We start from the raw sequence: 57,362 nt of genomic DNA, 5'->3' as shown, positions 1-57,362 counted from the left end.
ACGGCCGGGCACTGCGGTCCGGCCGGTTCCGTGTGGTTCTCCGACAACTCAGCGCGCCAACAGGTGGGTCGGACCGTCACGACGGCCTTTCCCGGCAGCGACTTCTCCCTCGTGCAGTACGACGCCGGGCAGGCGCCTGCCGCGGGGAGCAACATCGTCGCGATCGGCGGCGGCAACGGTGTACGGATCAACGGCGCCGCCGATCCGGCCGTCGGACAGCGGGTCTTCCGCAGTGGCAGCACCAGTGGTCTGCGCGACGGGAAGGTGACCGCGCTGGGTGCGACGGTCAACTACCCGGAGGGGACGGTGACCGGGCTGATCGAGACCACGGTGTGCGCCGAACCGGGCGACAGCGGAGGCCCGTTGTTCTCCGAGGGCATCGCGCTCGGGGTGACCTCGGGCGGCAACGGCGACTGCACGAGCGGCGGTACGACGTTCTTCCAGCCGGTGACGAAGGCCCTCACGGCGCTCGGAGTACAGCTCGCCGGTCAGGGGCAGGGCGCCGGCGGCGCGGCGGCGACCTCGTCGATCGCGCCCTCCGCGCAGGCTTCGGCGGCCTCGCGGGGCGCGGCCGCGGCACCGGGGTCGGTGGCACCCGGCGCGGTGGAGGCGGTGGGCGGTTCGGGGACGGCGCAGACGTTCGTGTCACGGATCACGGACCCGCGGAACGTCGGCCCGGGCCTGCTCGTCATCGCGGGAAGCATCATCGCGCTGGTGGCGACACGCTTCGTCCGCTCGGAGCAGGACCGCAAGGCCTATCGGAGGCAGTACTCCCAGAGTTGGGGGTGAGTCAGGCGGCCTGTGTGGCCGAGGGCGAGTCGGCTTGTGCCCACTCGAGCACAAGCCGCTGGTACTCCCGCCGCTCTTCCATGCTCAGCGTCCCGCCCGCCCGGAACCACAGGGCCCTAATCTCCTCGTTGACCTGGTCGGCAGAGCGCCTGGTCTCGGTGTCAGGAGTGGTGGACATGATGTGAAGCATACGGTCCTTGCCGTGAAGACGATGTGAGTAAAGGTACACCGGACGACATTACGGACCGTGAAGCTCATCACTCAGGTGCCGGGCTTGCGTCCATACACGTAGACGTCGTCGCCGTTCTTCAGCAGCGACCAGTACTTCTTGGCCGTGGTCGAGGTCATGTTGACGCAGCCGTGCGAGCCAGGCGGGTTCCACATGCTGACGCCCACCGAGTGGAAGGCCTGCCCGCCGTCGAAGAACTGGCTGTAGGGCATGGCCACGTGGTAGATGCTCGACACGTGGTCGATGTGCCGCCAGTAGATCTTCTTCAGGCCGGTGCGGGTCTCGTAGCCGTTGCGGCCGGTGCGGACCGGGACCGGACCGTAGACCAGGCGGCTGCCGTCCTGGATCCAGCTGATCTGCAGCGTGAGGTTGACGCAGGCGATCCGGCCCTTGTTCACCGGGCACTTGCCGTCCTTGTTGGGCTTGTTGCCCACGGCCTTCTGCTTGTTCATGAGATCCATCACGCCCCAGGTGACGGGTCCCGCGTAGCCGATGTTCGGGGTGATGCCGTGCTTGGTCTGGAAGGCCTTGATCGCCTTGCAGTCGGCGCTCGACTGCCGGCCGTCGACCGGACGCCCGAGGAACTTCTCCACCTGCTTCTGGTTCGGGCCGGTGGATGTGGTGCAGCTCGCCGCCTGCGCGGGCGCCGCGCCCAGGGCGAGGGTGAGCGGTGCGACCAGTCCGGTGATCCCGAGCGCGACGGCTCCTCGTCTGCGTATGTCCCCCATGGCGGGCCTTCCGTGTCGTGTCCATCGTGTTGTCTGCCTGCCTAGACCGCCCTTGAGCCCATTTCGTTGTGCGGCGGTTCGAGCTGGGACCGAACGGTGACATTCCTCGCCGATCGGCGTCGCTCGGCATCGGTCCAGTTCCTGCGGATTGGACCGGGGCACGGGCGGGGTGACGTGCCTAGGCTGCGCTCATGCATCCCGCTCTCGCCGAGGACCTCGCGCGTTTCCCCGAACTCCTCCAGGCCGCCCGTGATGTCGCCGCCCGGGAGCTGAGCGGTCTGGACGGCCGCCCGGTCGCCCATCCGGGCGGCGCGCCCGGCCCCGCGCCCCTGCCCGTCGAGGGTGAGGGCGCGACGGGTGCCCTCGCCCGGTTCGCGGGTCAGTGGGCACCGGGGTTCTCCGGCTCCGCCGGCCCGCGCTACCTCGGCTTCGTCACGGGAGGCGCGACACCCGCCTCCCTCACCGGGGACTGGCTGACCGGTGCCTTCGACCAGAACGTGTCCGGGAGTGCCGGTTCCTTCGCGAGCGCCCTGGAGCACGAGACGCTCGGGTGGCTGCGCGAGCTGTTCGGGCTGGGCGAGGAACACCGCGGGGCGTTCGTGAGCGGGGCGACGGTCTCCAACACGGTGGGACTGGCCGTCGCGCGGGAATGGCTCGGTGAACGCCGGGGGGTGTCGGTCGAGCGCGAGGGCGCCGCCGCGCTGGGCCCGGTGACCGTGCTGTCGGGCAGCCCGCACTCCAGCGTCGCCAAAGCGCTGTCCGTGCTCGGCCTCGGCCGGGACAGCCTGCGTCCGGTGCCGGTGCTGCCCGGCAACCGCGAGGCCGTGGACGTCGCGGCGCTGGACGCCGCGCTCGGCGCACTCGACGGCCCTGCCGTCGTCGTGGCGAACGCGGGGACGGTGAACACGGTCGACTTCGACGACCTGCGGGCGATCGCCGCGCTCCGGGAGCGTCACGACTTCTGGCTGCACGTCGACGCCGCGTTCGGCGGCTTCGCCGCCCTGTCCCCCGCGTACGCCCCACTGGTCGCGGGCCTGGACGCGGCCGACTCCGTCTGCGTCGACCTGCACAAGTGGCTGAACGTCCCCTATGACGCGGCCGTGCAGTTCACCCGCCGCCAGGATCTCCAGGTGCGGGTCTTCCACAACGCCTCGCCCTATCTGGGACTCCCCACCGGCGAACCGGACTTCCTGCACCTGACGCCGGAGAACTCCCGCCGGCTGCGGGCGCTCCCGGCCTGGTTCTCCCTGGCGGCGTACGGCCGGGCGGGACATCGCGAGATCGTCGAGCGGAACGTCGCGCTCGCCCGGCGTCTCGGCGAGCGGATCGCCGGCGTGCCGGGACTGCGCCTTCTCGCGCCGGTCCGGCTGAACGTCGTCTGCTTCACGCTCGCCGACGATCCGAGCGAGCGGCGGGTGCGCGAGCTGGCCGCCGCGATCGCCGACTCGGGCGAGGCGTTCGTGACCCCGACGTTCTACGCGGGGACGCACGGACTGCGGGCCGCGTTCAGCAACTGGCGCACGACGGAGGAGGACACGGACCGCGTGTTCGAGGCACTCGTGCGCTCCGGTGCGGACGCGCGCTCCTGAGGCCGTTCAGCCTTCCGCGTCGTCTTCGCCAGGGCGCCGGAGAACCTGCCGGAAGCCGGTGTTGACGGCCAGCACCCCGCCGTCGACGCGCAGGGTCGTGCCGGTGATCCAGGAGGCGTCGGCGGAGGCGAGGAAGGCGACGGCGGCGGCGATGTCTTCCGGTTCGCCGACCCTGCCGAGCGGATACAGCCCGGACGCGATGGCGAGATCGTCCTCGCGGCCCTCCCAGGCCGTCGTGCGGACGGTGCCCGGCGCCACCAGGTTGACGCGCACCCCACGTCGGCCCGCGTGCCCGGCCAGGGTGCGGGTGAGTGACATCAGCCCCGCCTTGGCCGCGCTGTAGGCGTGGTTGCCGAAGTCCTGGATGCCGTTGACGGAGCCGATGGTGACGATGGCGCCGCGGCCCGAGGCCACCAGGTGCGGGAGGGCCGCGCGCGAGCAGCGGTAGGCGCCGCTCAGCGTGATGTCCAGGTCCAGGGCCCAGTCCTCGTCCCCCTCGTCCTCGAAGAGCGGGGCGTCCGGGGTGCACCGGTAGGCGTTGTTGACCAGCACGTCGAGGGAGCCGAAGGTCTCCACCGCGTACGCCACCGCGGCCTCGACCTGGGTCCTGTCGCCCACGTCGCAGGTGAACGCCTCGGCGCGGCCGCCGAGTTCGCGCAGCGTGCCCGCGGCCTTCTCGGCCGCCGCCAGGTCCACGTCGGTGACGAGGACCTGGGCACCCTCCTCGACGAACCGGCGGGCGGTCGCCGCGCCGATGCCCCGGGCAGCGCCCGTGATCAGAACTCCGTGTCCCTCGAATCGCCTCATCGCAGTCATGGCAGGGAACGTACTGCCATGATCGCCGCCGCGACAGACGTCGTACGCCCGCGATCTCGTCCGGGCCGCGGACCTCCGGCTCCCTGATTGCGGCGCCGGCCGCCCTCGTGGGCGGTTCCCTCACCGGTAGCCGGTCACGTCCGCGGGCCTCCCCTTGTCCTGGACCTCGACCATGTAGCGCCAGGCGTCCGGGCGGCTGCCGTCCCGGTCGGTGAAGCCGTACTCCCGGGCGAGCCGACCGCCGGAGAGCGACTGCCCGTTCCAGCGGGCGACGTCCGGGTCAGCGGCCAGCGCGGCGACCGCGCGCCCCACGTAGAACGGCGTCTCGGAGATGGCGAAGTGCGGGACGCGTTCCTCGGCGTCGTGCCAGTTCTCCTCGGTCACGCCGAAGGCTTCGAGCATGATCTCCGAGCGCATCCAGCCGGGGGTGAGGGCGACGGCCGTGGCGCCGCGCGGGCCCAGTTCGTGTCCGAGGGCGAACGCCATGCGCAGGACGGCCGACTTGGCGATGTCGTAGAAGAAGGAGACCCGGTAGGTGTCGCGGTTGTACTCCGCCGTGCCGTCGGTCATCTCGACGACCAGGCCGCCGGACGTGCGCAGCAGCAGGGGCAGGGCGTGGTGGCTGGTGACGGCGTGCGTCTCGACGGCGAGCCGCAGGAGGCGCAGGCCGTTGTCGAGGTCGTGCTCCCAGACGGGGGTGTCCCACTCGAAGAGTTTCTCGGAGCCCCAGATGTCGTTCACCAGGACGTCCAGGCGCCCCTGTTCGTCCGCGATGCGGGCGACGAGGGCCTCGACCTCGGCCGGTACGAGGTGGTCCGTGGGGACGGCGATGCCCCGGCCGCCTGCAGCGGTGACCAGGTCGGCGGTGTCCTCGATGGTCTCCGGACGGTCGTACTCGGAGCGCCGGGCGCGGGTGCTCCGCCCGGTCACGTAGACGGTGGCGCCCGCCGCGCCCAGTTCCACCGCGATCCCACGGCCCGCTCCCCTGGTCCCGCCCGCGACCAGCGCGACCTTGTCCCGCAGCGTGCCTTCCGACGGCCCTGACATGTCCGACCTCCGTACCATGGCGCACCCGGGCTGTCCCCGCCCGTGTGTCGCTCCGAGCCTCTCCCGGAAGCCGGACATCTTGTGTCAGGTATTTCGGAGCGTTGCGGCTGTGTCGCGGCGTGCCTGCCCGGCGGGCCCAGGGAGGGCCGCCGGGTCCGGCTCGTGCGGGCGGCTCGTACGGGTGTCAGTGCCCGCGGGCGATCCACTCCTCCAGGTGGGGGGCCTCCGCGCCGATCGTGGTCGTGTCGCCGTGTCCCGTCCGCACGACCGTGTCGGCCGGCAGGGCGAGCAGCCGGTCACGGATCGAGTCGATGATCGTCGGGAAGTGGGAGTAGGACCGGCCGGTCGCGCCCGGCCCGCCCTGGAAGAGGGTGTCACCGGAGAACAGGGTGCCGAGGCCCGGGTCGTAGAGGCAGACCGCGCCCGGTGCGTGGCCCGGGGTGTGCAAGACGGTGAGGTCCGCGCCCGCCGCCGCGATGACCTGCCCGTCCTGGAGCCAGGCGTCGGGCAGCCGGTCCGGGTGCGTGACCTTCCACAGGGGGAGGTCGTCGGGGTGCAGCCAGATCGTGGCACCGGTGCGCTCGGCCAGCGCCGGGGCCGCGTCGATGTGGTCGTTGTGGGCGTGCGTGCACACGATCGCGGTCAGCCGGCGGTCGCCCACCGCCTCGACGATGGCGTCGGCGTCGTGCGCGGCGTCGATGACGATCGCCTCGTGGTCGTCGCCCACGATCCACACGTTGTTGTCGACGTCCCAGGTGCCGCCGTCGAGCGAGAACGTGCCCGAGGTGACGAGGAGTTCGATGCGGGCGGCCATCACAGCATCACCACCGAGCGCAGCACGTCGCCGTGGTGCATCCGCTCGAAGGCGGCCTCGATGTCGTCCAGCGCGATCGTCTCGCTGACGAACGCGCCGAGGTCCAGGCGGCCCTGGAGGTGCAGGTCGATCAGCATCGGGAAGTCGCGGGAGGGCAGACAGTCGCCGTACCAGGACGACTTGAGGGAGCCGCCGCGGCCGAAGACGTCGAGCAGCGGGAGTTCGAGCTTCATCTCCGGGGTGGGGACACCGACGAGGACGACCGTGCCGGCGAGGTCGCGGGCGTAGAAGGCCTGCTGGTACGTCTCCGGGCGGCCCACGGCGTCGATGACGACGTCGGCGCCGAAGCCGCCGGTCAGGCCGCGGATCGCCTCGACGGCGTCGTTCTCACGGGAGTTGACGGTGTGGGTCGCGCCGAGCTTCTCGGCGGTCGTCAGCTTGCGGTCGTCGATGTCCACGGCGATGATCTTCGCGGCGCCCGCGAGGCGGGCCCCCGCGATCGCCGCGTCGCCGACTCCGCCGCAGCCGATCACGGCGACCGTGTCGCCCCGGCCGACGTTGCCCGTGTTGATGGCAGCCCCGATGCCGGCCATCACCCCGCAGCCGAGGAGACCGGCCACCGCCGGGGAGACGGAGGGATCGACCTTGGTGCACTGGCCGGCGGCGACGAGCGTCTTCTCCGCGAAGGCGCCGATACCCAGCGCCGGGGACAGCTCGGTGCCGTCCGTCAGGGTCATCCTCTGCTTCGCGTTGTGGGTGTCGAAGCAGTACCAGGGCCGCCCGCGCAGACAGGCACGGCACTGCCCGCACACCGCGCGCCAGTTGAGGACGACGAAGTCGCCGGGTGCCACGTCCGTGACCCCGTCGCCGACCGACTCCACGATCCCGGCCGCCTCGTGACCGAGCAGGAACGGGAAGTCGTCGTTGATTCCGCCCTGCTTGTAGTGCAGGTCGGTGTGACAGACCCCGCAGGCCTGGATCTTCACCACGGCCTCGCCGGGTCCCGGATCCGGCACGACGATGGTCTCGACACGCACCGGCTCGTTCTTGCCCGGTGCGATCACGCCCCGTACTTCCTGCGCCATGTGACTGAACCCCTTTTCGTAGTCGACGTTCCGTCGAACGACCCTACGGTGTGACCGGCCGGTAGAAGGCCAGGTGGCCCCGGCGTCCGGGGTCCCGTCGCCGACGTAGCCTGAGTGTCCCGTCTCAACTCCCGCGAGGAGCGCCGTGAGCCTGACCGACACCGCGGGGCAGGTGCCCCCGTGGCGCCTGCTGCTCGGGTACGTACGACCGCACCGCTGGGCGCTGTTCGCGGGCGCGCTGCTCGCGCTCGCCACCGGGGCGACCGGCCTGGTGCTGCCGCTGGTGGCGCGCGGGCTGATCGACGACCTGTCGCACGACCGTGCGATCGGCCGCGCGCTGCTCGGGATGGCCGCGCTGGTGGTGACCAACACGGCGGTGGGGGCGCTGGGTTCGTTCGTGCTGCGGCGCACCGCCGAGTCGGTGGTGCTGGGCGCGCGGCGCGCCCTGTCGTCGTATCTGCTGCGGCTGCGGATACCCGCGGTGGACCGCAGTGAGCCCGGCGACCTGATGGCCCGCATCACCTCGGACACGACCCTGCTGCGCGAGGTCACCACCGATTCGCTGGTCGGCCTCGGCACGGGTGGTCTCACGCTGGTGGCGACGGTCGTGATGATGGGGCTGGTCGACGTGGTGCTCCTCGGCGTCACCGTGGGCGTGGTGCTGTGCGCGGGGACGGTGCTCGGCCTGATCGTGCCGCGCATCAACCGGGCCAGCAGGCGGGCGCAGGACGCGGTCGGGGCGATGGGGGCAGCGCTGGAGCGGACCCTCGGCGCCCTGCGCACGGTCAAGGCCTCCGGCGCGGAGCACCGCGAGGAGGCGACCGTCCACGCGGCGGCCGAGGAGTCCTGGCGGCAGAGCGTGCGGGCCGCCAAGTGGTCGGCGGCGGCGGGCAACACGGCCGGTCTGGCCATGCAGACCGCCTTCATCACGGTCCTCGCGGTGGGCGGCGCCCGCGTCGCGACGGGCGCCATCGACGTGGGCACCCTGGTCGCCTTCCTGCTCTACGTGTTCTATCTGATGTCGCCCATCCAGCAGGTGGTGGGAGCGGTCACGCAGTACCAGTCCGGCGCCGCCGCCCTCTCCCGGATCGAGGAGGCCCTGCGGCTGCCCGCCGAACCGGCCGCCCGGCCCGCGCCGCTGCCCACCCCGGGCGCCGAGCCCGCCGCGCTCGCCTTCGACGACGTCCGCTTCCGGTACGCGGACGATCTGCCGTACGTCCACCACGGGGTGACGTTCACCGTCCCGGCCCGTGGACTCACCGCGTTCGTCGGCCCGTCCGGCGCGGGCAAGACCACGGTGTTCTCGCTCATCGAGCGGTTCTACGACCCCGAGGCCGGCCGGATCACGGTGGACGGCCGGGCGCTGGAGGACTGGGACCTGCCGCTGCTCCGGTCCGCCATCGGATACGTGGAGCAGGACGCCCCGGTGCTGTCGGGTTCGCTGCGGGACAACCTCCTGATGGGCAATCCCGAGGCGGAGGAGGGCGAGCTGACCCGGGTGCTCAAGACGACCCGCCTGGACGGTCTGGTCTCCCGGCTGCCGCGCGGGCTCGAGACGCTCGTCGGCCATCGCGGCACGAAGCTGTCGGGCGGTGAGCGCCAGCGCGTCGCGATCGCCCGGGCCCTGCTGCGCCGTCCCCGGCTGCTGCTCCTCGACGAGGCCACCTCGCAGCTCGACGCCGTGAACGAGGCCGCGCTGCGGGACACGGTCGCCGACGTGGCGCGGACGACGACGGTGCTGGTGGTCGCGCACCGGCTGTCCACCGTGACGACGGCCGACCGCATCGTGGTCATGGACGCCGGCCGCGTCCGCGCCGTCGGCACGCACCGGGAGCTGGTGGCCGCCGACCCGCTCTACGCCGAACTGGCCACCACCCAGTTCCTCGCGACCGCCGGCTGAGCCGGGGAGGGCCCGACCGGTGCCGGGGAGCGCGGCAGAGGCCGGCGAAGGGACGGGCCGGGGCCGCCGTCGGCACCCGCCCAGGGTCCGGCACCGGCACCGGCACCGGCCGAAATGTGCCGTTGCCGCCCCTTCCGGCGAGGCCGCGGCGATCGCCTCGGGGGGGGTGCCGCGGTCATCGCCCAGAAGGGGTCGAGGTCATCGCGCCGGACCGCACCGGGGCCAGGAACAGGGGAACTGTCGTGCGGATCGGCGCGAAACAGCGGTGATCCACACGACCCCTCCCGAACCGCCACCGTTCGCTCACGGTGAGCGATGTCCTGGAATTCCTTGGCCGAGGACCGCCTCTCCTTTAAGGTGATGCCTCCTTCCGCCACTCGGGGCGCCGTCCGCTCGGCGTGCGCCCCTCACCAGGCGGCAGGGCACGTCCCACCCGGATACACAGGCGACTCATGACGGTCAACATCGGACACCCGGCCGGGCAGGCCATCCCCGAGGACACCTCCGCGGCCTCCGTCGGCACACCCGCCGGGCTGGAAGTGGTCCCGCTGGCCGCCCTGCGCGCGGCGTCCCACAGCCGTGGGAGCGGTGTCGACGTGCCGCAGCGCCCCACCTGTCACCACCTGCTGACGCTCTCCTCCGGCACCGCGCGGCCCGCCGTGGACTTCACCGCCTACGACGTCCGGCCGGAGACCTGGCTGTGGGCCCGCCCCGGGCAGGTCCTCCAGTGGGGAGACCTCACGCACGCCGAGGGAACGCTGATCGTCTTCGAGCGCGACGTCCCGGACCCGGCCACCGTGCGGGCGGCGGGGCTCGACGATCCGCACGCGCGGGTGCTGCGCATCCCGGAAGCCGAGGACGCCGTGTCCCTGCGGGTGGCGGCCGATCATCTGCGGCACGAGTTCCTGGGCCGCGGCGGACTCCCGGCCGACGCGCACACCGCCGTACTGCGTCGCCTGCTGGACGTGCTGATCCTGCGCGTGGCCCATCTCGGCACGCCGGGCGACCCGGGCCACGAACCAAGCGAAACCTTTCTGCGGTTCCGTGGCGCGGTCGAGCGGGACTTCGCGCGCACCCGCCGTGTCGACGACTACGCCGTCGCCCTCGGCTACTCGACGCGGACACTGTCCCGGGCGACCCTGGACGCGGCGGGGGTCGGCGCCAAGGAGTTCGTCGACCGCCGGGTCGTCCTGGAGGCGAAGCGGCTGCTCGCCCACACCGACCTGCCGGCCGCCCGGATCGCCGGCCGGCTGGGCTTCTCCAGCGCCACGAACTTCGCGAAGTACTTCCACCAGCGGGCCGGTCAGGCCCCGATCGCGTTCCGCACCACGGTCCGGGGGGAGAGCCCGGCCGGGGCCTGAGCCCCGGACTTGCCTCCCGCGCGTGGGCGCCCACCGGGTGAACACCGCCGGCGGCACACACGGAGGGCCTCCGCGGAACGTGATCGTTTCGCGGAGGCCCTCCGTCGCGGCGCCGGAACCGGCGGTCGCGCTGCTAGCTCTCGATGCCGCCGAGGAGCCCGGTGACGGGCGCGGCCAGGTCGGTGACCTGGTGGAGCTGGTTCAGGTCGTTCAGCCCGTTGAGGCCCTTGAGCTGCTCGGAGGGCCGCGGGAGCTGCGCCTGGTGCTCGGCCGGGATGTCGCTCAGGGCGAGCGAGTCGAGCGTCGCGATGGGGTTCAGCTTCCCGGCGTCGTGGGCCTCGGAGCCCGCCGCGGCCGCCATCGGCGCGGCGAGTCCCGTGACGCCGATGGCGAGACCAACGGCGGCGGCGATACGTCGTGTTGAGATCATGCTTTCAGCAACGGCCGCAGCCCCCGGCCGGACACGGGCCGCTCGCCGGGCTCACCCGAGAGGCTCATCCCGTGGGCCCGCGTTTGCCGTGCGCCCCGGGGCGGAGGAGTCTCGGTACAGAGGCCCTTCGCGGTCGGCTCCTGGCCGGTCGCGGACTTCCCGAGGAGGTCACCATGGGCACAGCGGCAGCCCCCGCCTTCGACACCGAAGCGCTGCGCCGGGGCATCGAAGGACACAGGGCGGCAGATCTGCTGTCGCTCTACGCCGACGACGCGGAACTGCGTGTCGTCGACCGGAACACCCAGCCCAGCCATCCGATGGTCAAACACGGTCGCGCCGAGATCGGCGACATGCTCGACGACGTGTACAGCCGGGACATGACGCACAGGATGGACCAGTGCGTCGTCCAGGGCGACCACGTCGCCTTCACCGAGTCCTGCGAGTACCCCGACGGGGTCCGGGTGATGAGCACGTCGATGATGTCGCTCCGCGACGGGAAGATCGTCGACCAGACGCTGGTCCAGGCATGGGACGAGTAGGAAGGAACTGGCCGAAGGTCCAGATCAGGTCCAGTCTGACCTGGACCTTCTCGGCGACCGCGGGAATGGGCCGGTCCCGGCCCACGCGGGCGCGGCGCCGGCCGGTCTCCGCGGCGGGCCTGCGGGTGTCCGCCTCTCTGCTGGACTCGCTCCTCAGAGCGGCGCGTTCCCAGCCGCCGCCGGGGACTGGGCGGGCCGCCCGCCGGCTGCGTATCCGACGGCGGTGAGCCCGACCCCCGGCGCCGGTGGGCGGACGGGGATCGCCGGTGCCGGTCGGCCCGAAGCCGCAGTTCCGCCGGAGCGGACCGTCCCGGGAGACGAGCGGGCCGGAGCGGTCAGCGCAGCCACGCGGAGTAGGACATCACGTCGCCCGCCTTCACGCCGTACTCGCGCTCGCCCCGGGTGACGGTGTCCTCCAGACCGAGGACCGATCCGGTCGCCGGGTCCAGGATGAGCATCCTGCGGACCGCGTGGGCCTTGTCGTCGTAGACGTACGCCTGCCCGGGGCGGCCCAGCCGGTCGGTCACCGCTCCGACGGGGCGCAGGCCCGGCGCTTCGGCGAGGACGCGGGTGAGCGCGGCGGTCTCGCGGCTGCCGAGCGTCCAGTTGGCCAGCAGCTCGCTGACGGCGTCGAGGAGTCCGGGGGTGTCCATGGCGTCGAGCCGATCGATCTCCTCCAGGTAGGCGCGCAACCGCCGTGCGTCGTGCGGGGGTTCGGCGCTCGGCGGGGCGTCGCTCCAGCTCGGCGGGTACGTCTGCCGGCTGATGACGTGGCCGTCCTCGACCGTGCGGGGGACGGGGTCGGCGTCGGTGACGACGGGCTTCCCGGGGTGGCGCGGGTCGGTCGCCACGACCAGCTCCGTGTGACTGCCGTCCGGCGCCCAACGCACGACGCGTTCCTCGGGCAGGGTGACGGGCGGCCGGGCTCCGGGCCCCGAGGTCATGCTCAGGCTCCAGGTCTGGACGTGGGTGCCCTGGCGGAGCCGGAGTCCCGCGCCCTGCGCTGCGGCCCGGTCGGCGAGCACGTCCAGAGGCAGCGGGGCGGAGCCGGTCTCGACGATGAGGGGGCGCGGGGCGGCGACGGCGGGGACGGTGCCGGGCCCGGACAGGGTCAGGGCCAGGACGACGGCGCCGACGGCGGCGGCGGCCGTGACGGTCCAGGCCCAGTCGCGGGGGCGGCGCGGCCGGAGGGCGTCGAGCAGCCGGCCGAGGTGGGGCGGGCGGCCGGTCCGGGCGGGGTGTTCGCGGCCGGTGCGGGTCAGGACCCGGAGACGGCGTTCGGCCCCCGGGTCGAGCGGGCGGTCGTGGAAACGGGGGTCGTCGGCGGGCACCGGGTTGGCGCGGCGCAGCAGGTCGAGTTCGTCAGCCATGGCCGTGTTCCTTCGGGGTGTCGCGACGGAGGGGTGCGGGACCGGCGGCCACGCTGGTCCGCGGGCCGTCTATCTCGGCGGCGAGCCGGCGGCGGGCGCGGTGCAGACGCATCGCCGCGGCGCGGCTGCCGCAGCCGAGCGCGACGGCGATCTCGTCGACACCGAGTTCCTCCCAGGCCGTCAGGCGCAGGACTTCCTGGTCGGCCGGGGAGAGTCGGCCCAGCGCCTCGTGCACCCAGTCGGCGGGCGAACCGGCGTCGGGGCCCTGGACGACGTGCTTGCCGTGCGCGCTCTCGTCGTTGCCGATCCGGTCGAGGAGCCTGCGGCGGCGCCCGTAGCCGCGTACCGCGTTGGCCAGGCAGTGCCGGGCCACCCCGTACAGCCAGGGAAGAGGGGTGGCCGGGAGGTCGTTCCGCCGTCGCCAGGCGACGGTGAAGACCTCGGCCACCACCTCCTCGACATCACTGCTCCGGCCGTCCAGTCGCCGCGCAACGTAGCGGCTGACCGCCCAGTAGTGCTCGCGATAGGCAGCGGCGAAGCTCTCGTCGTTGCTCATGATGGGTAGGTGTCCGGCACGTCCCTCGTGGTCACACCCGTCCGGTGTGACGCTCGTCGCAGGCCCCCAGTGTGACGGCCGTACGGACGCCGGACACAGGCGGGGCATGGAGAGCAACACTGACACGGCGCTGCCCGCGCCCCCTCCGGTGCGCGTACGCCGCCGGGGAACCGCCGCGGTGGGATGGCTGACCACCACGGACCACAAGACGATCGGCACGCTCTATCTGGTCACGGCGTTCGGGTTCTTCTGCCTGGCCGGGGTGATGGCGCTGCTGATGCGCGCCGAACTGGCGCGCCCCGGGTTGCAGATCATGTCGAACGAGCAGTTCAACCAGGCGTTCACGATGCACGGCACGGTCATGCTGCTGATGTTCGCGACGCCGCTGTTCGCCGGGTTCGCGAACTGGATCATGCCGTTGCAGATCGGTGCGCCCGATGTGGCGTTCCCCCGGTTGAACATGCTGGCCTACTGGCTCTATCTGCTCGGTTCGCTCATCGCGGTCGGCGGGTTCCTCACCCCACAGGGTGCGGCGGACTTCGGCTGGTTCGCGTACGCCCCGCTGTCGGACGCGGTGCACTCGCCGGGTGTCGGGGCCGACATGTGGATCATGGGCCTGGCCTTCTCCGGCTTCGGCACGATCCTCGGTTCGGTCAACTTCATCACGACGATCATCTGCATGCGGGCGCCCGGCATGACGATGTTCCGGATGCCGATCTTCGTGTGGAACGTGCTGCTCACGGGTGTTCTGGTGCTGCTCGCGTTCCCCGTGCTCGCGGCGGCGCTGTTCGCTCTGGAGGCGGACCGGAAGTTCGGTGCCCACGTCTTCGACGCGGCGAACGGAGGGGCGCTGCTCTGGCAGCACCTCTTCTGGTTCTTCGGGCATCCGGAGGTGTACATCATCGCGCTGCCCTTCTTCGGGATCATCAGCGAGGTGATCCCGGTGTTCTCGCGCAAGCCGATGTTCGGGTACATGGGTCTGATCGGAGCGACCATCGCGATCGCGGGCCTGTCGGTGACCGTGTGGGCGCACCACATGTATGTCACCGGCGGTGTCCTGCTGCCCTTCTTCTCGTTCATGACGTTCCTGATCGCGGTGCCGACGGGGGTGAAGTTCTTCAACTGGATCGGCACGATGTGGCAGGGTTCGCTGTCCTTCGAGACGCCGATGCTGTGGGCGGTCGGCTTCCTGGTGACCTTCGTGTTCGGCGGCCTGACCGGTGTGATGCTGGCCTCGCCGCCGATGGACTTCCCGATCTCGGACAGCTACTTCGTGGTGGCGCACTTCCACTACGTGATCTTCGGTACGGTCGTGTTCGCGATGTTCTCCGGATTCCATTTCTGGTGGCCCAAGTTCACCGGCCGGATGCTCGACGAACGCCTCGGGAAGATCACCTTCTGGACGCTGTTCATCGGCTTCCACGGCACCTTCCTCGTCCAGCACTGGCTGGGTGCCAACGGCATGCAGCGCCGGATCCCGGACTACCTGGCGGTGGAGGGGCTCACCACGCTCAACACGGTGTCCACGATCTCGTCGTTCCTGCTCGGCATCTCGTTCCTGCCGTTCCTCTACAACGTCTGGAAGACCGCCCGGTACGGGGTGAAGGTCGAGGTCGACGACCCGTGGGGGTACGGCCGTTCACTGGAGTGGGCCACCTCCTGTCCGCCGCCGCGTCACAACTTCCGTGTCCTGCCGCGCATCCGGTCGGAGTCCCCGGCGTTCGACCTGCACCATCCCGAGATCGGTGCCGTTCACGCCGTCCGGTCGGAGCCGGCGAGCAAGGAGCTGCGGTGACCCCCATGGACGAACCTCCGACAGCGGCGGGTGCCCTGATCAGGGAACTGGAAGGCCATCTCCTCATCGCGGCCGCGCGGGCCGAGGGCCACGACGAGGCGGTCCGCTTCGCCGGCTCGCTGGCATGGCTGACGGACAGTCAGCGGGCGGAGGTGGAGGCCCGTTTCGAGGAGGCGCACCTCGCGCTCGCCCGGCTGTCCTGGGAGCACACCGTCCGCCGGGCGGGCGAGGTGCGGGCCGAGTACGAGGCGAGGTACCGCACCCTGTGCCGGCGCTGGTGCGCGGCGGCGCTCGTGGGCGCGGTCCTCGTGCTGGCGGCGCTGGCGCTGACGACCGTGCCGGGCGGGTAGTCCCGCTCAGTCCCGGGCCGGGACCGCGCCGGCGACGGCCTCCTGCGGGCGCAGCAGCATCGGGGAGGCCAGGTCCACCAGGTCGTGCAGGAGGGCGAGATGGGCGGCGTCCCCGCCGAGTTTGCCGAGGAGTGCGTGCGCCCCGTCCCGGAAGCGGATGAGGTCCTCCTCGTACCGGCGGAGCACGTCCGGTGCGAGGAGAGTCGCGGTGAGGGCCGCACGGGCCTCGGGTGAACGCCGTGCGTCGGCGTGCATCCGGAGGACCTCGTCGACACCGTCGGGCGCGGCGTCGTCCAGGGCGCAGGCCAGCAGGTAGGTCACCGTGCCGTTGGCCAGGTCCTCGTTGCGGCCGGTCAGGATGTCGTGCTGGTCGTTGAACAGCTGCCACAGGATGCCGAAGGCGTTGCCGAACTCCCGCCACAGCGCGACGCGTTCGTCCGTCCGTCCGGCCAGCTCCGCGGCCATGGCGGTGACCATGCTGAAGGGCGCGCCGGACTTGCCGAGGTACGCCGCGATCACCGCCTCGCGCGTGGCGGCGCCGACGTCCGCGCGCAGGTCCCTCAACTGTCCCTCGGTCGCGTTGATCCAGCACCGGACGACCTCGGCGGACAACGGTCCGCGTGCCGCCTCGGGGATCCGCGAGGACTGGACGACGAGCAGCGGCAGCATGGTTCCGCCGACGAGGGTGGCGAGCAGGGCCTCGCTCTCGTCGAGACTCCCGGCTGCGGCGGCGGCCTGGCCGTCCGCGAGGTCGTCCAGGTAGCACGCGGCGGTCCACCACAGGTCACTGACGACGGCGAGTGGGACGGCCGGTCCGGGCGCGCCCGTCTCCACGCCGTGGACGATCAGGGGCAGCACGCCGAGGGGATGGGTGAACGTCCGGTGCTCCAGGAGTTCGGCGACCACCGCCCGGACCGAACCGGCCGACGCTCCCAGCAGATCGAGCACGGCCTCGCGCTCCGCCCGGATGTCCGAGGACATCTCACGATGCAGATCCATGTACGACATCACCTGCACGGGCCCCACCCCCACCACGGAGATTAATCGAGCACTGATTCGATCATTCGGCATCACCGGGAGCTAGGGCGAATTTGGGCCATGGCCGGATTTTTGCCATCCGGCCCGGTGCGCCGTGGGCGAGCGGCGGCAGACCCCCGATCCGGACGTCGGCCGGTCCGCCGCCGATCCGCGACGGGCAGGGGCCCGGAGGGGGTCGGGACGGCCGTGCGACCGCCATACTGACCGTCGTGCGAGTAGCGATCATGACCGCGGGTTCGCGGGGCGACGTGGCACCGTTCACCGGGCTCGGACACGGCCTGGTGCGGGCCGGGCACCACGTCACCCTGGTGACCCACGGATGCTTCGAGCCGCTGGTCGCCGGTTCGGGGGTGGGGTTCCACGCGCTCCCCGTCGACCCCCGGGCGGAGCTGGAGTCGGCGCGCGGACAGCGGCTGCACCGCAGCGTCACCGGGGTCGGCAGGATCGCGCGGCTCGTCGAGATGGCCCGGGCACTCGTCGGCAGCCTGACCGAGGACCTGATCGCGGCCGCCCGCTCCAGCGACGTCCTCCTGCTGTCCGGCTCGCTGGGGCCGCTCGGGCTCGCCGTCGCGGAGGGGCTGTCCCTACCGAGCATGGGTGTTCATCTCCAACCACTGTCCCCCACAACCGAGTTCGCTCCTCCGGTCCTGGGTGTCCGGTCCTGGGGGCCGACCGTCAACCGAGCGGCCGGGACCGGGGTGAGCCTGGCCGTCGAGCGGGTCTACGCGGACACCGTGCGGACCCTGCGCGCCCGGCTCGGGCTGCCGCCGCTCGGACCCCTCGCGGCACACCGCTCCCGGGAAGGGCGCGACTGGCCCGTCCAGCACGGCTTCAGCCCACTGGTCGTCCCCCGCCCGCACGACTGGCGGCCCGGCCTCGCCGTGTCCGGCTACTGGTGGCCCTTCGACCGTACGGACGCCCAACTTCCCTACGCACTGCGGGACTTCCTGGACGCCGGGCCGCCGCCGGTCTTCGTCGGACTGGGCAGCGCCACCGTCCCCGATCCCGGGCGACTGAGCGCCGAGGTCGTGCGCGCGCTGCGGGCGGCCGGGCTGCGCGGCGTGATCCAGCGCGGGTGGGGCGAACTGCACGCCACCGGCGACGACATGATCACGGTCGGCGAGGTGCCGCACGCACTGCTCTTCCCCCGCGTGGCCGCCGTGGTCCACCACGCCGGAGCGGGCACGACGGCCGCCGGACTGCGGGCCGGAGTCCCCGCCGTGCCGGTGCCGATCCAGTTCGACGAGGGCTTCTGGGCCGCCCGACTCGTGTCCCTCGGCGTCTCGCCGGGTGGGTTCACCCCGCGGGGGCTGCGCGCCGACCGGTTGGCGGCGGCCCTGGTGCGGGCGACCACGGACCCCGCGTACCGTCGGCGCGCCCAGGACCTGGCGGAACAGCTGCGCGCCGAGGACGGCGTCGCCCCGGTCGCCCGGGCCCTGGGCCGGCTGGGGACCTGAGCGGACCGCCCGCCCCTCACGGGCTCGGGCCACCCGCCCGCTCATCTCCCACGATCGTCAACCACCCGCCCTGCGCGTCACGTTCAGCAGGTACTCCTTCCGGTCCAGCGGGTTCATGTCCGTCCGCGGGCGGTCCGGGATCGCGCCGGGCGCGACGGGCGCGTAGTGGTCGAAGGCGCACTCCAACTCGCCCTCACCCCGCGTCAGTCCCGGGAGCAGCTGCTCCAGACCATGTGTCTCCATGACGGGCAGGACGCCCTCCAGAACGCAGGTGGCTCCGAGCATCCGGGTGGTCCGCGGCACGGCACGCCGCCGGGCGAGCACCGGCAGCACGACGGCCAGCGTGTCCGCGGGAGCCTCCAGGCGGAAGCGGTTCACCGGCTCGTTGACCCGGCTTCCGGCCGCCCGCAGGGCGTCCATCAGCACCAGCGGGGTGAGCCCACGGAAGTCGGCGCCCGTGCTGGACATGCTCTTGTCGAAGCGCTGGTGGGCGTGGCTCTGGCGTGGTGAGTAGCCCGAGTGCGTCATCGTGACCGTGCAGTCGGTGACCTGCCAGCCGTGCACGCCCTGTCGCAGCGTCTCCTGGACGGTGTCCTCGACCGCCTTGAAGAACGCGTAGGGCATCGAACCGAGTTCGACCTCGAGACGGAAGGAGACGCCCGAGCCGACCGGCGCCGCCTCGACGCGGAGTCCGACGGTCGCGAGGAAGGGGTTGGCGTCCTTCTTGTTGAACTCGACCGCCGCGCCCGTGCCGACCGGCCGTTCGACGCAGAGCGGGGTCGTCTCGCGGAACACGACGTCGATTCCGAACTCGTCGGCCAGCGTCGCCTGGATGACCTCCTTCTGCACCTCGCCGTAGAGGGAGACGGAGATCTCCCCCCGCACGTCGTCCTGACGGAGGTCGATCAGCGGGTCCTGTTCGGCGAGTTGGGTGAGCGCGAGATGCAGCGCTCCCCTGTCATCCGTGCGGTGGGGCGAGACGACCGTCTCGAGGGTCGGCGGCGCGAAGTGGTGCCCGTCCGCCGAAGAGGTCCGCGGCGCGCCGAGGGTGTCGCCGATCCGCACCGCGCCGAGTCCCCAGAGCCGGGCGATGCGCCCCGCGGTCACGGACTCCGCCCCGACCGCCGAGCCCCCGTCGAAGACGCTGATCGCGGTGACCTTCCCCTCCTCGCCGCCGTGCAGGGGGAGCCGGTCGCGGGTGCGCAGGGTGCCCGAGAACATGCGCGCGTACGCGATCTTCTCCCCGGCCGCTCCGCGTTCGACCTTGAACACGGTTCCCGAGACGGGCGCTTCGGCGTCCGCCTTCGCCCCTGGCAGCAACTCCCGCACACCGGAGATCAGTTCGGTGACCCCGGCGCCGGTCACCGCAGAGCCGAAGAAGACCGGGTGGACCAGGGCGGCCCCGGTCTGCTCGACGAGCGCGGAGCGCAGTCGGTCGTACGACACGCGGTCCTCGACGTAAGCGGCGAGGAGTTCCTCGTCGTGGTCGGCGAGCGGATCGAGGAGGTGGCGACGCAGTCGGGCGGCCGGGTACGGGGTGAAGTGCGCGGCACGGGTGCCCGGTTCGCCGACCTCGCCCATCGGGACGATCGCCGGGGTGAGCCGCTCGGCGATCCGCTCCAGGACCTCCGCGCAGCGCGCGCCACGGCGGTCGATCTTGTTCACGAAGATCAGCGTCGGGATGCGCAGCCGCTGCAGGGTGCGCATGAGGACACGGGTCTGCGCCTGGACGCCCTCCACGGCCGAGACGACGAGGACGGCGCCGTCGAGCACACCGAGGACCCGCTCCACCTCGGCGATGAAGTCCGGGTGTCCGGGGGTGTCGATGAGGTTGACGGTGGTGTCGTCGACAGCGAAGGAGACGACGGCCGATTTGATGGTGATGCCGCGCTGCCGCTCCAGCGCGAGAGAGTCGGTCTGGGTGTTGCCGTCGTCGACGCTGCCGATCTCGTCGATGACCCCGACCGTGTGGAGGAGCCGCTCGGTCAGGCTCGTCTTACCGGCGTCTACGTGCGCCAGAATTCCCAGGTTCAACAAGTGCACCGCGTGTCATGTCCTTCGAAATGGGAGTGGTTCCTTCCTGGGGGGACATGAACGGTGCGCGCATGGGTGCTCCTCGGTGCCGGTGAACGCTTCCCGCTCACTCCAGCAGGCGGCGCCACCCGACAGCAACGGATTAACGCTCAACCAACGGTCGTCGGTGGCCCGTCGGGACGAGGCGGCGGACGGTCGGGATCAGCCGGTGCGCGGGGGCAGCCGGTGCAGGGTGACGTCGGTGAGCCGGCTGTCGTCGGTCACCGTCGCGGTCATGAACGTGCAGTGCGGCTGCCGGCGCCGGTCGGTCGGGGAACCGGGGTTGAGCAGCCGCAGGCCCGTCGGCGCGGTGGTGTCCCAGGGGATGTGGCTGTGGCCGAACACCAGGACGTCGAGGCCGGGGAAGCGCTCCGCGCAGCGCCGTTCGCGGCCCTGGGCGGCGCCGGTCTCGTGGACGACGCCGAAGCGCAGGCCGCCCAGGTCGGCGCGGGCGATCTCCGGGAGGCGGGCCCGCAGCTCGGGGCCGTCGTTGTTGCCGTACACCCCGATCACCCGGCGGGAGCGGGCCTCCACCAGATCGAGGGTGGCTATGTCGACCCAGTCCCCCGCGTGGATCACCACGTCGGCGAGCGGGAGGCCGGCGAGCAGCGGGGCCGGAAGTTCGCGGGCCCGCTTCGGCAGGTGGGTGTCGGACAGCAGCAGAAGGCGCACCCTCCCAGCGTGTCACCTGCGCCGTCAGTCCAGCGAGAGTTCGCTCCAGACCTGCTTGCCGCCGCTCACCGGCACCGTGCCCCAGGTGTCCGACATCGCCTCGACGAGGAGGATGCCGCGCCCGCCGGTGGCCTCCCAGCCGATGCTGGTGGGCTTGATCGGGGTGCGCGCCGAGTTGTCCGCGACGGCGATGCGCAGCCGGCGGTGGATGAGGGTGAGGTCGAGCCTGACCTGCCCGTCGGTGTGCACCAGGGCGTTGGTGACGAGTTCCGACACGATCAGCAGGGCGGCGTCCGTGTGGTCGGCGACGCCCCAGCTGCGCAGGGCGCGCCGTGTGTAGCGGCGGGCGTGCCGGACGGCCTCGGGGACCCGCCAGACGGTCCAGCTCTCGCGCAGCGGCAGGACGTCCATGCCGTCGAAGCGCATCAGGAGGAGGGCCACGTCGTCGGAGCGGTTGGCCTCCGTGAGCAGTTCGTCGGCGACGAGACCGAGGTGGGAGGGGTCGGAGCCGGCCAGGCCCGCCGCGAGCCGGTTCAGGCCGTCCTCGATGTCGACCTCGACGGACTCGACCAGGCCGTCCGTGGTCAGCGCCAGGATGGTGCCGGGCTGCAGGCGGAGCGGGCTCATGGGGAAGTCGGTCTGCCGGATGACGCCGAGCGGCGGGCCGGGTTCGGATTCGGGGACCTCGGTTCTGCCGTCCGGGTGACGCAGCACGGGCGGGAGGTGTCCGGCGCGTACGTACCAGGCGGAGCCCTCCTCCATGTCGACGTCGACGTAGCAGCAGGTGGCGAAGAGGTCGGTCTCCAGATCCAGCAGGAGCCGGTTGGCCAGCGAGACCACCACGTCCGGCGGGTGGCCCTCGACGGCGTAGGCGCGCAGGGCGGTGCGCATCTGGCCCATGAGCGTGGCGGCCGAGGCGTTGTGTCCCTGGACGTCGCCGATGACGAGGGCGACATGGTTGTCCGGCAGCGGGATGACGTCGTACCAGTCGCCGCCGACGTCGAGGCCCGAGGTGGTCGGCAGATAGCGGGCCACGGCGACCGCGCCGGGCAGCTTGGGCAGACGGCGCGGGAGCAGGGTCCGCTGGAGCATGCCGATGAGTTCGTGTTCGGCGTCGAAGGCGTGCGCGCGCACCAGTGCCTGCCCGGCGAGGCCGGCGGAGGCGGTGAGCAGGGCGCGCTCGTCGGGGCCGAAGTCGTGCGGGGCGTCCCAGCCGATGAGACAGGCGCCCGCCATACGGCCGCCGGCGGGCAGCGGCAGGACGGCGAGACCACCGGGGCCGACACCGGCGAGCGCCGGTTCCAGGGGGGCGCCGGCGGGCCAGATCGCCGGGCGGCCCTCGCTGAGGGCGGCTTCGAGGGTGGGCATGGAGCGGACGGGGGCGTCGGGCCATTCCGAGCGCCACTCGGTGCGCCACAGTTCCGGCCAGGAGTCGGGCTCGGGCGGGTCGAGGACGGTGACGACGAGACGGTCGCCCTCCAGCTCGGCGAGGGCGATCCGGTCGGCCTGGAGGGGTCTCCGCAGGGCGTCGACGACCGCCTGGCCGACGTCACGGACGGTGCCCGCGGTGGCGAGGGCCGAGGCGAGCCGCTGGACGCGGGCCACGTCGTTCAGGCCGGAGCGCAGCTTGGAGGCGTCGGAGACCGTGCCGACGAGCCGGGCGGGGCGGCCTTCTCCGGAGGGGAGCAGACGGGCGCGCAGCCGGAGCCACTGGTGTCCGCCGGAGGGCTGGAGGATGCGGAACTCCAGCTCGCGTTCGCCGAGGGACATGTGGTCCGGTTCGACCGCGGACATCAGCGAGGGCAGGTCCTCGGGGACGGTCATCGACAGGAGGGTCTCGACCTTGCCGTCGAAGTCCGCGGGATCCAGCCCGAACAGCTCGAGCACCTCGTCGTCGACGTCGACGTGTCCGCTGTCCATGGAGAGGGTGAACGAGCTGGCGGGCAGGTCGTCCGTGTCGTCGGGCAGTGGGGTGGGCGGGCAGACCACGGATTCGGCGAGCATCGCCAGACAGGCCCGCTCCTCGGCGCCGAAGCCGCCGGGACGCTCACTGACGGCGACCATGCAGCCGTTGTCCCGCAGGGGCAGCACGGCCAGGGAGAAGTCCTGCGACGGCAGCCGCCGGGCGTCGGCGCAGCGGGCGACCTCGTCGGGGCCGAGCCAGCTCGGGTTCCCGGTGCGCAGCGCCTCGGCGGCCGGGGAAGTGCCCGAGCGGGGGTAGCTGTCCCGCAGGCCGTACAGCGTGCGGGGCACGCCCGCGGACTCGGCCAGGTGGAGTTCCTCGCCGTCGGCGCTCGGGGCGTACGCGGCGGCGACGGCGGCGCCGCAGAAGACGAGTGCCTGTTCGAGCAGCCGGTGCAGCCGTTCGCGGGGGTCGAGGTCCGCGGTGAGCGTCTTCAGGGCGATTTCGGCGCGCGAGGTTCGCGTCCCGCGTTCCGTAGCGCCCTCACTGACCACGTCCGCAATTACAGCGCTTCCGGGGCCCCGGCGCAGCCCCTGTGACCGTTCCGAACGCGTCGGGCCTGCGAAGGGGCCGCACGAGCGTGCCCGGTCGTACACCGGCCGGACGGAGTCAGGGGTGCACGACGGGGGCGTACGGCGGAGTGGTCCGGCCCTCCCGCCGGAGGGCCGGACCTTCCACCACCGGCCGGAATCCCTGTTCCCTTGGCCGGATCAGTGGCCCCGCGTCACCGGGGGCACCGGGGGCAGGGGGTTCACCCGGGTCAGGGGGTGGTCACCATGCCCGAGCCGTCGTCCATGCCGGAACCGGACTGGCCGTAGGCCGCACCGCCCTGGTCGTCGGCGTTCCCCTGGTCGTCGGCAGCGCCCTGGTCGTCAGCAGCGCCCTGGTCGTCAGCCGCGCCCTGATCGTCTGCCGCGCCGCCGGCCTGGTCGTCCGCGCCGCCCGCCTGGTCACCGGCGCCCGCGCTCGGGTCCGCCGCGCCGCCGGCTCCGGCGTCGCCCGCTCCCAGCGTCGCGCCGACCGCCTGGAGCGCGGTGGTCACCGGCTGGAAGAAGGTCTCGCCGCCGACGGTGCAGTCGCCGCTGCCGCCCGAGGTGAGGCCGATCGCGCTGCCGTCCTGGGTGAACAGGGAGCCGCCGCTGTCGCCCGGCTCGGCGCACACGTCGGTCTGGATGAGGCCGGTGACCGTGCCCTCGGGGTAGTTCACGGTGGCGTCGAGGCCCGTGACGTTGCCGTCGTTCAGTCCGGTGGTGCTGCCCATCCGGAAGACCTGCTGGCCCACGGCGGCGTCGGCCGCCTGGTTGATCTGGACGCTCTGCCCGTCGCCGACGTTGACCGCGCTGTTGGCCTGCGTCGCGGGGTCGTCGTACTTGACAAGGGCGAAGTCGCCGTCACCGGGGAAGGTGGCCTGGTCGACGGTGGCGATCGGCGCGCCGTCCTGCGCGTCCGACCACTGCTTGGCCGCGACACCGCAGTGACCCGCGGTCAGGAAGGCGGGGCTGCCGTCGCTCGCGGTGACGTTGAAGCCCAGGGAGCAGCGCGCGCCCCCGCCGAAGATGGCGTCGCCGCCGTCGACGAAGGTCTTGAAGGTGCCGGCCGACTTCTTGACGGTCGCCACCCCGGAACCGAGGTCCTTGACGGTCGAGGTCAGCGTGTCCCACTTGGTCCCCGTGACGGTGGAGTCCGCGGTCACGCGGATCTCGTTGGTCTTCGGGTCGACGGACCATGCCGTGCCGGGGATCGTCGCGTCCGTCTTCAGCGTCTTCGCGGCGGCCCGCAGGTCGGACGTGCTGTTCTGCACCTGGTGGGCGACGGCGCCGGCCTGCTCGATCCGGTTGACGACGTTGCTGTTGTTACCGACGACGTTGATGACGAGCTGCTTGTTCCCGGCGTCGTAGTACGACCCGGCGAAGGCGTCGCCCAGCTGGGAGGCGAGCTGCGCGGCGACGTCGGAGACGTCGGTCGCCTTGAACGTTCTGGGGGTGGCGTCGTCCCCGTTCGACTGCGAGGCATTGGCGTTGGGGAGCAGGAGAGCCGCTGCTCCGAGCGCTGCCACGCTGCCCGCCGCGATCGCGGCCTTGCGCTTGGGTATCCGTTTGTGACTCAACTCTTGACCTCCTGGGGACGGGGCCGATGCCACCGTCCGGCAGCTGACTGGGGGCGCCTGGTTGCCCGTTGATACGCGAGTGCCGGGCGGGGTGTTCAACTGCCATTGCAAAGGGCCGGAGTTGACGGGTCCATAGGTATGGATTGCGCGACAAACGGGCCTTTCCGCGGCACGGACCCCGGCTCGGAGCGGGGGCGACAGGCCACCCTCCGCGTTCCGCTACGCTCCGCGTCCTTGCGACTACCCCTCGTCGACGATCGGTAGCGGAATCCTGGATTCAGCGAATCTGCACATCCCGCCCCCACCGGAGTCACGGCGTCCGGGGGATCTGCACACGCGCGCGCCCCCCTGCGCGTCATTGGGCCGGACTGTCCCATTCGGTCCGCGCGCGGCAACCCGGGGTGTGCGCCGATACCGCGCACGGTGTGAAGAAGTCGCCGCGACGTGGTGTGGAGACCTGCACGCTTCGCCTCACTCGGCACTCAAGTTCCCAGGTGGGAGCCCTGGTTGATTGGAAGCGCGCGGCGCGCCCGTGCTTTGATCCGTTGCACCGCGGAGGTCGCAGCAATGCTCCCGGCAACGGGATCCGCACTCCTGCGGTGGCGGCCGCGTCTGTCCCCAGAGGGGGCCGCTCTCCCCCTTGTGAATATCCATATGAAGGGAAGTTCCACCATGAACTCCACCCCCCGTTTCCAGACCGCCGAGATCTCCGACGCCGACCTCGACAACGTCTCGGGCGGCCTCGCGCTGAACGCCGTGGGCACCGTCACCGACCTGGTCGACGGCGTTGTCCCGGTCTCGGGCGTCGTGGGCACGGTCGTCGGCACCGTCGAGGGCGCGACCGGCCTGAACACCGGCGCGGTCACCGGCCTGGTCGCCGGTCTCTGACCGGTCGCCGGATCGCGCTTCACACCGCGGAGTCCCGGAACCGCCCCCCGGTTCCGGGACTTCCGGGTGCCGTACCTCTCTCGAAACAGGTGAGGGAAGCTCCGTGCAGTTCCGTCAACAGGCCCTCGCCAAGCTCCAGTCGCCCGAGGAACTCGACCTCCCGGTGCGCTTCGCCCGCCCGCAGGGCTGGCTCGTGCTGGCCGTGACCGTCGTCGTCATGGCCGCCGCCTCCGTGTGGGCCGTGACCGGCACCGTCTCCTCCACGGTGAGCGCGCCCGCCGTCCTCACGCACGGCCAGGGCAGTTACCTCCTGCAGAGCCCCGTCGCCGGCCAGGTCACCTCCGTCGTCGCGAAGGAGGGCGAGCGGCTCCCCGCCCACGCCCCCGTGGTCAAGGTCCGTACCGCACAGGGCGCCACGACCGTCGTGCGCACGGTCGCCGCGGGCCGCGTCACGGCGCTCGTCGCCACCATCGGCGCGATCATCTCGACCGGCGCGAACGTGGCGTCCGTGGAGAAGGTCGCGCACACCGACGACCCGCTGTACGCGACGGTGTACGTCCCGGCCGAGAGCGCCGCGACGCTTCCCGCGAACGCCTCCGTCGACCTCGCACTCCAGTCCGTACCGGCCCAGCGGTACGGCGTGCTGCGCGGCCATGTGGCCACCGTCGGCCGCAGCGTGCAGACCCGGCAGCAGATCGCCGCCTACCTCGGTGACGACCAACTCGGCGAGCAGTTCAGCAGGAAGGGCAGGCCGGTGGCCGTCCTGGTGCGGCTCGACCGCTCGTCCGGCACCAGGAGCGGACTGAAGTGGTCCTCCGCGGACGGACCCCCCTTCCCCCTCACCTCGATGTCCCTGGCCACGGGTTCGATCCGGCTGGCCGACCAGCGCCCCGTCGATTGGCTCCTGCCGTGACCACCACCCCCGACACCCGGGGCAGACGGCGCGCCGCCCCACCCCGGCGCGCCGTGCCCAAGAGCCGCGTCCGGGCCGTGCGCACCCCCACGGTGCTCCAGATGGAGGCGGTCGAGTGCGGCGCGGCCTCCCTCGCCATGGTGCTCGGCCACCACGGCCGGCACATCCCGCTCGAAGAGCTGCGCATCGCGTGCGGTGTCTCGCGGGACGGCTCCCGGGCGAGCAACCTGCTGAAGGCGGCGCGCGGTTACGGCCTCACCGCCAAGGGCATGCAGATGGACACGACCGCGCTCGCCGAGGTGCGGGCGCCCGCGATCCTGTTCTGGGAGTTCAACCACTACGTCGTGTACGACGGCATGGGCCGCCGGTTCGGACGTCGCGGCGTGCACATCAACGACCCGGGCAAAGGCCGCCGGTTCGTGCCGATGGAGGACTTCGACACGAGCTTCACCGGAGTCGTCCTGGTCATGGAGCCGGGCCCGGAGTTCCGCACCGGAGGCCGCAGGCCGGGCATCCTGGGCGCGATGCCGGCCCGGTTGCGCGGGACGTCGGGCACGATGCCGGCGGCCGTGCTCGCGAGTCTGCTGCTGGTGGCCGTCGGCGCGGCGGTCCCGGCGCTCAGCCGGACCTACATCGACCAGTACCTGATCGGTGGTCAGAGTTCGCTGCTCGGCGTGCTGTTCGCGTCGATGGGTGCCTCCGTGCTGCTCACCGTGGTGCTCACCTGGTTGCAGCAGGCGAACCTGCTGCGGGGGCGCATCATCTCCTCGACGCTCTCCAGCGCCCGGTTCCTGCGCCATCTGCTGCGCCTGCCCGTCACGTTCTTCTCCCAGCGCAGCCCGGCTGACCTGGTGCAGCGCCTCCAGTCGAACGACGCGGTGGCCGAGACCCTGGCCCGCGATCTCGCGGCCGCCGGCGTGGACGCGATCGTCGTCGTCCTGTACGCCGTGCTGCTCTACACGTACGACCCCCAGCTCACGGCCGTCGGGATCGGTGTCGCGCTGCTGAACGTGGTCGCCATGCGCGTGGTGATCCGGCTGCGCGCGACCCGCACCGCCAAACTGCGTGCCGACACCGCCCGGCTGACCAACACCGCCTACACCGGGCTTCAGTTGATCGAGACGATGAAGGCGACGGGCGGTGAGGACGGCTACTTCCGCAAGTGGGCCGGACAGCACGCCACCACCCTGGAGGAGCAGCAGCGCCTCGGGGTGCCGAGCGCCTGGCTGGGTGTCGTCGCCCCGACCCTCGCGACGCTCAACAGCGCGCTGATCCTGTGGATCGGCGGCCTGCGGGCGGTCGAGGGGCACATCTCCGTGGGTCTGCTGGTCGCCTTCCAGGCGCTCGTCACCCGCTTCACCGCGCCGCTCACCCGGCTGAACGGCGTCGCGGGCCGCATCCAGGACTTCGCCGCCGACGTGGCCCGGCTCAAGGACGTCGAGAACTTCCGGACGGACCCGCTGTACGCCCGGCCCGGCGGCGGGGACTCCACCCGGCGTCTGCGGGGCCATGTCGAGCTGGAGAACATCACGTTCGGCTACAGCCCGCTCGACAAGCCGCTGCTCACCGGCTTCTCGCTGACCGTGGGACCCGGCCGGCAGGTCGCGCTGGTCGGCGGGTCGGGCAGCGGCAAGTCGACCGTCTCCCGGCTGATCTCGGGCCTCTATACGCCGTGGGAGGGCACGATCCGCATCGACGGACGGCTCCTGGAGGACATCCCGCGCGGCGCGCTCGCCTCGTCCGTGTCCTTCGTCGACCAGGACGTCTTCCTCTTCGAGGGGACCGTGCGGGACAACGTCGCGCTGTGGGACCCGTCCATCCCGGACGACGCCGTGGTCACCGCGCTGCGGGACGCCGCCCTGTACGACGTCGTGACGCGCCGCCCCGGCGGCATCCACAGCAGGGTCGAGCAGGACGGCCGCAACTTCTCCGGCGGCCAGCGTCAACGCCTGGAGATCGCCCGGGCGTTGGTCCGCAGGCCGAGCATCCTGGTGCTCGACGAGGTGACCAGCGCCCTCGACGCGGAGACCGAACAGACGGTCATGGACAACCTGCGCCGACGGGGCTGCGCGTGCGTGGTGATCGCGCACCGGCTCAGCACCGTGCGGGACAGCGACGAGATCGTCGTGCTCGAACACGGCACGGTCGTGGAACGCGGCCGGCACGACGCGATGGTCGCCGCCGGCGGACCCTACGCCGCGCTGGTCAAGGAGCGATGAGATGACCACGGTTCACGAGGGCGTGCACGAAGGGGACCTCGTCCTCGGCGCGCTCGGCGGCATGGGCACACCGTTCGACTGCACCGGGCTCAACCGTCTCGACCTGGAAGGGCCGCAGGTCCTGTGGCTGGTCGCGGCGGGAGCGATGGACCTGTTCGCGGTGGACGCCGCTCAGCAGGGGCACTGGCATCACCTCGGCCGGCTGGAGGCGGGCTCGTTGCTGCTCGGTCCGGTCACCGGGCCGCAACACACCCTGGTGGGGCGGCCGTTGCGGGACTGCGTGGTGCACCGCATCGCCCTGCGGGAGCTGTACCAGCAGGCCGACACGGCGACCTGGTCCTACGACGCGTACGGCAATCCGCAGTACGTGCCGCCGACGGAGAGCCCGTTGGAGTACGCCCTCGCCCTCGGGGTCGGGCGCAGTCTGTCCATCCTCTTCCAGGCACCGATGGCCACCGAGAACGCGGCCGCGCTCACCGACGACGACGTGTTCTGGATGCGGGTGCCGCCGGGCAGTGTGCGGTACGGCTCGCTGTACGGGGCCGAGGCGGCGGCCGACCTGCTGATGGAACCGGGTGTCTGGCAGGGCATGGTCGACCAGCAGTACCGGCTGCTGTCCACGCTCGACCGCTGGATCGAGCAGGTGGAAGCCGGTCACGAGGACCGTACGGCGGCCGGCATCAGGGCGGGTGAGGCCGTCCGCGTACAGGCCGACCGCGCGCTGCTCGCCTCGATCGGCAGGCGCTCCGACAAGCGCCCGACCCCGGCCGACACGGACGCCACCCACGCTGCCTGCAAGCTGGTCGCCCGCGCGGCGGGGATCACCCTGGCCGGGCCGGCGCAGAGCGGCACGGAGAGCGACCGCCTCGACCCGGTCGAGCGGATCGCTCTCGCCTCACGGGTCCGCACGCGCGCCGTGCGTCTCGACGGGCGCTGGTGGCGGGACGACATCGGCCCGCTGGTCGGCCGTCGGGCCGTGTCCGGCACCCCGGTCGCGCTGCTGTGGCGGCGCGGCGGGTACGTGGCCGTGCATCCGTCGTCCGGACGGGAAACGCCGGTCGAGAAGGCCAACGCGGCCGAGTTCGAGGCGCGAGGCGTGATGTTCTACCGCCCGCTGCCCGAGCGGCGGCTGAGCCCGCTGCGGCTGTTGCGCTTCTGCCTCGGGGGCACCGCCGGTGATCTGCGCAACCTCGCGGTCAGCGGACTGGTGACCGTCGCGATCGGCGCCCTGGTCCCGATCGCGACCGGCCGGGTCCTCGGCGAGTACGTGCCGAAGGCCCAGCACGGGCTCATCGTGCAGGTGTGTCTCGCGCTCATGGTCACGAGCGTGGTGTCGGCGGCGTTCATGCTGCTGCAGAACCTCACTCTGCTGCGGATGGAGGGCCGGATCGAGGCGAGCCTGCAACCGGCCGTCTGGGACCGGCTGTTGCGGCTGCCGACGACGTTCTTCGCCTCCCGCTCGACGGGTGAACTCGCCAGTGCCGCGATGGGCATCAGCGCGATCCGCCGGCTTCTCGCGGGCGTCGGTCCGACCCTGGCGCAGGCGGGCACGGTCGGTGCGATGAACCTGGGACTGCTGTTCTGGTACAGCGTGCCGATGGCGCTCGCCGCGATCGGCATGCTCGTGGTCATCGCGGCGGTGTTCCTGGGGCTCGGTCTGTGGCAGGTGCGCTGGCAGCGGCGCCTGGTGGTACTGAGCAACAAACTCAACAACCAGGCCTTCCAGACCCTGCGCGGCCTGCCCAAGCTGCGGGTCGCGGCGGCGGAGAACTACGCGTACGCCGCCTGGGCGGGCGAGTTCGCCCGCAGCCGCGAGCTCCAGCAGCGGGTGGGCCGGATCAAGAACCTCACGGCGGTGCTGGGAGCGGTGTACCTGCCGCTGTGTTCGCTGCTGATGTTCATGCTGCTCGCGGGTCCCGCGCACGGCTCGCTGTCCGCGGCCGAGTTCCTCACCTTCAACACGTCGGTGACGATGCTGCTGACCTCGGTCACGCAGATCACCGGCGCCTTCGTCTCGGCGGCCGCCGCACTGCCGATGTTCGAGGAGATCAGGCCCGTGCTCGACGCGACACCGGAGGTCAAGGTCGCGAGCACCCGGCCCGGCCTGCTGTCCGGCGGCCTCGAGGCCCGCAGGCTGTCGTTCCGGTACGCCGACGACGGCCCGCTCGTCCTCGACGACGTGTCGTTCACCGTCCGCCCCGGTGAGTTCGTGGCGGTCGTGGGCCCGAGCGGCTGCGGCAAGTCCACGCTGCTGCGCCTGCTGATCGGCTTCGACAGGCCGGTGTCGGGCAGCGTCCTGTACGACGGCCAGGACCTGGCGGCGCTCGACCAGTCCGCGGTACGGCGGCAGTGCGGTGTGGTGCTCCAGCACGCGCAGCCCTTCACCGGGTCGATTCTGGACTGCATCTGCGGCACCGAGCCGTACACGCCGGAGGAGGCGATGGCCGCCGCGGAGCTGGCGGGTCTCGCCGAGGACATCCGGCGGATGCCGATGGGCCTGCACACGCTCGTGTCGGGCAGCGGCGCGATCTCGGGCGGCCAGCGCCAACGCCTCATGATCGCGCAGGCGTTGATCCGCCGGCCGCGCATCCTCTTCTTCGACGAGGCGACCAGTGCCCTCGACAACGAGACGCAGCGCACGGTGATCGAGAGCACCAAGGCGCTCAACGCCACCCGGGTCGTGATCGCGCACCGGTTGTCGACGGTGCTGGACGCGGACCGCGTCATCGTGATGGAGGACGGCCGGGTCGCCCAGCAGGGCACGCCCGCCGAGCTGCTGGCGGACACGGGCGGGCGGCTGCACGAGCTCGTGCGCCGCCAACTCGCCTGAGAGGTCAGTGCGTTCCGGGCACCGGGGCGCCCGAGGGAACGCCCGCGGCGAGGTACGCGCGGTAGATCCCCTGCCAGCGCGTGAGCCCTCCGGCGTGCGGTCCGCCCGAGGGCTCGTCGTGTGCCAGGGCGTCGAGGGCGGCGAGGCAGACGTCCCAGCCGGCGCCGTTGCGGGCTGCCGTGTCCCGCGCGGCCAGCACGTTGGTGAGCGTGAAACGGGTGCCCCCGCCGTCGAGGGCTTCCAGGTCGAAGTGCAGCTCGTCGTCGCCCCACGCGAAGGAGAGGTGGCGGTGGGGTTCGGCGGCGAGGACGCGGCCCGTCGACTCCGGCATGTTCGGATCGCCGCTGAACGTGACGGTACCGCCGGGGCGCAGGTCCATCTCGGCGCGCGAGGGGAACCAGGCGGCCAGTTCGTCCGGGTCCGTGACGAACCGCCAGACCCGCTCGGCGGGGTGGTCGTAGGTACGGGTGAAGCGGACGGCCGGGCGGCCGTCGTCGAGGGTGAGGAACGTCCCGGTGGGGGCGGTGGGTTCGGCGGACATGGCGGCTCAGTCCTTCGGTGAGGGGGCTGGAGGTGATGTCGGTTCGCGTGGGGTCCCGTGCGGCGGGGTCGCGTCGCCCGACGGTGTCCGTGCGGGCGGGGCCGAGGGGGACGCGTCCCGGGGCGACGCCTCGTCCAGGCGGCGGCCGAGCGTGTCCAGGCTCTCGTTCCACAGCGCGCGGTACGGGGCGAGCCAGGCGTCGAGGGCGGCGATCGGGGCGGGGTCGAGGGCGTAGACCCGGCGTTGCGCGTCCTGCCGTACCCGGACGAGCCCCGCGTCGCGCAGCACCCTCAGATGCTTCGAGGTGCTCGGCTGGCTGAGACCGCAGGCCTCGACCAGCTCGCCGACGGCCCGCGGTCGCTCCAGCAGCAGGGCGACGATGGCTCGCCGATGGGGGTCGGCGAGCGCGGCCCAGAGGGAGGCGTCGGACACGCTCACAATATGCCCCGCGGGTTATATGCCTGTCAAGGAATGAAGGGGCGACAGACGTCACACGCCCCGGACTAGCGAAACGTTGCCGTTTCGCTCGGCGCCGTCTAATCTCGAAACGTCGATGTGTACGAAACCGTTTCGTTTACGTGCACGCAACGTCGAGCAACTTCCCTGGAGTGCTTCTCCCATGTCTCAGACCCTGACCGAAGGCACCGGCACGGGTGCCGCGGACGCGACGTCCGCAGCCACGTCGAAGCGGCGGTGGTGGATCCTCTCGATCATCGGGATCGCCCAGCTGATGGTGGTGCTCGACGCCACCATCGTGAACATCGCCCTTCCCTCCGCCCAGGCGGACCTCGGCTTCTCCGACGGCAACCGGCAGTGGATCGTCACCGCCTACTCCCTGGCCTTCGCCTCCCTGCTGCTGCTCGGCGGGCGCATCGCGGACCTGTTCGGACGCAAGCCCGCCTTCCTCGTCGGTGTCGCCGGGTTCGCCGGCGCCTCCGTGCTGGGCGGCGCCTCGACCAGCTTCGGGATGCTGGTCACCGCCCGGGCCCTGCAGGGTGTGTTCGGAGCACTCCTCGCGCCCGCCGCCCTGTCCCTGCTGAACACGACGTTCACCGACGCCAAGGAGCGCGCCAAGGCGTTCAGCGTCTACGGCGCGATCGCCGGTGCCGGTGGCGCGGTGGGTCTGCTGCTCGGCGGTGTGCTGACCGACGCGCTCGACTGGCGCTGGACCCTGTTCGTCAACCTCGTCTTCGCGGTCGTCGCCTTCGCCGGCGGCTGGGTCCTGCTGAGCAACCACCGTGACGCGGCCGGCTCCAAGCTCGACCTGCCGGGCACGCTGCTGGTCTCCACCGGTCTGTTCGCCGTGGTCTTCGGCTTCTCCAACGCCGAGACGCACGACTGGAGTTCGCCCGCCACCTGGGGCTTCCTCGTCGCGGGCGGGCTGCTGCTGACCGCGTTCGTCTGGTGGCAGACGCGGGCCAAGCACCCGCTGCTGCCGATGCGCGTCCTGCTGGACCGCAACCGGGCCGCCTCGTTCCTCGCCGTGCTCATCACCGGCGCGGGCATGTTCGGTGTCTTCCTCTTCCTCACCTACTACCTTCAGCTCAACCTCGGCTTCAGCCCCACCAAGACGGGTCTGGCCTTCCTGCCGATGATGGCGACGCTGATGGTCATGGCGCAGGTCTCCACCACGATGCTGGTGCCGCGCATCGGCCCGAAGGTCGTCATCCCGGCCGGCTTCGCGGTCGCCGCGGTCGGCATGGCCTGGCTGACCGGCATCGGCATCGGCTCGTCCTTCTCGACCGACGTCCTGCCCCAGGTGCTCCTGATCGGCGCCGGACTCGGCATGGTGATGCCGCCCGCCATGTCGCTGGCCACCAGCGGGATCGCCGCCGAGGACGCGGGTGTCGCGTCCGCCACCGTCAACACCATGCAGCAGGTGGGCGGTTCGATCGGCACCGCGCTGCTGAACACGCTCGCCGCGAGTGCCGCGACCAGCTACCTGGTCGGCAAGGACGCGACGAACAAGCTGGTCCAGGCCCAGTCGACGATCGAGAGCTACACCACCGCGTTCTGGTGGTCGGCCGGCTTCTTCGCCGCCGGAGCGCTCATCGCACTGGTCCTCTACACCCGCGGCAAGCCCGCCCAGGACCCGGAGGCCGCACCGGTCGTCCACATGTGATCGCGCCCTGAGCCGATCACCATCAGGCCGAGGGGCCGCCGTCTGCAGGGAGACGGCGGCCCCTCATCCGTCTCCGGTGGCGCGCCGTCGCGACAGCCCGGCGCGCCTCGGCGCGTACCTCGTCGAGCGGCCGGGCGGGCCGGTACACCACCAGCGCCCGGGGCTCCTTCTCCAGCCGCAACGCGGCTGCGGCGGAGGCGACTTCACCGTCGTAGGCGAGGGTGTCCGTGCCGGAGACGCCGGTCAGCTCCACCCAGCGGACCTGCTCGGCGCCGTAGGCCCGTGAGTGGCGCAGCGCCCCCACGAGCGCGGAGGCGACGACCCGGGTCCGGGCGAGGCGGTGTTCTCCGTCGACCATGCGCACGTCGAGGAGTCCGTCGTCCAGGCGGGGCCGGAACGCCGGGGCGAAACCCTCCGGGACGTACCGGCCGTTGCCCGCGAAGAGCAGCCACAGCCGGCGCGGGCGGCCGTTGACCTCCAGCTCGATCGGCTGCGCGGTGCGCAGCACCCGGGCCAGGGCGACCGCGGCGGCCGGCCACTTGCCCCACCGGGGCTCCAAGTGCTCGCGGATGCGTACGAGTTCGGGGTACAGCCCGATGCTGAAGGTGTTGAGGAACCGCACCTCCTGCCCGGTGACCGGGCGGGCCGCGCCGATGTCGACCGCCACCGCCTCTCCCCCGCTCACGGCGACGGCGGTGGACTCGAAGTCGGGCACGCCGACGTCGAGGGCGAAGTGGTTGAGGGTGCCACCGGGGAACACGGCCAGCGCCAGGCCGCGTTCGGCCGCCGCGCGGGCCGCGGCGTTCACGCTGCCGTCGCCGCCGCAGACGCCGAGCGCACCGCCGGCCTCGGCGGCCCGGTCGGCGGCTTCGGTGAGCAGTGCCGCGAAGTCGCCGTCGGCGCCCCGTTCGACCAGTTCGGCCTCGGGCAGGAGGTCACGCAACCGGTCGGCGGGCGGCATCGCCGTCGCGGGCGCCCGGGAACCGGCGTGGCGGTTGACGAACACGACCAGTCCCCGGCCGAGCGGGAGGGCGGGCGCGGGTGCCACCGGCCGTTCCCGCTCCGGTACGGCGGCTCGTGGCGGCCACCAGCGGCAGGTGAGGAAGGCGGCGCCCGCCCCGATGGCCACGCCGGCGAGCACGTCTCCGGGGAAGTGGACCCCCACGTAGACGCGGGAGAAGGCGACTGCCGCGGCCACCGGCGCGACCACCGCGCCGTACCGCGTGGACTCCAGGGCGACGCCGGTGGCGAAGGCCGCGGCGGAGGCGGAGTGCCCGGAGGGGAACGACGTGGTGTGCGGTTGACGTTCGAGGAGGCGGACCCGGGGGACGCCGTCCAGCAGCGGGCGGGGCCGCCGGGCGCTCCATTTCACCAGCGTGTTGACGGTCAGCGAGGCGATCGCCAGGGAACCGAGGCCCCGTACTGCCGCGCGGCGCGCGGTGTGCCCTCCGACGAGGGTGAGTCCGGCCGCGGTCCCGAGCCACAGCCGTCCGTGGTCGGCCGCGTGACTGAGCCGCCGCAGCGCCGGGTCGGCGCCGGGGACCCGCGCCGCCGCGACCCGTGTGAACAGCCGCTGGTCCAGTTCGCCGAGTGCACCCATGGTCCACGGGTACGCCGTCCGGTCCCGGTCGGCATGCCGGGTGACTCGCAACGGTGAGGCCCTTGCGCCGTGCGGCGGTGTACGACCGCTGCCGTCCGGCGGACCGTCCCCGGCCGCGGTCCACGGCGACGAGCCGGCGCCGCGCGCGACGGAACGCCACGAGCGGCGGCAGACGTGTCGCGCTATCGCGCGACGGGCGTCGGTTCCCGGACATGCCGAAGGCCGGCCGACAGCCCCACTCCGTCGGCCGACCCTCGGTGCGAAATCACATGGCACCCCCGCGACGGGGCCCGCACTCCCCAGCAACGGACCCCGGTCCTTGTCCACGGGGGCCACGCGATCCCGGTCTCAGAACGCGAAGACGGTCATCCCGTAGGAGCTCTTCACGCACTCGTTGGCGAAGGTGTGCTCGTACGCCACGCGCTTGCCCTGCCAGACGCCGGCCACGGTCACCACGACAGGGTCGTACTGCCTCGTACAGAAGACGTCGTTTCTGGCGGTCAGTCCTTCCAGATCCCCCTTGATCCCCCGGAGTTCGGCGCAGGCGTCGACGGCGGCCGGGTGCGTCCCGGAGGCCGTCGGTGCGCAGTTGAGGGTGACGGCGCGTTCCGGCGTGGCGTCGGCCGCGCTCTGGCCGTGGCCCGTGGTGAGCACCAGGGCAGAGGGGGCGTAGAGCCCGGACGGGGCGAGGCTGGGGGCTGCGGTCGCGGATCCCATGAGGGGTCCGCAGACGGCGGTGGCCGTCAGAGTGAGAGTCGCTGCCCAGCGCGCGGTGTTCGGCATTGTGTGCATCCTTCCGCTCGATCGAATGCGATACCGGCTCGGTCGGTGCCGGTTCGGCGAGCGCGAGTCTGCCGAGTCCACACCGGAAACACACATCGACCCCATGCGTTTCGGTAACTTTGAGTATTGAAGTAGTGGCGTGAAGTTACGGAATTCGAACGCGTGAAGCCCACGCCTGTGCGGTTGTTGATCGTCGGCGACCACCCCCTGGCCGGATTGGCACGGCTCGGCAATAGGCCTGAAACATTCCGGTTCACCCCGCGAGGCGCCTCGACTTCGCCCCGCCGCTTCCGCCCACAGCGGACTTCCGCTGCCACGCTTGCCCTGGGTCGGCAAGCGAGTAAGGCTGATTACATGATTACAACGGAGCAGAACGAGAAGCTGCGCGGCTGGTTCGCCGGCCGGCTGCCCGACGATCTCTTCGAGAGCCTCGCCGAGGTGACGGTCGACCGCGAGGAGATCACGGTGGTCGGCCGCATCCCGGAGCCGAAGCTCGCCGAAGGCGCCTCGGACGCGGAGAAGGCGGCGGCGCTGAAGGCGCGTGTCCAGGAGTTCCGCGAGCGCACCCGCGAGGAGCGGGTCGCGGTGGCCCGGGAGGCGGAGCACCGCTTCCGCCGGAAGGTCTCCTGGGGAGTGGAGTGCGGCACCGAGCGCGCTCTGTTCACGCACGTGGCCGCGCCGGTGATGACCCGGCTGCGCCAGCCCGAACGCGAGGTCCTCGACACGCTCGTCGAGGCCGGGGTGGCCCGCAGCCGCAGCGACGCCCTCGCCTGGTGCGTGCGTCTCGTGCAGCGCAACACCGACGACTGGCTCGCCGACCTGCGGACATCCCTGGAGCACGTGCGCCGGGTCCGCTCCCAGGGTCCGGACACCGCGCCGGAGGAGACCGCCGACGACGAGGAATGACCCGTCCGTCCCGGCGTTGAGCGGCCCTCCGCGGGGTACCGCGTCACACTGGCAACAGATGCCGACGAGACGAGGTGGTCGCACATGAGGTTCGGGGTGTCGACGTTTCTCACGGACGAGGGGATCGGACCCGCGGCGCTGGGCCCGGCCCTGGAGGAGCGCGGGTTCGACGCGCTGCTGCTGGCCGAGCACTCGCACATTCCGGTCAGCCGGGAGACCCCCTATCCGGCCGGCGGCGAACTGCCGCGCGTGTACTACCGGACGCTCGACCCCTTCGTGGCGCTCGGCGCCGTCGCGGCCGTGACCAGTGAGCTGCTGCTGGGCACCGGGGTCGCGCTGGTGGTCCAGCGCGACCCGATCAGCACGGCGAAGGAGGTCGCCTCCCTCGACCTCGTCTCCGGCGGACGCGCCGTGTTCGGGGTCGGCGCGGGCTGGAACCGTGAGGAGATGCGCAACCACGGAACGGATCCGACCCGTCGCGGCCGGCTCATGGACGAGCGAATCCGCGCCATGATCGAACTGTGGACGAGGGAACAGGCCGAGTTCCACGGCGAGTTCGTCGACTTCGACCCGGTCTTCCAGTGGCCCAAGCCCGTTCAGCGGCCGTATCCGCCGATCTGGGTCGGGGGCGACGGGCAGCACGCCTTCAGCCGGGTCGCCGAGTACGGGGCGGCCTGGATGCCGACCGGGGTACCGGCCGATCAACTGGGCGGTCGCATCGCACAGTTGAGGAAGACGGCAGGAGACGCGCCCGGCGTGGTGGTGTACGCGGGCCGGCACGACCGCGAGACCCTCGACCGGTACGCGGAACTCGGTGTCGACCGCGTCCTGCTGTACCTCCCGACCCGGCCCGAGGACGAGACCCTGCGCACCCTCGACGAACTGGCCGCCGCCGTGTCCGCACACCGCTGACGACGCCGGGCCCCGCCGCCGGACGACAGGAGCCGATCGTGCCGGACATGGACGAGGACGAGGCGCGCCGCCGCTTCCTGGCGGCGCGGGTGGCCCGTCTCGCGACCGTCGACGCGCAGGGGCGGCCGCATCTGGTGCCGCTCGTGTTCGCGGGGTGCGGTGGCGGGCTGGTGAGCGCCGTCGACCACAAGCCCAAGCGGTCGCCGCTGCTGCGGCGGCTGCGCAACATCGCCGTGCATCCCGGGGTGTGTCTGCTCGTCGATCGCTACGACGAGGAGTGGGGGCGGTTGTGGTGGGTGCGGGTGGAGGGGGATGCGCGGGTGGTCGCACCCGGGGGTGCGGGGGTCTATCCGGACGCGGTGGGCGCGCTGCGGGAGAAGTACCCCCAGTACCGGGACCGGCCCCCCGACGGTCCGGTCATCGCGATCACCGTCCACCGGTGGCGCGGCTGGCAGGCCACGACGGGCGCCTGACCACAGGCTTCTCGGCCCCTCCGCCCCTACCGGACCCGTACCCGGGGGTTGCACCCCCAGACCCCCGCTTCGGCCTGACGGCCTCGTCCTCAAGCGCCGGAAAGGCTGGAACTTCCCAGCGCCGGACGCGGGGAACTCAGCCCCTCCGGCGATCGAGGAGCGGGGGTCCGGGGGCGGCGCCCGCTGATCAGTCGCGGATGGTTCGGGCGATGTCCAGGGTGAGGCGGTGCCAGGGGGTGCGGGGGTCGCGGCCGGTGAGGTCGTGGATGCGGCGCAGGCGGTACCGGAGGGACTGCGGATGCAGGTGCAGCACGCGCGCCGCCGCACTCGCGGACCCGGCGTCGACATACGCCGTCAACGCGTCCAGGAGATGCCGCTGACCGGCATCGGTGAGCGGCCCGAGCACCAGCCGGGCGATGTGGTCCGGCGCGGCCGCCGGCCGCCCGGCGAGCAGCGCGAGGACGTGCGCGTCGGCGTCGGTGAGGACCTGGCCGGGCCGATGCGCGTGGGCCGGCGCGGTGTCGAGCGCGTCGGCGGCGAGCCGGTGTGCGACGGCGACCCGGTCCAGGCTCTCCCCGGTGACGGCGCACCCACGCCAGGCCCGCTCCCCCAGCACGGCCCCCGCCCGCCCGGCCGCCGCGACCGGCAGCAGCAGAACGGCCCGCGGCCCCCGAACGGTCGCGAGGGATGTCATCTCACCGGCGGGCGGAACCAGCGCGTCGAGCAGTGCCGTCGCCGTGTCCTGGTCCAGGTCGGACCGGTCCGGGGCGACGGGCTCGGCCACCAACAGGCAGCAGGGGTCGGGGAGATGGACGCCGAGCCGGGCGGAGCGGTCGGTGAGCGCGCCCACCGAGGCGTGCCGCCCGGCGATCAGGTCGTCGAGCAGCAGCCGCAGTGCCCGGTCCCGGTCACCGGACAGATCGTCGCTGGTGGCGGCGTACGCGGTGGCCATCTCCTCGGAGAGGGTGTCGAGGGTGGCGAGCAGCATGCGGGCGAGCGCGAACGCGTCGGAGGCGGCGAGGAGGGGCGCGCGGGCCGCGACCTCGGCGGTGAGGACGGTGCCCGCGACCCGGTACGCGCGCAGCACCGCCTGCACGGGCCGCCCGTCCGCCGCCCGGGCCGCCGCGATGCCCCGGAAGCGCCGCAGATCGGCCGGGTCCAGCGTGCCGTCGGTGGCCCAGAGGTGGAGGAGCCGCTCCAGGCCCCAGGCGGCGATGGCCCGTACCTCGGGAAGGCGGGTGCCGTCGAGCGCCGCGTACACCGGGACCTGTTCGTGGATCGCCGCGACGATCGCCTCCACGACACGCGGGTCGGCGACCATGTCCTGCCGGACCCGCTCCCGGGCCTCGGACGGTTTGTTTGTCACAGGGTGATGATTCCAGGCGCGGGATGTGCGCACCACGGTGGACGGGACTTGTCACAGTCGCCAGGATCGACGTCGTACAGCGCGGTCTCAGGGACGAGAGGCGGGACGTACGGATGGCGAAGCACTGGGCCGATTTCCAGTACGAGATCTATCTGAACGGGATGACGGGGGCCGTGCCGCGGCTGCCGACCGATCTGACACGGCTGGAGGAGCTCACCGAGCAACGGCTCGGACCCGGCCCGGTCGGCTACGTGGCGGGCAGCGCGGGCAACGGCAGCACGGCGCGGGCCAACCGGGAGGCGCTCGAACGGCGCCGGATCGTGCCGCGCATGCTGCGCGACGTCCACGAACGCGACCTGTCCGTCGAGGTGTTGGGGCGTGCGCTGCCCGCGCCGATGGCGCTGGCACCGGTCGGCGTCCTGTCGATCATGCACCCGGACGCGGAGATCGCCGCGGCCCGGGCGGCGGCCGCGCAGGGCGTGCCCTACATCCTGTCCTCCGCGTCCAGCACCCCGATGGAGCAGGTCGCCGAGGCGATGGGGGACGCCGAGCGCTGGTTCCAGCTGTACTGGGCGAAGGACCGCGAGGTCACCCGCAGTTTCCTGGACCGGGCGAAGGCGGCCGGGTTCACCGCGCTGTTCGTCACGCTCGACACCCCGCTGCTGGCGTGGCGGCCGCGCGACCTGGACCAGGCGTATCTGCCGTTCCTGCACGGCGTGGGCACCGCCAACTACTTCTCGGACCCGGCGTTCCAGGCCGGTCTGGCCAAGCCGGTGCACGAGGACCCGAACGCGGCCGTGATGCACTTCGTGAACATGTTCGCGGACCCCGGGAAGACCTGGCCCGACCTGGCGTTCCTGCGGGAGAACTGGGACGGGCCGATCGCCCTCAAGGGCGTTCTGCACCCGAACGACGCCCGGCGTGCGGCCGAGGCCGGGATGGACGGTGTGGTGGTCTCCAACCACGGGGGCCGGCAGGTGGCGGGGTCGGTGGCGGCCGCCGACGCGCTGCCGCGGGTGGTGGAGGCGGTGGGCAAGCGGATGACCGTCCTCTTCGACAGCGGGATCCGCACGGGCGACGACATCTTCAAGGCGCTGGCGCTCGGCGCCCGCGCGGTGCTCGTCGGACGGCCGTACGCGTACGGGCTCGGCCTCGACGGACAGGCCGGCGTCGAACACGTCGTCCGCTGCCTGCTCGCCGAGTTCGACCTGACCCTCGCCCTGTCCGGGCACGCCCGCCCCGACACGCTCGGCCCCGACGACCTGATCGAGGAAACCGCATGACCGTCACCAAGAACGTCCTGGCCGTCGTCTCCCCGCACGTCGGCGGCCGTACGGCGGGAGCCGCGCTCGCCACGCTCTTCCCCGGCCAGGTGCGCGTCACCGTCGTGGAGTCGACGGACGAGGACCCGGCGGCGCTGCGCGAGGCGCAGGTCATCATCACGGGTCTCGGCCCGGTGACCGCCGAGCACATCGCCGCCGCACCGGATCTGGAACTGGTGCAGTGCGCGAGTCACGGCTTCGACTACGTCGACCTGGACGCCGCGCGCGGCCGGGGCGTACCGGTGTGCAACATCGGCTCCAGCGGGGCCGAGAAGCAGAACGTGGCCGAGCAGACCTTCGCCCTCATGCTCGCTCTCGCCAAGCAACTGGTGCCCGCCCACACGGCGTTGACGGAGGCGGACTGGGCGCTGCCGCGGCTCCAGCAGTCGATCACCGAACTGTCCGGCAAGACGCTCGGCATCATCGGACTCGGCCACATCGGCGAGGAGGTCGCCCGGCGTGCCGTCGCGTTCGACATGAGCGTCGTGTACGCCGGCCCGAAGCCGGTCTCCGCCGAGACCGAGGCCCGGCTCGGCGCCCGCCATGTCGAACTCGACGAACTGCTGCGCACGTCGGACTACGTGAGCCTGCACGCGCCGCTCACCGAGGCGACCCGGCATCTGCTGGACGCGGAGCGGCTCGCGCTCCTCAAGCCGACCGCGTTCGTCGTCAACACCGCGCGGGGTGCCCTCATCGACCAGGACGCCCTCGCGGACGCGCTGCACGCGGGCGCCCTGGCCGGGGCGGGTCTCGACGTCTTCGACCCCGAACCGCCCACTCCCGCACTGCGGTTGCTCAAGGCGCCGAACGTGGTGCTCTCACCGCATGTCGCGGGTGTCACCCGGGAGACGCTGGTACGGATCGCGCTGGCGGCCGTACGGAACGCCGCGGACTTCGTGGAGGGCAGGCCGCCGCGGGACGTCGTCTCCTAGGACACGACGGACAGCGAGAGAAGGGCCGGCCCCGCCCGCGGCGAGGCCGGCCCGAAGGCGCTCCGTGGCCCTACGAGCCCGCTCCGCCCACGGCGTCGGCGGCGTTCTCGGCGTCGCCGAGAACCTCGGTGACGCCCACGGCGCCGACCGTTCCCGTCGGATCGACGGCCACCACGGGGTCGGTGAGTTCACGGGTGTCGGGGAGCCGGATCGGCAGCGCGCCCGGTGCGGCAGGACCGGGTGTGGCGGGACCCGGGGCGGCGGGCCGCGGGGCCGGAGCGGCGTGGTGGCCGTCGTCGACGGTCACCGTCTTCGGCTCTCCCCGACGCGTGCGTGGCTCGGCCGTCCGCGGCCCGGTCGTCCGCGGGTCGGCGGAGACACCGGTCGGTGGAGCCTCGGTGGGTTCGCCCGGTGCTTCGGAGACGCCGCCGTCGACGGACGGGCCCCGGCTGGTGGCCCCGGGCAGCGGGTCCGTCCCGACGACGGACAGCGAGTCCGGGCGGGGCGACGAGCCGTCGGTCTGCCACCGCTGGGCGTCGGATCCGTCACGCACCTTGACGAGCACGTCGCCGTCCGGATCCGTGGACTCCGGAGTCACGGCCAGCCCGTCGTGCCAGCGGGGCAGCAACTCCCCCTGCACCGTGAGGTCGTAGCGCATGTCCTTGCCCCGCTTCGCGTCCTCGGCGACGCAGCGGACGAGGAAGACGACACCGTTGTCGGCGTGCGAGTCGAGGCACAGGCCGGGATCGGCGACGCTGCGCAGCAGCCCGTCCTGCTCGTACGACCACTGCTGGGTCCAGGCGGACGAGCAGACCGCGAGCCGGGTCCCGACGCCCGCCTTGAGCGTCGTGCCCCGGATGTCGAGGCACAGGTCGGCGGCCAGGTTCCGCAGCCGGGTGTGCTCCGCGGTGCCCGGCACGCCGGCCGAGGCGGAGGGGTCGGACAGCACCGGCGGGACCGGGGAGCCGGGCGCGGGCGACAGGGTGCGGCTGCTGCTCGCGCCGGTGGTCGCCGCGGGGTCGGCTCCGCCGTCGTCGTTCGACCACAGGCTGACGGCGAGCACGGTCGCCAGCAGGGCCGCGGAGACCCCGGCCCCGGCGAGCAGCGCCTGTGAGGGCCGTTGTTCCTCCGAGCGGGCCGCCCGGCGCCCGGGCGCGGGGATCTGGGACAGCAGGCGATGACGTCCGCCGGATCCCGGCTCCGCCCCCGGTGCCGGGACGGGTCGGGTGCCCCGACCCGGACGGCCGCTTCTCGCGGGGCGCCCCGCGGTGCTCTGCCGTCGCGCACCGAACGGGGAGACGGTCCGGGGGCGTAGCGCTTGCCCCGCGCGGCCCGGACGGGACTCGAGATAGCGCCGTGCGCCCCACCCGAGTACCGCCTCCGCGAGGAGGGCTCCCAACCCCTCCTCGAAATGGCCGAGTTGCTCGGCGGCCCGCCGACAGTAGGCACACTCTCCGAGATGCAGCCGGACATCCGGCAACAAGGTGCCGCCCCGGCGAATCTGCACATCGAGCAGCCGGTTGTAGAAACCGCATTCCCTGCTCGGCGCGAGTTCCCGGTGGGCGCGCACCATGCCTTCCCGGAATTGGTCGCGGGCCTGTTCCAGAGCCGCCGACGCGGTGTCGGTGTCCATGCCCGAAAGGCCGGCCGGCACGGATAGCGACTCGGCTTCCACCTCGGTGTGCCAGAGCAGGCATCGGGCGAGTCCGGGAAGAGCCAGGAATGCCCGCTCGGCGAGCTTCCGGTTTTCGGCCGTCAGGGTCTTGGCCGTGCGCATACCGCGGCCTCCCGCGGGTTTCCGCAGATCCGGAAGCACCCCGGATATCCGCCCGTCCCCCGCCCAGTCCCTGACGGTGTCCCGTACAGACACCAGGAACCGGGGCCGCAGCGCGAGACCCGGCTCGCCCTCCCCGAGCCGGCCCAGCACCTGGTGGAAGGCGGTCGCGGTCACCATGGCGGCGACGTCGGCCCGCGTGGCGAGGCAGACCACCGCGTAGTCGTACGTCGGCTGCCAGTGGCGGGCGGTCAGCAGCGCGACGGGGCGGGTGGCTTCGCCGTGCGGTCGACCCCTCAGCAGCGCGGCGAGGTCCTCGTCGGACTCGCCGGGAACGCCACTGGGCGGATACGGGGGAAGCGGTGGGCGGGGGGTGTGCACGGAGCGGGTTCCTTCCGAGGCGCGTGGGGCCACGCGGAAAATGCCGGCCCGTCGAAAAGGAGTCCTGATTGGTGTGTACCTTTTTGACGGAGCGCCGGGAAAACGGCCGGGGGACGAAGGCCGTACGGCGACCGTCGGACAGGGGCCTTTCTGGCCCGTCGACAGCCGGGGATGACGAACAGCGATTCAGTCCCGGGCATTGACCAGGCGCAGGGGGATCACCCTCGCACAACACGCTCGTGACCAACAAGACACTCGGGCCACGGCAGCCCTATTGAAAGAATGTCAAAAGGCACGTCGGCAACACGCCCGGATCGCACCGGCATTCGATATTCATGCGCCCCGTGTGAACCGTATGCACGCGACGGTGCCTCTCGCACGCTTCCGGCGCGCAGGCCCCGGTGGTCCACTGGGGACCGGCCCTTCTCGGAGGCCCCGCGCGGAACGGCGGCTCTCCCGCGCGAAACGGCCGCCGACCCCGTTCCTCCCGCCCTCGGTCGGCGGCCCGAGAGAGCCTCACGCTGCGCGGGCCGACGACCGGGTGCGCCCAGCGCGTCAGGCGGCCTGCCTGCCGGTCAGGGCGAGCAGGCGTTCCAGCGGCGTGGCGTCCGGAGCGGGTTCGACCTCGGGTCCGAAGGCTCCCGAGGCCCGGGCGCCCTCGGCGATCCGCGCCGCGACGGCCGCCGCGGTGGCGACGACGTCGCCGTCGGCCGTGAACGGCCGGCCGGTGGCGGTGGCCAGGTCCCAGCCGTGCACGGTCAGCTCCATGATGGTGATCGTCGCGGCGAGCGGCGCGGGACGCGTGCTCCCGAAGAAGGGTGTCTCCCCCTCCCACGCGGCCGGCTCGGCCCAGGCGTCGGCGAGTCGGCCGACGAGCGGCGGGAAGACGACCCAGGGCGCTTCCGTCAGAGGCCTGGGGGCACCTGCCGGAAGCGGCTCCTTGGCGGCGGCGTGCACGCCGGCGACCAGGGTGCCGAGCAGGTGCTCGCTGAGGCGGTGGACGTCGAAGTCGGCGCAGGGTGTGGGAAGTTCACGCTTGCCGGTGAGGGCTTCCTGCCCCGCGTGGTCCTGGAGGGTGCGGGCCGCGCGGGCCAGTTGGCCGGCGAGGTCCACGGTCTCGGTGTTCATGGCGGTCTCTCCTGTTCGGCGGGGCGGTCCGAGGAGGGACGGACCGCTCACCGGGAACAGACCCGGCCCGGCCGGGAAAGGAATCGGTCGGGCCCTTCGGAGGCCCGGGCCACCCGCCACCTTTCGGAGGCGCGGGCCACCCTCCGGGACGGGCCGTGCCGTCCCGGAACCGGCAGGCCCCGGAGCCCGGCCCGGCGCCTGTCCGACGGGGGCGGCCCCGGGACCTGCCTCGTGCGTCAGCTCGCCCAGAGGCCCCTCCTGCGGTAGCCCGGCTCCCAGAAGAGGCGGTTGAGTGCGCGGACGGGCGGGGGCAGCGCGCCGAGGAACGTGGCCCGGTCGGCGGGCGCCACCCCGTCGACGATCCACGGCACGAACACCGCCGCTCCCCTCAGCCCCTGCGTCCTGCGGATCCGGCCGGTGAAGGCGCCCCAGTCCTCGGGGGTGAGCACCTCCTGGATGAGCGGGAGGGCGCTCCGCTCCTCGTGCGCGAGGTGGTCGTCGAGGGTCGCCGCCAACCCGTGCACCAGGGAAGGCAGTTCGGCGGACTCGTCCCGCAGCGCCTGCTCCACCGCCGTCAAGCGGGGGTCGAGCTGGGCGTGTTCCGCCGCCATCTCCGCGAGCAGGGCGATGTCCCGGGGCCGGCCCCCGACCCGGCGCTCGACCCGCGGCCACAGGTCGCTGTCCTCCGCGGTGTGGTGGATGTGCAGCTGACGCGTGAAGTTGGCCCAGCCGGCGCGGACGGCGGGGGTGCCGGCGGTGCCGTCGGCGGCGGCCTTGCCGAGGCGTTCCAGGTCGCGCCGGAAGGCGTCGTGGGCGGCGTACATGACGGTGAGGTCGATGCTCATGAGCTCGCTTCCTCCAGTTCGGGCTCGTACACGGGCAGGGCGTGCGGGTTGGCGGACGGGCCGCGGTGCCGGGCGACGGCGAGGCAGGCGAGGGCGCCCGTCAGCAGGACCGCGGCGGAGACGAGGACCGCGGGATCCATGGCGTCCACGAAGCCGTGGCCGAAGACCTGGCCGCCGAGCGCGCGCATGCGGTCGGCCACGTCGTGCGGCACCCCGGCGGGCGTGGGGGCGGTCTGCCGGGCGGACACGTCGGTCTCGGCCCGTGAGAAGGCGGCGACGAAGCCGTCGCGGTAGTCGGCCGGGAGCTGTCCGGCGCGCTGTCGCGCCTGGTCGGTGAGCGACTGCGCCAGCTGTGCCTGGAGCACGGCGCCGACGACGGCGCCCGCGAGGACCGAACCGACCTGCCGCAGCGCGTTGTTCACACCCGAGGCAGCGCCGGAGAGCCGCGCCGGGACGTTGCGCATGACCTCGGTGGCCATCGGCGCGAACGTGCAGCCGGCGCCGAGACCGGCGAGGAACAGCGGGAAGGCGACCGCCGTCCAGCTCGACCCGACGTCGGCGGCCGTGACGATCCAGACCAGGGCGCCGCTCCAGGCGAGCAGCCCGGTCATGAGGATGTACTTGCCGCCGATCCGGTCCGCGAGGACCCCGGCGGGGCCTGCCATGACGAACGAGCCGAGGGCGAGCGGCAGCAGCACGAGGCCGGACTTCAGGGCGCTGAACCCGAGGACGGACTGGAGGTAGATCGTGAGCGGCAGGAACATCCCGATGACCCCGAACGACACGGTGACGCCCACGAAGTTGATGAGGGTGAAGCTGCGGTCCCGGAAGAGCGAGAAGGGCACGAGCGGATCACCGTCCTGCTGACCGCGCTCGTGGAGGAGGAACCACGCGAAGAGCACCGCGGCCGCGCCGAGCAGCGTCCGGATCCAGCCGTTCCAGTCGTAGCGCTGTCCCTCGGTCAGGCCGAAGGCCAGGCAGAAGAGGGCACTTGAGGCGAGCAGCACGCCGACGGTGTCGAACCGGTGCCGTACCGAACGGCCCGAACCGGGGATGATCGCGACGGCGAGGAGCAGCACCACGGCGCCGAGCGGCAGATTGACGTAGAAGATCCAGCGCCAGTCGAGGTGCGTGATGAGCGCGCCCCCGACGATCGGGCCGAGGGCGCCGGAGATGCCGGCGACAGCGCCCCAGACGCCCATCGCGGCGCCCCTGCGGTCGGCGGGGAACACCTCGGCGATGATCGACAGGGTCTGCGGCATGAGCAGCGCGGCGCCCAGGCCCTGGACCGCGCGGAAGGCGATCAGCTGGGGCGGGTTCTGCGCGAGCCCGCAGGCCAGGCTGGCGAGTGTGAAGACGGTGACCCCGGCGAGGAACAGGTTGCGTTTGCCGCGCAGGTCTCCGAGACGTCCCGCGGTGATCAGCAGGACGGCGAGGGCGAGGCTGTAGGCGTTGACGACCCACAGGATCTCGTCGAGGGAGGCGTCCAGGTCCTGGCCCATGTCGGGGATGGCGATGTTGACGATCGTCAGGTCGAGGAGCGTCATGAAGAAGCCCAGGGACAGCGTGACGAGGATCGCCCAGGGGTTGCCGTGCCATTTCTTGAACACGATGTGTGTCTCCTTGTGCCGGAACAGCGGAGTGCGGGGAGACCGGACTCGCGTTCAAGAGGGCGACCGGCGCGAGCGGTGTGACACCCAGAGGCGGCCATGAGACGTACGTCACAATCGGGGCGTCGGCTGTCACACTCGGCCCGCCTTTTCCCTCGCTGTGGTGAGAGCCGAGGGAGGCGAGCCATGTCCGAAAGCCCCGAGCCGGACGCCGACGGCGCGACGCGGGTGTTCGTCGAGCACCGAGAACTGCTGTTCGCGATCGTCTACAACATCCTCGGCACCGTCGCCGACGCCGAGGACGTGCTCCAGGAGACCTGGCTGTCGTGGACGGGCCGAGCGCACCGCGCACCGCTGGACGACATCGTGAATCCGCGCGCCTATCTCGTGCGCATCGCGGTCAACCACGCGCTGGCGCGCCGCGCCGCCATCAGCCGGCGCCGTGAGACGTACGTGGGCCCCTGGCTCCCGGAGCCGCTGCTGGACGAGCCCGGTGACGGCGAGCGGGCCGACGACCGCACCCTGCGCTCCGAGTCCGTCTCCCTGGCGATGCTCGTCGTCCTGGAGTCACTGACCCCGCTGGAGCGCGCGGTGTTCGTCCTCAACGAGGTGTTCGGTTACGCGCACACCGAGATCGCGCAGGTCATCGACCGCAGCCCGGCGGCGGTCCGGCAGCTCGCGCACCGGGCCCGCGGCCATGTGCACGCCCGCCGTCCGCTCTACCGGGCGCATCCGCGGGTGCGCCGGCAGGCGACGGAGCGCTTCGTGGCGGCGGCGCTCGGCGGTGACATCGCGGCGCTGATGGAGATCCTCGCGCCGGACGTCACGGTGTGGACGGACGGCGGTGGCAAGGGCCGTGGGGCGTCGGGGCTGCGGCCGGTCCAGGGCCGGGACAAGGCGGCACGGCTGCTCGCCGGCTACGCCACGCGCCGGAGTTCGGGGCTCGACATCCGCTACCGGCGGGTGAACGGCGACGACTCCGCGGTGGTCTTCGAGGGCGGGTCGCCGTACGCGGTCATGGTCATGGACCTGACCCCGGACGGCGAGCAGGTCTCCGACGTGTACATCGTGACGAACCCCGAGAAGCTCGCACACGTAGGGCGTGACGAGACGGCCGACGCGAACGGGCCCGAGGGGACGGCGGAGGAGAGCCGCGCGTGAGCGGCTCCGCCCCCGCCCGGAGGCCGGGCCGGTCAGGCAGCCGGGATCTCCAGCCGGCTGATCCGCAGTCCGCCGTCGTCCGCGCCCGGGTGTCCGCTCGTCAGGGTCAGCCGCAGCCGTGAGCCGCGCACACCGTCGAAGGTGATCACGGTCGGCGCGTCGGACGCGTCGGCCCAGTCGACCGTGGCTCCCCGCACCGGCAGACAGCGGTGCCCGTCCCACACCGACACCTCCACGGTCGCCGGACGGGTGTGGGTCGCGTCGACGGTGAAGGAGACCTCGACGCGGTCGATCCGGCGGGGGCGCGCCCAGGAGACCGAGACCCAGTCGCCGGCGCGGGCTCCGGCGAAGGCGGGGAGCAGGGCGGTCGCCGCCTTGTGGAAGGCGTTGGACCACCCGGTCGCGGGGTCGCCGTCGAGCATCGCGGCCGGGAGGCTGTCCGTCCGGCCCGAGTAACTGGCGTCCGGGAAGGGATGGTCCGGGACGGCAGGATGCTCGGGGGCGAAGCGCGGTGCCGGGGTGGTGGCGCCTGGCCCGGCGACGGTGAGGCGTGCGGTCGCGGTCCCCGCGCGGAGCCCCTCGGCGCGCCCGGTCACCTTCAGCGCGCCCGCCCGTGTACCGGACCGGACGACGGCAAGTGCCTTGCCGTGAAAGGCCGTTCGGGTGCTCGCCTGGTAGCGCTCGGCGCTCTCCTGGCGGCCGTTGTCGAGACCGGCGAGCGATCCACCGTCGGCGTCGAACGTGATGAGGTGCTCCGCGTCGGGCACCACGACACCCCGCGCGTCGACGATCTCGGCGGTCACGAACACCAGGGACCGGCCGTCCGCCGCGAGGGACGGGCGGTCGGGTGTCAGACGGACGGCGTGCGGGGCTCCGGCGGTCCGCAGCACGTCGGTCGCGACGACGCGGCCCGCACGGCGGGCCACCGCCTTCAACTCGCCCGGCCGGTAAGGGACTTTCCAGGTGAGGTGCAGTTTTCCGGCGCTGCCGTTGGGGCTCGTGTAGCTCCCGGGATGCGGGCCGTCGGTGAACGTCCTGTCGTCGCCCGTCGCCTCCGTGGTCTCCAGGTAGGTCCGCCCGTCGCCGGTCCTCTTGGTGTCGAACGTGCGCGTGCCGAGGGACTCGCCGTTGAGGAACAGCTCCACGGTGTCGACGTTCGCGTAGGCCCAGACCTCGACGGTCTCCCCCGCCGGGTGGTTCCAGCTCATGGGCAGCAGATGGACCATGGGCTCGCTCGTCCACTGGCTCCTGAACAGGTGGTACATGTCCTTCGGGAAACCGGCCGTGTCGACCGCGCCGAAGAAGGAGGCCTTCACCGGGAACACGTCGTAGGGCGTGGGTTCCCCGATGTAGTCGATGCCGGACCAGAGGAACTGGCCCGCGAACCAGCGGCGGTCGCGGTCCTTCTTGTGTCCGTACTCGCCGCTCATCGTCCAGGAGGCGAGGTTGTTGTCGTAGGAGGAGACGGCCCGCCGGCCCGGGGTGTGGTTCTCGCCGGTGTTGAGGTGTTCCGGCTCCTGGTACGTGGAGCGGGTGGACGTCTCGGACGACGACTCGGACTCGAAGAGGAACAGGTGCGGGTAGGCGGCGTGCAGGGCGTCGACGGACTTCGCCGTGTTGTAGTTGAGGCCGAGGCCGTCGAGCTTGGCGAGCATGAGGTCGGCCGCCGAGCCCTTCGCCGGGAGGCGGCGGTACTTGTCCGAGCCGATGACGAGCGGGCGGGTGTCGTCCGCCGCCCTCACGGCGCCGATGATGCGGTCGGCCATGGCGAGGCCGGCGGTGGAGGTGGAGTCGGGTATCTCGTTGCCGATGGACCACAGCACCACGGCGGGCGAGTTGCGGGCCGCGAGGACCATCTCGGTGGCGTCCCTCTCGCACCACTCGTCGAAGAAGCGCCCGTAGTCGTAGGCCGTCTTGCCGGTGCGCCAGCAGTCGAAGGCCTCCACCATCATCACGATGCCGAGTTCCTCGCAGACCTCGACGATCTCCGGCGAGGGCGGATTGTGCGAGGTGCGGAAGGCGTTGACCCCCATCGACTTCATGATGGTCATCTGGCGGCGCACGGCGTCGACGCTGACCGCCGCGCCGAGCGCGCCCTGGTCGTGGTGCAGGTCGACGCCCTTGATCTTGGCGTGGACGCCGTTGAGGTGGAAGCCCTCGTCCGGGTCGAAGCGCACGGTCCGGATGCCGAAGCGGGTGCTGTAGGTGTCGACGACGGTGGCCCCGACCCGCAGTTCGGTCTCCAGCGTGTACCGGTTCCCGGGGGTCGCGAAGTCCCACAACCGGGGTTTCCCGACGGTCAGTTCGTGGGTCACGTCGGTGTGGTCGCCGACGCCGACCGTGCTCTCGGCGCGGGCGGCCGTGCGTCCGTCGGGGCCGACGATCCGGGATGTCACCCGGACGTCGGCGGGGGCTCCGGAGTCGTTGACGACCGTCGTGCGGGCCCGGACGACCGCCCGTTCCCCGCTGACCTCGGGCGTCGTGACACGGGTTCCCCACCGCGCCACATGGACCGGCTCGGTCACGACCAGACGGGCCTCACGGTAGATACCGCTGCCCGAGTACCAGCGACTGCTGGGGAGTTGGTTGCGCACCCGGACCGCGACGACGTTCTCGGTGCCGCCGTCCGTGTGCAGCAGACCTGTCAGGTCGAAGGCGAATCCGGTGTACCCGTACGGGTGACGGCCCACCTCCTGGCCGTTGCAGTACACGGTGGCGTCCATGTACACGCCGTCGAACTCCACGGAGACGCGCCGGCCGGTCACGGCGGGGGGCAGGGTGAACGCGGTCCGGTACCAGCCGAGGCCGCCGGGGAAGAAGCCGGTGCCGCTGGTGGTCCCATGCTCCGTGGTGGGTGTCTGCTCGATGCTCCAGTCGTGCGGGACGGCCACCGAACGCCACGCCGAGTCGTCGTAGCCGGGCCGCTCGGCCCCCGCGTAGGCGCCGGAGGGGTCGGTGGCGCCGCCGGGGTCGACCAGCGCGAACCGCCAGCCGTCCCGCAGCGCGATCGTCCGTCGGCCCGTACCGCGGCCGGGAACCGCCGCCGCGACTCCGTCCGCTGCCGCCAGGGCGCCGACGGCGGGGACCGCCGTTCCCGCGATCAGTACCGACCGTCGAGTGATCGTCATGGCGGCTCTCCCCCATCAGGGCGCATAAGTCATCACTATTGATCGTGAACAAACAGATTCTGACGGGAGGCAACACGGGACCGTCAAGGGTCCTGACACCACTTCCGCCCCGGCCTTCACATCGGCCGAAAACCTCCGTACGAATGGCTGTCGGGAGCATCCCCGTTCGGGGGTGCCCACGCCGTACAGGCCCTAGGCTGGAAGCGGAATGACGCGCTTGTTCACTGTGGGTGTGCGCAAGGGAAAGTGGCGACGATGAGCTCGGTCCATCCTCTCGACGAAGCCGCCACTGCACGGGCGGTCATCGACGGGAACGGCATCCTGATCCGCTGGAGCGACGGCGCCCGGCGGCTGCTGGGGCACGCCCCCGAGGAGGTCGAGGGCCGCCCGGCCGCCGACCTGCTGGCCCCCGGGGTGGAGATCGAACCGCCCGGACCCGCGGGTCGCCGCTGGGACGGCGTGCTCGCTCTGCGTCACCGCGACGGACAGGTCGTCGACGTCTGGCTGCTCGCCCACCATCTCGACGGCACCGACGACTGGCTGCTGGTCACCCCGCTCGACGGCCGGCAGCCCCGGGCCCAGGACGACTCGCTCATCCGCGCGGTGCTCACCCAGTCGCCCTGCGCCATGGCCGTCTACGACGAGCGCCTGCGGCTGTACGGGATCAACGACGCGATGTCCCAGGTGATCGGCCTCCCCGAGGACCGGATCCGGGGCCTGACCGTCGCGGAGATCGGCGGCAGACCGGCCAGCAGGGAGATCGAACGCGAGATGGCCGACGTCCTCGCCTCCGGCCGGGGACGCGACGTGGAGACGTACGCCCGCGCCGGCGGTGAGGACCGGGCGCACGCCTGGCTCGCCCGGATCGCCCCGCTGACCGACGCCGACGGGCGGGTACGCGGGGTGTGCGTGGCCGTCCACGACGTCAGCGAGCAGTACCGGGCCCGCGAGCGGCTCCAGCTGGTCAACGAGGCGAGCGTGCGGATCGGCACCACCCTGGACGTCACCCGGACGGCCGAGGAACTCGCCGACGTCTGCGTGCCGGCCCTCGCCGACTTCGTCAGCGTCGATCTCCTGGACCCGCCGGAGAACGGCGGCGAGTACCGCTCCGGGCCGCCGACCACCCCGGTCACGCTGCGCCGCGCCGCCCACCGGTCGGTGAATCCCGGCTCCCCCGAGGCGGTCGTACCGCCCGGCACCCTCGACGTGTACCCGGCGACCTCCCCCCAGGCCGACTCCCTGGTCGCCGGCCGCCCGCTCGTCGCACCGAACGCCGACGGCACGCTGGAGCAGTGGCTCGCCTGGGACGAGCGCCGCGGCAAGCGCGTCGCGGAGTACGGCGTCCACACCACCATGTCGGTGCCCATCGCGGCCCGCGGCAAGACCCTCGGCGTCGCCGTCCTCAGCCGGTTCTCCCGGCCCGAACCGTTCACCGCCGACGACGTCCTGCTCGCCGAGGAGGTCACGGCCAGGGCCGCCGTCTGCATCGACAACGCCCGCCGTTTCTCCCGGGAGCGGGAGACCGCGCTGGCGCTGCAGCGCAGCCTGCTCCCCCAGTCCCTGCCCCGGACCGCCGCCCTGGAGGCGGCCTCCCGCTATCTGCCCGCGGCGCGTGCCGGGATCGGAGGCGACTGGTTCGACGTCATCCCGCTGTCCGGGCTGCGGGTCGCCATGGTCGTCGGCGACGTCATCGGCCAGGGCATCCAGGCGTCCGCGACCATGGGCCGGCTGCGCACCGCCGTCCGCACCCTCGCGGACATCGACCTCGCCCCGGACGAACTGCTCACCCACCTCGACGACCTCGTCGTGCGGCTGTCCACCGAGGCCGGCTCCGAGGGCACCACCGGCGAGGTCGGCGCCACCTGTCTGTACGCGGTGTACGACCCGGTGTCGCGCCGCTGCACGCTCGCCCGGGCCGGCCATCCGCCGCCCTTCGTGCTGCCGCCGGACGGCCCGCCCCGCCAGATCGACGTACCTCCGGGACCGGCGCTCGGCCTCGGCGGACTGCCCTTCGAGTCCGTCGAACTGGAGCTGGCCGAGGGCACGGTGCTCGCGCTGTACACCGACGGTCTGATCGAGAGCCGTGAACGGGACGTCGACGCCAGCCACCGGCTGCTCTGCGGGGCCCTGAAGGAGTCCGCGCAGTCCCTGGAGAGAGCGGCCCACGCGATCCTGCGGGCGCTGCTCCCCCCGGGCGGCGCGCCGGACGACGTGGCGCTGCTGCTCGCCCGTACGCACGGACTCGCCGCGTCCAACGTGACGACCTGGGAGATCCCGGCCGACCCCGCGCTCGTGGCACCCGTCCGCAAGCAGGTCGCCGACCAGCTGGACCTCTGGGGGCTGACGGCGGCCACGTTCACGGCGGAGCTGGTGGTGAGCGAACTGGTCACGAACGCCATCCGCTACGGCGAATCGCCCATCCGGCTGCGGCTCATCCACGACGACGAGACCCTGATCTGCGAGGTGTCGGACAGCAGCCACACAGCGCCGCACCTGCGCCGGGCGAAGACCTTCGACGAGGGCGGACGCGGGCTGCTCCTCGTCGCGCAGCTCACGCAGCGCTGGGGCAGCCGGCACACGCCGGAGGGCAAGACCATCTGGGCGGAGTTGTCTCTCCTCGGCGAGGAGTGAGGGCGCTCAGCGGGAACGGGTGTCACGTCTGATGTGATGGGCCGCGCCGCCATCACCGCCCGGAGGACCGAACCCTGAACAGCCCGCTCATGCCCAGCGTCGTCCCGCCCTTCCCCGGCGGCACCGGCGCGAGTGGCACCCCCCTCGCCGACGCGCTCTCCGCTGGTCCGGGCGCCCACCTCGCCGCGCCGCTCGCCGCCGCGCTCGGCAGCCCGTTCGCCGAGGCGCTGTCCGTCGTCCTGCTCGTGGCCGTCCTCGTCTGCGCGGTGGTGCGGCCGTTCAACTGGCCCGAGGCGGTCGTGGCCGTGCCCGCCGCGGGCCTGGTCCTCGTGACGGGGGCCATCTCCTGGGACCACGCGCGGGCCGAGGCGGGACATCTGGGACCCGTGATCGGCTTCCTGGCGGCGGTGCTCGTCCTGGCCAAGTACTGCGACGACGAAGGGCTCTTCCGGGCCTGCGGCGCGTGGATGGCCCGCTGGGCCGCCGGGCAGCCCGGCCGGCTGCTGACCGCGGTGTTCGTGCTCGCCTCGGCGATCACTGCGGTGCTCAGCCTGGACGCCACGATCGTGCTGCTCACCCCCGTCGTGTTCGCGACCGCCGCGCGCATGGGGGCCCGGCCCAAGCCGCACGTCTACGCGTGCACGCACCTCTCGAACACGGCCTCCCTCCTGCTGCCGGTCTCCAACCTGACCAACCTGCTCGCGTTCACCACCAGCGGGCTGAGCTTCACCCGGTTCGCCGCGCTGATGGTGCTGCCCTGGCTCGTCGCGATCGGCGCCGAGTACCTGGTGTTCCGGCGCTTCTTCGCCCGCGACATCGCGGCGGGCGCCTCCTCCCGGACGGTCGGGGAGCCGCCGGAACTGCCGCTGTTCGCGCTCGTCACCGTGGGCTGCACGCTCGCCGGGTTCGTCGTGGCCTCGGCGGTCGGCATCGACCCCGCCTGGTCCGCCACGGCCGGGGCCCTCGTCCTGGCCACGCGCGCTCTGGTCCGCCGCCGCACCACCCCGCTCGCCGTGCTGCGGGCCACCGCGCCGTCGTTCCTCGCCTTCGTCCTCGCGCTCGGCATCGTCGTCCGCGCGGTGGTGGACAACGGACTCGCCGACGCGCTCGGCCGACTCCTCCCGGACGGCTCCTCGCTGGCCTCGCTGCTGGGCATCGCGGCGATCGCCGCCGTCCTGGCCAACCTGATCAACAACCTTCCGGCGGTGCTCGTCCTGCTGCCGCTGGCCGCCGGATCGGGGTCGGGCGCGGTGCTGGCCGTCCTGCTCGGCGTCAACATCGGGCCCAATCTGACGTACGCGGGTTCCCTCGCGACGCTGCTGTGGCGGCGTATCGTCCATCAGCACGAACACGGCGTCGACCTGAAGGAGTTCACCCGGCTGGGCCTGATCGCCGTGCCCGCGGCGTTGGTGCCCGCCGTACTGGCCCTGTGGGTCTCGCTCCAGGTCATCGGAGGCTGATGGACATGCGGGTGGTCGTCTGGCTGGTCGAGGGAACGTGGCACGCGTGCGTGGACGCCGTCCGCACGCACGCCCCCGGCGCCACCGACGTGGTGCTGCTGCACGTCGCCGACCCGGGTGTGCCCGGACTCGCGCACGGCGCCTTCGCGGGGCTGCTCGGCCGCGGTCGCTCCGAGGCCGACCCGGGCGACCTCCTGGAGACCCTCGGGACGGCCTCCGGCGCGGAACTCCTCGACGCCGCGGCCGAACGCCTGGGCGGCCCGGCGACGCGGGTGGAGCGCGCGGGCCGGGCCGAGCGCGAGGTGGTCGCCGCGGCCGAGGGCGCCGATCTGCTCGTCGTGGCCCGCGACGGGGATCGGGCACGGCTCGGTCCGCACAGTCTGGGACCGGCCGGACGCTTCGTCGTCGACCACGCGCCCTGCCCGGTCCTGCTCGTCTGGCCGGAACCGGCACCGGACGTCACGACGATGCCACCGCCTCCCCCGCACCCTCCGGAGCCCCCGCACCCGCCCGGGCCCCCGCACCCCCCGCGTCCGTAGCCCACTGCCGCGGCGGACCCCGAGCGGGGCCCGCGAGGTGACGCCGGTTCCGGGACCGTCCGCGCCCGTGATCAGGGCGTACGTGGCCGAAGGGCGACCCCGTGGCGGGGCACCCGCCTTGACGGATCAGGGGCGTACGCGCTTTGATCCTGGCGTGCCGTGGTGCGACCCGGCACGCAGAGGTACGCCC

Annotated in this window: 46 protein-coding genes (1 of these 46 running past the window's edge); 22 read left to right on the top strand and 24 right to left on the bottom strand. The window is 72.5% G+C overall.

The genetic code is table 11. The features are described from left to right. Positions 1-789, top strand: the 3' portion of a protein-coding gene (locus tag AB0C62_RS13970) for a S1 family peptidase (RefSeq protein ID WP_362972721.1). Its footprint begins 606 nt before the window's first position; the window shows 789 of its 1,395 coding nt (coding positions 607-1,395); the start codon falls outside the window, past its left edge; it ends in the stop codon at positions 787-789. A gap of 1 nt (position 790) precedes the next feature. Here the strand turns inward: AB0C62_RS13970 and AB0C62_RS13965 are convergent, their stop codons facing one another. Further along, positions 791-979: a hypothetical protein gene (locus tag AB0C62_RS13965; protein ID WP_362972719.1), complete on the bottom strand. Its 189-nt coding sequence runs from the start codon at positions 977-979 to the stop codon at positions 791-793. Between the two features lie 71 nt (positions 980-1,050). Next, positions 1,051-1,746, bottom strand: coding sequence for a L,D-transpeptidase family protein (locus AB0C62_RS13960; RefSeq protein ID WP_362972717.1), 696 nt, complete (start codon positions 1,744-1,746; stop codon positions 1,051-1,053). Between the two features lie 191 nt (positions 1,747-1,937). On the opposite strand from AB0C62_RS13960, the gene AB0C62_RS13955 reads away from it, so the two are divergent. Beyond that, positions 1,938-3,335: a pyridoxal-dependent decarboxylase gene (locus AB0C62_RS13955; RefSeq protein ID WP_362972715.1), complete on the top strand. Its 1,398-nt coding sequence runs from the start codon at positions 1,938-1,940 to the stop codon at positions 3,333-3,335. Between the two features lie 6 nt (positions 3,336-3,341). Here the strand turns inward: AB0C62_RS13955 and AB0C62_RS13950 are convergent, their stop codons facing one another. The 4 genes from AB0C62_RS13950 to AB0C62_RS13935 all read right to left on the bottom strand — a co-directional run bounded on the left by AB0C62_RS13950 (position 3,342) and on the right by AB0C62_RS13935 (position 7,097). Further along, positions 3,342-4,151 carry an SDR family NAD(P)-dependent oxidoreductase gene (locus tag AB0C62_RS13950; protein ID WP_362972713.1) on the bottom strand — a complete coding sequence of 270 codons (810 nt, stop codon included), beginning with the start codon at positions 4,149-4,151 and terminating at the stop codon, positions 3,342-3,344. Between the two features lie 120 nt (positions 4,152-4,271). After that, a complete protein-coding gene (locus tag AB0C62_RS13945; protein WP_362972711.1) occupies positions 4,272-5,198 on the bottom strand; it encodes an SDR family oxidoreductase in 927 nt (308 codons plus the stop codon). Between the two features lie 184 nt (positions 5,199-5,382). Next, positions 5,383-6,012, bottom strand: a complete 630-nt coding sequence (locus AB0C62_RS13940; RefSeq protein WP_362972709.1) for an MBL fold metallo-hydrolase — start codon at positions 6,010-6,012, stop codon at positions 5,383-5,385. Further along, complete coding sequence (locus AB0C62_RS13935) at positions 6,012-7,097, bottom strand: S-(hydroxymethyl)mycothiol dehydrogenase (RefSeq protein ID WP_362972707.1); 1,086 nt, start codon at positions 7,095-7,097, stop codon at positions 6,012-6,014. The genes AB0C62_RS13940 and AB0C62_RS13935 overlap by 1 nt, the downstream gene beginning before the upstream one ends. 145 nt (positions 7,098-7,242) lie before the next feature. Between AB0C62_RS13935 and AB0C62_RS13930 the strand changes: the two genes are divergently transcribed. Both AB0C62_RS13930 and AB0C62_RS13925 read left to right on the top strand, forming a co-directional pair. After that, positions 7,243-8,997, top strand: coding sequence for an ABC transporter ATP-binding protein (locus AB0C62_RS13930; protein ID WP_362972705.1), 1,755 nt, complete (start codon positions 7,243-7,245; stop codon positions 8,995-8,997). 452 nt (positions 8,998-9,449) lie between these two features. Continuing rightward, positions 9,450-10,358 carry an AraC family transcriptional regulator gene (locus tag AB0C62_RS13925; protein ID WP_362972703.1) on the top strand — a complete coding sequence of 303 codons (909 nt, stop codon included), beginning with the start codon at positions 9,450-9,452 and terminating at the stop codon, positions 10,356-10,358. Positions 10,359-10,491: 133 nt separating this feature from the next. Here the strand turns inward: AB0C62_RS13925 and AB0C62_RS13920 are convergent, their stop codons facing one another. Then, on the bottom strand, positions 10,492-10,788 hold the full coding sequence (locus AB0C62_RS13920) for a hypothetical protein (protein WP_362972701.1): 297 nt from the start codon (positions 10,786-10,788) through the stop codon (positions 10,492-10,494). Between the two features lie 173 nt (positions 10,789-10,961). Here AB0C62_RS13920 and AB0C62_RS13915 point away from each other — a divergent pair, with 173 nt between their 5' ends. Next, entirely contained in the window at positions 10,962-11,327 is a 366-nt protein-coding gene (locus AB0C62_RS13915; RefSeq protein ID WP_362972700.1) for a nuclear transport factor 2 family protein, read from the top strand. A gap of 335 nt (positions 11,328-11,662) precedes the next feature. Here the strand turns inward: AB0C62_RS13915 and AB0C62_RS13910 are convergent, their stop codons facing one another. Both AB0C62_RS13910 and AB0C62_RS13905 read right to left on the bottom strand, forming a co-directional pair. Further along, positions 11,663-12,697, bottom strand: coding sequence for a CU044_5270 family protein (locus AB0C62_RS13910; protein WP_362972698.1), 1,035 nt, complete (start codon positions 12,695-12,697; stop codon positions 11,663-11,665). After that, complete coding sequence (locus tag AB0C62_RS13905; protein WP_362972696.1) at positions 12,690-13,253, bottom strand: sigma-70 family RNA polymerase sigma factor; 564 nt, start codon at positions 13,251-13,253, stop codon at positions 12,690-12,692. Before AB0C62_RS13905 ends, AB0C62_RS13910 begins: the two co-directional genes overlap by 8 nt. A gap of 106 nt (positions 13,254-13,359) precedes the next feature. On the opposite strand from AB0C62_RS13905, the gene ctaD reads away from it, so the two are divergent. Beyond that, positions 13,360-15,048: a cytochrome c oxidase subunit I gene (gene ctaD / locus AB0C62_RS13900; protein ID WP_362972694.1), complete on the top strand. Its 1,689-nt coding sequence runs from the start codon at positions 13,360-13,362 to the stop codon at positions 15,046-15,048. A 5-nt stretch (positions 15,049-15,053) separates the two neighbouring features. Continuing rightward, positions 15,054-15,398 carry a hypothetical protein gene (locus tag AB0C62_RS13895; protein WP_362972692.1) on the top strand — a complete coding sequence of 115 codons (345 nt, stop codon included), beginning with the start codon at positions 15,054-15,056 and terminating at the stop codon, positions 15,396-15,398. Between the two features lie 6 nt (positions 15,399-15,404). Here AB0C62_RS13895 and AB0C62_RS13890 read toward each other — a convergent pair whose 3' ends face one another. After that, on the bottom strand, positions 15,405-16,397 hold the full coding sequence (locus AB0C62_RS13890) for a polyprenyl synthetase family protein (RefSeq protein ID WP_362972690.1): 993 nt from the start codon (positions 16,395-16,397) through the stop codon (positions 15,405-15,407). A gap of 263 nt (positions 16,398-16,660) precedes the next feature. Between AB0C62_RS13890 and AB0C62_RS13885 the strand changes: the two genes are divergently transcribed. Continuing rightward, positions 16,661-17,893 (top strand): glycosyltransferase, encoded by a 1,233-nt coding sequence (locus AB0C62_RS13885; RefSeq protein WP_362972896.1) that lies wholly within the window; start codon positions 16,661-16,663, stop codon positions 17,891-17,893. Between the two features lie 57 nt (positions 17,894-17,950). On the opposite strand, the gene AB0C62_RS13880 is transcribed toward AB0C62_RS13885, so the two are convergent. The 4 genes from AB0C62_RS13880 to AB0C62_RS13865 form a co-directional block, all read right to left on the bottom strand. Beyond that, positions 17,951-19,936, bottom strand: a complete 1,986-nt coding sequence (locus tag AB0C62_RS13880) for a translation factor GTPase family protein (protein ID WP_362972688.1) — start codon at positions 19,934-19,936, stop codon at positions 17,951-17,953. Positions 19,937-20,128: 192 nt separating this feature from the next. Then, positions 20,129-20,638, bottom strand: a complete 510-nt coding sequence (locus tag AB0C62_RS13875; protein WP_362972686.1) for a metallophosphoesterase — start codon at positions 20,636-20,638, stop codon at positions 20,129-20,131. A 24-nt stretch (positions 20,639-20,662) separates the two neighbouring features. Further along, positions 20,663-23,095 (bottom strand): SpoIIE family protein phosphatase, encoded by a 2,433-nt coding sequence (locus tag AB0C62_RS13870; RefSeq protein ID WP_362972685.1) that lies wholly within the window; start codon positions 23,093-23,095, stop codon positions 20,663-20,665. A gap of 266 nt (positions 23,096-23,361) precedes the next feature. Next, positions 23,362-24,708, bottom strand: a complete 1,347-nt coding sequence (locus AB0C62_RS13865; protein ID WP_362972683.1) for a S1 family peptidase — start codon at positions 24,706-24,708, stop codon at positions 23,362-23,364. A gap of 672 nt (positions 24,709-25,380) precedes the next feature. On the opposite strand from AB0C62_RS13865, the gene AB0C62_RS13860 reads away from it, so the two are divergent. The 4 genes from AB0C62_RS13860 (at position 25,381) to AB0C62_RS13845 (ending at position 31,558) form a co-directional block, all read left to right on the top strand. Next, entirely contained in the window at positions 25,381-25,596 is a 216-nt protein-coding gene (locus tag AB0C62_RS13860) for a hypothetical protein (protein WP_081220685.1), read from the top strand. A gap of 103 nt (positions 25,597-25,699) precedes the next feature. Next, entirely contained in the window at positions 25,700-26,509 is an 810-nt protein-coding gene (locus AB0C62_RS13855) for an HlyD family efflux transporter periplasmic adaptor subunit (RefSeq protein WP_362972681.1), read from the top strand. Beyond that, complete coding sequence (locus tag AB0C62_RS13850) at positions 26,506-28,728, top strand: NHLP family bacteriocin export ABC transporter peptidase/permease/ATPase subunit (RefSeq protein WP_362972679.1); 2,223 nt, start codon at positions 26,506-26,508, stop codon at positions 28,726-28,728. The genes AB0C62_RS13855 and AB0C62_RS13850 overlap by 4 nt, the downstream gene beginning before the upstream one ends. Before the next feature lies 1 nt (position 28,729). After that, the gene (locus AB0C62_RS13845; RefSeq protein WP_362972677.1) at positions 28,730-31,558 is read left to right on the top strand and encodes an NHLP bacteriocin export ABC transporter permease/ATPase subunit; all 2,829 of its coding nucleotides are present in this window, start codon (positions 28,730-28,732) and stop codon (positions 31,556-31,558) included. Positions 31,559-31,562: 4 nt separating this feature from the next. Here AB0C62_RS13845 and AB0C62_RS13840 read toward each other — a convergent pair whose 3' ends face one another. Further along, complete coding sequence (locus tag AB0C62_RS13840) at positions 31,563-32,099, bottom strand: SRPBCC family protein (protein ID WP_362972675.1); 537 nt, start codon at positions 32,097-32,099, stop codon at positions 31,563-31,565. A gap of 6 nt (positions 32,100-32,105) precedes the next feature. Further along, positions 32,106-32,531: a metalloregulator ArsR/SmtB family transcription factor gene (locus tag AB0C62_RS13835; RefSeq protein WP_362972673.1), complete on the bottom strand. Its 426-nt coding sequence runs from the start codon at positions 32,529-32,531 to the stop codon at positions 32,106-32,108. Positions 32,532-32,718: 187 nt separating this feature from the next. Here AB0C62_RS13835 and AB0C62_RS13830 point away from each other — a divergent pair, with 187 nt between their 5' ends. Then, positions 32,719-34,221, top strand: a complete 1,503-nt coding sequence (locus AB0C62_RS13830) for an MFS transporter (protein WP_362972671.1) — start codon at positions 32,719-32,721, stop codon at positions 34,219-34,221. Between the two features lie 22 nt (positions 34,222-34,243). Here AB0C62_RS13830 and AB0C62_RS13825 read toward each other — a convergent pair whose 3' ends face one another. Together AB0C62_RS13825 and AB0C62_RS13820 are read right to left on the bottom strand one after the other, a co-directional pair. Continuing rightward, complete coding sequence (locus AB0C62_RS13825) at positions 34,244-35,821, bottom strand: phosphatase PAP2 family protein (protein WP_362972669.1); 1,578 nt, start codon at positions 35,819-35,821, stop codon at positions 34,244-34,246. Between the two features lie 348 nt (positions 35,822-36,169). Beyond that, on the bottom strand, positions 36,170-36,604 hold the full coding sequence (locus AB0C62_RS13820) for a protease inhibitor (protein ID WP_362972667.1): 435 nt from the start codon (positions 36,602-36,604) through the stop codon (positions 36,170-36,172). A gap of 354 nt (positions 36,605-36,958) precedes the next feature. Between AB0C62_RS13820 and AB0C62_RS13815 the strand changes: the two genes are divergently transcribed. The 3 genes from AB0C62_RS13815 to AB0C62_RS13805 all read left to right on the top strand — a co-directional run bounded on the left by AB0C62_RS13815 (position 36,959) and on the right by AB0C62_RS13805 (position 38,895). After that, positions 36,959-37,510: a hypothetical protein gene (locus AB0C62_RS13815; RefSeq protein WP_362972665.1), complete on the top strand. Its 552-nt coding sequence runs from the start codon at positions 36,959-36,961 to the stop codon at positions 37,508-37,510. 84 nt (positions 37,511-37,594) lie between these two features. After that, positions 37,595-38,422: an LLM class F420-dependent oxidoreductase gene (locus AB0C62_RS13810; RefSeq protein ID WP_362972664.1), complete on the top strand. Its 828-nt coding sequence runs from the start codon at positions 37,595-37,597 to the stop codon at positions 38,420-38,422. 47 nt (positions 38,423-38,469) lie between these two features. After that, on the top strand, positions 38,470-38,895 hold the full coding sequence (locus AB0C62_RS13805) for a TIGR03668 family PPOX class F420-dependent oxidoreductase (protein ID WP_362972894.1): 426 nt from the start codon (positions 38,470-38,472) through the stop codon (positions 38,893-38,895). A gap of 187 nt (positions 38,896-39,082) precedes the next feature. On the opposite strand, the gene AB0C62_RS13800 is transcribed toward AB0C62_RS13805, so the two are convergent. Further along, on the bottom strand, positions 39,083-40,261 hold the full coding sequence (locus AB0C62_RS13800) for a helix-turn-helix domain-containing protein (protein ID WP_362972663.1): 1,179 nt from the start codon (positions 40,259-40,261) through the stop codon (positions 39,083-39,085). 113 nt (positions 40,262-40,374) lie between these two features. On the opposite strand from AB0C62_RS13800, the gene AB0C62_RS13795 reads away from it, so the two are divergent. Together AB0C62_RS13795 and AB0C62_RS13790 are read left to right on the top strand one after the other, a co-directional pair. Then, complete coding sequence (locus AB0C62_RS13795) at positions 40,375-41,544, top strand: lactate 2-monooxygenase (protein WP_362972662.1); 1,170 nt, start codon at positions 40,375-40,377, stop codon at positions 41,542-41,544. After that, positions 41,541-42,515, top strand: a complete 975-nt coding sequence (locus AB0C62_RS13790; RefSeq protein WP_362972661.1) for an NAD(P)-dependent oxidoreductase — start codon at positions 41,541-41,543, stop codon at positions 42,513-42,515. Before AB0C62_RS13795 ends, AB0C62_RS13790 begins: the two co-directional genes overlap by 4 nt. Positions 42,516-42,585: 70 nt before the next feature. On the opposite strand, the gene AB0C62_RS13785 is transcribed toward AB0C62_RS13790, so the two are convergent. From AB0C62_RS13785 to AB0C62_RS13770, 4 genes are all read right to left on the bottom strand, one after another. After that, positions 42,586-44,670, bottom strand: coding sequence for a ricin-type beta-trefoil lectin domain protein (locus AB0C62_RS13785; protein ID WP_362972660.1), 2,085 nt, complete (start codon positions 44,668-44,670; stop codon positions 42,586-42,588). A gap of 555 nt (positions 44,671-45,225) precedes the next feature. Continuing rightward, on the bottom strand, positions 45,226-45,798 hold the full coding sequence (locus tag AB0C62_RS13780) for a TIGR03086 family metal-binding protein (RefSeq protein ID WP_362972659.1): 573 nt from the start codon (positions 45,796-45,798) through the stop codon (positions 45,226-45,228). 236 nt (positions 45,799-46,034) lie between these two features. Further along, on the bottom strand, positions 46,035-46,643 hold the full coding sequence (locus AB0C62_RS13775; protein ID WP_362972658.1) for a hemerythrin domain-containing protein: 609 nt from the start codon (positions 46,641-46,643) through the stop codon (positions 46,035-46,037). Next, positions 46,640-48,253 (bottom strand): MFS transporter, encoded by a 1,614-nt coding sequence (locus AB0C62_RS13770; protein ID WP_362972656.1) that lies wholly within the window; start codon positions 48,251-48,253, stop codon positions 46,640-46,642. The genes AB0C62_RS13775 and AB0C62_RS13770 overlap by 4 nt, the downstream gene beginning before the upstream one ends. A gap of 186 nt (positions 48,254-48,439) precedes the next feature. On the opposite strand from AB0C62_RS13770, the gene AB0C62_RS13765 reads away from it, so the two are divergent. Beyond that, positions 48,440-49,414, top strand: a complete 975-nt coding sequence (locus AB0C62_RS13765; protein ID WP_362972655.1) for a sigma-70 family RNA polymerase sigma factor — start codon at positions 48,440-48,442, stop codon at positions 49,412-49,414. Positions 49,415-49,446: 32 nt separating this feature from the next. Here AB0C62_RS13765 and AB0C62_RS13760 read toward each other — a convergent pair whose 3' ends face one another. Next, the gene (locus AB0C62_RS13760) at positions 49,447-52,542 is read right to left on the bottom strand and encodes a glycoside hydrolase family 2 TIM barrel-domain containing protein (RefSeq protein WP_362972653.1); all 3,096 of its coding nucleotides are present in this window, start codon (positions 52,540-52,542) and stop codon (positions 49,447-49,449) included. Positions 52,543-52,797: 255 nt separating this feature from the next. Here AB0C62_RS13760 and AB0C62_RS13755 point away from each other — a divergent pair, with 255 nt between their 5' ends. From AB0C62_RS13755 to AB0C62_RS13745, 3 genes are all read left to right on the top strand, one after another. Further along, positions 52,798-55,173 carry a SpoIIE family protein phosphatase gene (locus AB0C62_RS13755; protein ID WP_362972651.1) on the top strand — a complete coding sequence of 792 codons (2,376 nt, stop codon included), beginning with the start codon at positions 52,798-52,800 and terminating at the stop codon, positions 55,171-55,173. Between the two features lie 89 nt (positions 55,174-55,262). Continuing rightward, entirely contained in the window at positions 55,263-56,633 is a 1,371-nt protein-coding gene (locus AB0C62_RS13750; protein ID WP_362972649.1) for an arsenic transporter, read from the top strand. Between the two features lie 5 nt (positions 56,634-56,638). Further along, a complete protein-coding gene (locus AB0C62_RS13745) occupies positions 56,639-57,172 on the top strand; it encodes a universal stress protein (protein WP_362972892.1) in 534 nt (177 codons plus the stop codon). The last annotated feature ends 190 nt before the right edge of the window (positions 57,173-57,362 follow it).

The sequence above is a fragment of the Streptomyces sp. NPDC048643 genome (genome assembly GCF_040650615.1).
Lineage (GTDB): Bacteria > Actinomycetota > Actinomycetes > Streptomycetales > Streptomycetaceae > Streptomyces.
Note: the sequence above shows the minus strand (reverse complement) of the source record. Positions and strands in the feature narration are given on the sequence as shown.

Coding starts and splice junctions, on each gene's coding strand:
- AB0C62_RS13965 (WP_362972719.1), bottom strand. CDS start 979: ATGCTTCACATCATGTCCACCACTCCTGACACCGAGACCAGGCGCTCT.
- AB0C62_RS13960 (WP_362972717.1), bottom strand. CDS start 1,746: ATGGGGGACATACGCAGACGAGGAGCCGTCGCGCTCGGGATCACCGGA.
- AB0C62_RS13955 (WP_362972715.1), top strand. CDS start 1,938: ATGCATCCCGCTCTCGCCGAGGACCTCGCGCGTTTCCCCGAACTCCTC.
- AB0C62_RS13950 (WP_362972713.1), bottom strand. CDS start 4,151: ATGACTGCGATGAGGCGATTCGAGGGACACGGAGTTCTGATCACGGGC.
- AB0C62_RS13945 (WP_362972711.1), bottom strand. CDS start 5,198: ATGTCAGGGCCGTCGGAAGGCACGCTGCGGGACAAGGTCGCGCTGGTC.
- AB0C62_RS13940 (WP_362972709.1), bottom strand. CDS start 6,012: ATGGCCGCCCGCATCGAACTCCTCGTCACCTCGGGCACGTTCTCGCTC.
- AB0C62_RS13935 (WP_362972707.1), bottom strand. CDS start 7,097: ATGGCGCAGGAAGTACGGGGCGTGATCGCACCGGGCAAGAACGAGCCG.
- AB0C62_RS13925 (WP_362972703.1), top strand. CDS start 9,450: ATGACGGTCAACATCGGACACCCGGCCGGGCAGGCCATCCCCGAGGAC.
- AB0C62_RS13920 (WP_362972701.1), bottom strand. CDS start 10,788: ATGATCTCAACACGACGTATCGCCGCCGCCGTTGGTCTCGCCATCGGC.
- AB0C62_RS13915 (WP_362972700.1), top strand. CDS start 10,962: ATGGGCACAGCGGCAGCCCCCGCCTTCGACACCGAAGCGCTGCGCCGG.
- AB0C62_RS13910 (WP_362972698.1), bottom strand. CDS start 12,697: ATGGCTGACGAACTCGACCTGCTGCGCCGCGCCAACCCGGTGCCCGCC.
- AB0C62_RS13905 (WP_362972696.1), bottom strand. CDS start 13,253: ATGAGCAACGACGAGAGCTTCGCCGCTGCCTATCGCGAGCACTACTGG.
- ctaD (WP_362972694.1), top strand. CDS start 13,360: ATGGAGAGCAACACTGACACGGCGCTGCCCGCGCCCCCTCCGGTGCGC.
- AB0C62_RS13895 (WP_362972692.1), top strand. CDS start 15,054: ATGGACGAACCTCCGACAGCGGCGGGTGCCCTGATCAGGGAACTGGAA.
- AB0C62_RS13890 (WP_362972690.1), bottom strand. CDS start 16,397: ATGGATCTGCATCGTGAGATGTCCTCGGACATCCGGGCGGAGCGCGAG.
- AB0C62_RS13885 (WP_362972896.1), top strand. CDS start 16,661: ATGACCGCGGGTTCGCGGGGCGACGTGGCACCGTTCACCGGGCTCGGA.
- AB0C62_RS13860 (WP_081220685.1), top strand. CDS start 25,381: ATGAACTCCACCCCCCGTTTCCAGACCGCCGAGATCTCCGACGCCGAC.
- AB0C62_RS13845 (WP_362972677.1), top strand. CDS start 28,730: ATGACCACGGTTCACGAGGGCGTGCACGAAGGGGACCTCGTCCTCGGC.
- AB0C62_RS13840 (WP_362972675.1), bottom strand. CDS start 32,099: ATGTCCGCCGAACCCACCGCCCCCACCGGGACGTTCCTCACCCTCGAC.
- AB0C62_RS13830 (WP_362972671.1), top strand. CDS start 32,719: ATGTCTCAGACCCTGACCGAAGGCACCGGCACGGGTGCCGCGGACGCG.
- AB0C62_RS13825 (WP_362972669.1), bottom strand. CDS start 35,821: ATGGGTGCACTCGGCGAACTGGACCAGCGGCTGTTCACACGGGTCGCG.
- AB0C62_RS13820 (WP_362972667.1), bottom strand. CDS start 36,604: ATGCCGAACACCGCGCGCTGGGCAGCGACTCTCACTCTGACGGCCACC.
- AB0C62_RS13815 (WP_362972665.1), top strand. CDS start 36,959: ATGATTACAACGGAGCAGAACGAGAAGCTGCGCGGCTGGTTCGCCGGC.
- AB0C62_RS13810 (WP_362972664.1), top strand. CDS start 37,595: ATGAGGTTCGGGGTGTCGACGTTTCTCACGGACGAGGGGATCGGACCC.
- AB0C62_RS13805 (WP_362972894.1), top strand. CDS start 38,470: ATGGACGAGGACGAGGCGCGCCGCCGCTTCCTGGCGGCGCGGGTGGCC.
- AB0C62_RS13795 (WP_362972662.1), top strand. CDS start 40,375: ATGGCGAAGCACTGGGCCGATTTCCAGTACGAGATCTATCTGAACGGG.
- AB0C62_RS13790 (WP_362972661.1), top strand. CDS start 41,541: ATGACCGTCACCAAGAACGTCCTGGCCGTCGTCTCCCCGCACGTCGGC.
- AB0C62_RS13780 (WP_362972659.1), bottom strand. CDS start 45,798: ATGAACACCGAGACCGTGGACCTCGCCGGCCAACTGGCCCGCGCGGCC.
- AB0C62_RS13775 (WP_362972658.1), bottom strand. CDS start 46,643: ATGAGCATCGACCTCACCGTCATGTACGCCGCCCACGACGCCTTCCGG.
- AB0C62_RS13765 (WP_362972655.1), top strand. CDS start 48,440: ATGTCCGAAAGCCCCGAGCCGGACGCCGACGGCGCGACGCGGGTGTTC.
- AB0C62_RS13760 (WP_362972653.1), bottom strand. CDS start 52,542: ATGACGATCACTCGACGGTCGGTACTGATCGCGGGAACGGCGGTCCCC.
- AB0C62_RS13755 (WP_362972651.1), top strand. CDS start 52,798: ATGAGCTCGGTCCATCCTCTCGACGAAGCCGCCACTGCACGGGCGGTC.
- AB0C62_RS13750 (WP_362972649.1), top strand. CDS start 55,263: ATGCCCAGCGTCGTCCCGCCCTTCCCCGGCGGCACCGGCGCGAGTGGC.
- AB0C62_RS13745 (WP_362972892.1), top strand. CDS start 56,639: ATGCGGGTGGTCGTCTGGCTGGTCGAGGGAACGTGGCACGCGTGCGTG.